Source organism: Okibacterium fritillariae, from assembly GCF_052783725.1.
Genome location: NZ_CP199917.1, coordinates 1,363,063 through 1,420,117, shown reverse-complemented (window position 1 = coordinate 1,420,117; position 57,055 = coordinate 1,363,063). Strand labels below are relative to the sequence as shown.

At 67.7% G+C, this 57,055-nt stretch carries 52 protein-coding genes and 1 riboswitch (2 of these 53 running past the window's edge); of the genes, 11 read left to right on the top strand and 41 right to left on the bottom strand.

The annotated features are described in order from the left end of the window. A riboswitch (TPP riboswitch) is annotated at positions 1–5 on the bottom strand; it reaches 105 nt to the left of the window's first position. Between the two features lie 44 nt (positions 6–49). Beyond that, positions 50–400 carry a hypothetical protein gene (locus tag ACUWEX_RS06655; RefSeq protein ID WP_077053389.1) on the bottom strand — a complete coding sequence of 117 codons (351 nt, stop codon included), beginning with the start codon at positions 398–400 and terminating at the stop codon, positions 50–52. Continuing rightward, positions 397–1,725, bottom strand: a complete 1,329-nt coding sequence (locus tag ACUWEX_RS06650; protein WP_445997498.1) for a DNA polymerase IV — start codon at positions 1,723–1,725, stop codon at positions 397–399. The genes ACUWEX_RS06655 and ACUWEX_RS06650 overlap by 4 nt, the downstream gene beginning before the upstream one ends. A 197-nt stretch (positions 1,726–1,922) precedes the next feature. Here ACUWEX_RS06650 and ACUWEX_RS06645 point away from each other — a divergent pair, with 197 nt between their 5' ends. After that, the gene (locus ACUWEX_RS06645; RefSeq protein WP_445997497.1) at positions 1,923–2,498 is read left to right on the top strand and encodes a TIGR03086 family metal-binding protein; all 576 of its coding nucleotides are present in this window, start codon (positions 1,923–1,925) and stop codon (positions 2,496–2,498) included. A gap of 8 nt (positions 2,499–2,506) precedes the next feature. On the opposite strand, the gene ACUWEX_RS06640 is transcribed toward ACUWEX_RS06645, so the two are convergent. The 4 genes from ACUWEX_RS06640 to gatC all read right to left on the bottom strand — a co-directional run bounded on the left by ACUWEX_RS06640 (position 2,507) and on the right by gatC (position 6,545). Next, positions 2,507–3,121, bottom strand: a complete 615-nt coding sequence (locus tag ACUWEX_RS06640) for a hypothetical protein (protein ID WP_445997496.1) — start codon at positions 3,119–3,121, stop codon at positions 2,507–2,509. Positions 3,122–3,229: 108 nt separating this feature from the next. Then, the gene (gene gatB / locus ACUWEX_RS06635; protein ID WP_079727381.1) at positions 3,230–4,738 is read right to left on the bottom strand and encodes an Asp-tRNA(Asn)/Glu-tRNA(Gln) amidotransferase subunit GatB; all 1,509 of its coding nucleotides are present in this window, start codon (positions 4,736–4,738) and stop codon (positions 3,230–3,232) included. Beyond that, entirely contained in the window at positions 4,738–6,249 is a 1,512-nt protein-coding gene (gene gatA, locus ACUWEX_RS06630; RefSeq protein WP_079727380.1) for an Asp-tRNA(Asn)/Glu-tRNA(Gln) amidotransferase subunit GatA, read from the bottom strand. Before gatA ends, gatB begins: the two co-directional genes overlap by 1 nt. After that, positions 6,246–6,545, bottom strand: coding sequence for an Asp-tRNA(Asn)/Glu-tRNA(Gln) amidotransferase subunit GatC (gene gatC, locus ACUWEX_RS06625; RefSeq protein WP_077053394.1), 300 nt, complete (start codon positions 6,543–6,545; stop codon positions 6,246–6,248). The genes gatA and gatC overlap by 4 nt, the downstream gene beginning before the upstream one ends. Before the next feature lie 96 nt (positions 6,546–6,641). On the opposite strand from gatC, the gene ACUWEX_RS06620 reads away from it, so the two are divergent. Continuing rightward, complete coding sequence (locus tag ACUWEX_RS06620; protein ID WP_445997495.1) at positions 6,642–8,336, top strand: long-chain-fatty-acid--CoA ligase; 1,695 nt, start codon at positions 6,642–6,644, stop codon at positions 8,334–8,336. Positions 8,337–8,439: 103 nt separating this feature from the next. On the opposite strand, the gene ligA is transcribed toward ACUWEX_RS06620, so the two are convergent. The 3 genes from ligA to ACUWEX_RS06605 form a co-directional block, all read right to left on the bottom strand. Next, positions 8,440–10,800 carry an NAD-dependent DNA ligase LigA gene (gene ligA, locus ACUWEX_RS06615; protein ID WP_445997494.1) on the bottom strand — a complete coding sequence of 787 codons (2,361 nt, stop codon included), beginning with the start codon at positions 10,798–10,800 and terminating at the stop codon, positions 8,440–8,442. 80 nt (positions 10,801–10,880) lie between these two features. Further along, positions 10,881–11,999, bottom strand: a complete 1,119-nt coding sequence (gene mnmA / locus ACUWEX_RS06610; RefSeq protein WP_445997493.1) for a tRNA 2-thiouridine(34) synthase MnmA — start codon at positions 11,997–11,999, stop codon at positions 10,881–10,883. A gap of 64 nt (positions 12,000–12,063) precedes the next feature. After that, entirely contained in the window at positions 12,064–13,281 is a 1,218-nt protein-coding gene (locus ACUWEX_RS06605; protein ID WP_445997492.1) for a cysteine desulfurase family protein, read from the bottom strand. Between the two features lie 69 nt (positions 13,282–13,350). Here ACUWEX_RS06605 and glgX point away from each other — a divergent pair, with 69 nt between their 5' ends. Further along, positions 13,351–15,405 (top strand): glycogen debranching protein GlgX, encoded by a 2,055-nt coding sequence (gene glgX, locus ACUWEX_RS06600; protein WP_445997491.1) that lies wholly within the window; start codon positions 13,351–13,353, stop codon positions 15,403–15,405. On the opposite strand, the gene ACUWEX_RS06595 is transcribed toward glgX, so the two are convergent. Genes ACUWEX_RS06595 through glgP form a run of 3 tightly spaced genes read right to left on the bottom strand, consistent with a single transcriptional unit; the run spans position 15,402 to position 19,655 of the window. Continuing rightward, the gene (locus ACUWEX_RS06595) at positions 15,402–16,313 is read right to left on the bottom strand and encodes a putative protein N(5)-glutamine methyltransferase (RefSeq protein WP_445997490.1); all 912 of its coding nucleotides are present in this window, start codon (positions 16,311–16,313) and stop codon (positions 15,402–15,404) included. The two genes, glgX and ACUWEX_RS06595, sit on opposite strands and share 4 nt — an antisense overlap. After that, entirely contained in the window at positions 16,310–16,762 is a 453-nt protein-coding gene (locus ACUWEX_RS06590; RefSeq protein WP_079727373.1) for a hypothetical protein, read from the bottom strand. Before ACUWEX_RS06590 ends, ACUWEX_RS06595 begins: the two co-directional genes overlap by 4 nt. Before the next feature lie 4 nt (positions 16,763–16,766). Next, entirely contained in the window at positions 16,767–19,655 is a 2,889-nt protein-coding gene (glgP, locus tag ACUWEX_RS06585) for an alpha-glucan family phosphorylase (RefSeq protein ID WP_445997489.1), read from the bottom strand. 649 nt (positions 19,656–20,304) lie between these two features. Between glgP and ACUWEX_RS06580 the strand changes: the two genes are divergently transcribed. Beyond that, the gene (locus ACUWEX_RS06580; protein WP_445997614.1) at positions 20,305–22,254 is read left to right on the top strand and encodes an alpha-1,4-glucan--maltose-1-phosphate maltosyltransferase; all 1,950 of its coding nucleotides are present in this window, start codon (positions 20,305–20,307) and stop codon (positions 22,252–22,254) included. Beyond that, a complete protein-coding gene (gene glgB, locus ACUWEX_RS06575; RefSeq protein WP_445997488.1) occupies positions 22,251–24,935 on the top strand; it encodes a 1,4-alpha-glucan branching protein GlgB in 2,685 nt (894 codons plus the stop codon). Before ACUWEX_RS06580 ends, glgB begins: the two co-directional genes overlap by 4 nt. A 146-nt stretch (positions 24,936–25,081) precedes the next feature. On the opposite strand, the gene ACUWEX_RS06570 is transcribed toward glgB, so the two are convergent. Both ACUWEX_RS06570 and ACUWEX_RS06565 read right to left on the bottom strand, forming a co-directional pair. Continuing rightward, a complete protein-coding gene (locus ACUWEX_RS06570; RefSeq protein WP_445997487.1) occupies positions 25,082–26,152 on the bottom strand; it encodes a tetratricopeptide repeat protein in 1,071 nt (356 codons plus the stop codon). 49 nt (positions 26,153–26,201) lie between these two features. Continuing rightward, the gene (locus ACUWEX_RS06565; protein ID WP_445997486.1) at positions 26,202–27,995 is read right to left on the bottom strand and encodes a hypothetical protein; all 1,794 of its coding nucleotides are present in this window, start codon (positions 27,993–27,995) and stop codon (positions 26,202–26,204) included. Positions 27,996–28,239: 244 nt separating this feature from the next. On the opposite strand from ACUWEX_RS06565, the gene ACUWEX_RS06560 reads away from it, so the two are divergent. Next, positions 28,240–29,292 (top strand): AI-2E family transporter, encoded by a 1,053-nt coding sequence (locus ACUWEX_RS06560; protein WP_079727368.1) that lies wholly within the window; start codon positions 28,240–28,242, stop codon positions 29,290–29,292. A 162-nt stretch (positions 29,293–29,454) separates the two neighbouring features. On the opposite strand, the gene ACUWEX_RS06555 is transcribed toward ACUWEX_RS06560, so the two are convergent. The 10 genes from ACUWEX_RS06555 to ACUWEX_RS06510 all read right to left on the bottom strand — a co-directional run bounded on the left by ACUWEX_RS06555 (position 29,455) and on the right by ACUWEX_RS06510 (position 38,005). Continuing rightward, positions 29,455–30,177, bottom strand: coding sequence for an alpha/beta hydrolase (locus ACUWEX_RS06555; RefSeq protein ID WP_200811492.1), 723 nt, complete (start codon positions 30,175–30,177; stop codon positions 29,455–29,457). 65 nt (positions 30,178–30,242) lie between these two features. Next, on the bottom strand, positions 30,243–30,533 hold the full coding sequence (locus tag ACUWEX_RS06550) for a hypothetical protein (protein WP_079727367.1): 291 nt from the start codon (positions 30,531–30,533) through the stop codon (positions 30,243–30,245). A gap of 71 nt (positions 30,534–30,604) precedes the next feature. Next, positions 30,605–31,174, bottom strand: coding sequence for an aggregation-promoting factor C-terminal-like domain-containing protein (locus tag ACUWEX_RS06545; RefSeq protein WP_445997485.1), 570 nt, complete (start codon positions 31,172–31,174; stop codon positions 30,605–30,607). A gap of 186 nt (positions 31,175–31,360) precedes the next feature. Further along, a complete protein-coding gene (locus tag ACUWEX_RS06540) occupies positions 31,361–31,906 on the bottom strand; it encodes a DivIVA domain-containing protein (protein ID WP_079727366.1) in 546 nt (181 codons plus the stop codon). A 54-nt stretch (positions 31,907–31,960) separates the two neighbouring features. Further along, positions 31,961–32,974, bottom strand: coding sequence for a phosphatidate cytidylyltransferase (locus ACUWEX_RS06535; protein WP_445997484.1), 1,014 nt, complete (start codon positions 32,972–32,974; stop codon positions 31,961–31,963). A 38-nt stretch (positions 32,975–33,012) separates the two neighbouring features. After that, positions 33,013–33,567 (bottom strand): ribosome recycling factor, encoded by a 555-nt coding sequence (gene frr, locus ACUWEX_RS06530; RefSeq protein ID WP_079727364.1) that lies wholly within the window; start codon positions 33,565–33,567, stop codon positions 33,013–33,015. 96 nt (positions 33,568–33,663) lie between these two features. Further along, the gene (gene pyrH, locus ACUWEX_RS06525; protein ID WP_077053409.1) at positions 33,664–34,380 is read right to left on the bottom strand and encodes a UMP kinase; all 717 of its coding nucleotides are present in this window, start codon (positions 34,378–34,380) and stop codon (positions 33,664–33,666) included. A 119-nt stretch (positions 34,381–34,499) separates the two neighbouring features. Continuing rightward, complete coding sequence (tsf, locus tag ACUWEX_RS06520) at positions 34,500–35,327, bottom strand: translation elongation factor Ts (protein ID WP_445997483.1); 828 nt, start codon at positions 35,325–35,327, stop codon at positions 34,500–34,502. Between the two features lie 42 nt (positions 35,328–35,369). After that, positions 35,370–36,320, bottom strand: a complete 951-nt coding sequence (rpsB, locus tag ACUWEX_RS06515; protein WP_079727362.1) for a 30S ribosomal protein S2 — start codon at positions 36,318–36,320, stop codon at positions 35,370–35,372. A 218-nt stretch (positions 36,321–36,538) separates the two neighbouring features. Next, positions 36,539–38,005, bottom strand: a complete 1,467-nt coding sequence (locus tag ACUWEX_RS06510) for a sugar porter family MFS transporter (protein ID WP_079727361.1) — start codon at positions 38,003–38,005, stop codon at positions 36,539–36,541. A 464-nt stretch (positions 38,006–38,469) separates the two neighbouring features. On the opposite strand from ACUWEX_RS06510, the gene ACUWEX_RS06505 reads away from it, so the two are divergent. Continuing rightward, positions 38,470–39,003, top strand: a complete 534-nt coding sequence (locus ACUWEX_RS06505; protein ID WP_445997482.1) for a murein hydrolase activator EnvC family protein — start codon at positions 38,470–38,472, stop codon at positions 39,001–39,003. Positions 39,004–39,022: 19 nt separating this feature from the next. On the opposite strand, the gene ACUWEX_RS06500 is transcribed toward ACUWEX_RS06505, so the two are convergent. Both ACUWEX_RS06500 and dprA read right to left on the bottom strand, forming a co-directional pair. Then, positions 39,023–39,967, bottom strand: coding sequence for a tyrosine-type recombinase/integrase (locus ACUWEX_RS06500; RefSeq protein ID WP_445997481.1), 945 nt, complete (start codon positions 39,965–39,967; stop codon positions 39,023–39,025). Positions 39,968–40,138: 171 nt separating this feature from the next. Beyond that, on the bottom strand, positions 40,139–41,119 hold the full coding sequence (gene dprA, locus ACUWEX_RS06495) for a DNA-processing protein DprA (protein WP_445997480.1): 981 nt from the start codon (positions 41,117–41,119) through the stop codon (positions 40,139–40,141). 375 nt (positions 41,120–41,494) lie between these two features. Here dprA and ACUWEX_RS06490 point away from each other — a divergent pair, with 375 nt between their 5' ends. Next, complete coding sequence (locus ACUWEX_RS06490) at positions 41,495–41,767, top strand: hypothetical protein (protein ID WP_079727357.1); 273 nt, start codon at positions 41,495–41,497, stop codon at positions 41,765–41,767. A gap of 80 nt (positions 41,768–41,847) precedes the next feature. Here ACUWEX_RS06490 and ACUWEX_RS06485 read toward each other — a convergent pair whose 3' ends face one another. From ACUWEX_RS06485 to rpsP, 11 genes are all read right to left on the bottom strand, one after another. Then, complete coding sequence (locus tag ACUWEX_RS06485; protein ID WP_445997479.1) at positions 41,848–43,380, bottom strand: YifB family Mg chelatase-like AAA ATPase; 1,533 nt, start codon at positions 43,378–43,380, stop codon at positions 41,848–41,850. 1 nt (position 43,381) lies between these two features. Further along, positions 43,382–43,735 carry a YraN family protein gene (locus ACUWEX_RS06480; RefSeq protein WP_445997478.1) on the bottom strand — a complete coding sequence of 118 codons (354 nt, stop codon included), beginning with the start codon at positions 43,733–43,735 and terminating at the stop codon, positions 43,382–43,384. 134 nt (positions 43,736–43,869) lie between these two features. Beyond that, positions 43,870–44,193, bottom strand: a complete 324-nt coding sequence (locus ACUWEX_RS06475; protein WP_077053416.1) for a DUF2469 domain-containing protein — start codon at positions 44,191–44,193, stop codon at positions 43,870–43,872. 12 nt (positions 44,194–44,205) lie between these two features. Continuing rightward, positions 44,206–44,850, bottom strand: a complete 645-nt coding sequence (locus ACUWEX_RS06470) for a ribonuclease HII (RefSeq protein ID WP_079727354.1) — start codon at positions 44,848–44,850, stop codon at positions 44,206–44,208. Next, a complete protein-coding gene (gene lepB / locus ACUWEX_RS06465; protein WP_445997477.1) occupies positions 44,850–45,626 on the bottom strand; it encodes a signal peptidase I in 777 nt (258 codons plus the stop codon). Before lepB ends, ACUWEX_RS06470 begins: the two co-directional genes overlap by 1 nt. Positions 45,627–45,691: 65 nt before the next feature. Next, on the bottom strand, positions 45,692–46,039 hold the full coding sequence (rplS, locus tag ACUWEX_RS06460) for a 50S ribosomal protein L19 (protein WP_079727352.1): 348 nt from the start codon (positions 46,037–46,039) through the stop codon (positions 45,692–45,694). Positions 46,040–46,202: 163 nt separating this feature from the next. Then, the gene (locus tag ACUWEX_RS06455; RefSeq protein ID WP_445997476.1) at positions 46,203–46,712 is read right to left on the bottom strand and encodes a hypothetical protein; all 510 of its coding nucleotides are present in this window, start codon (positions 46,710–46,712) and stop codon (positions 46,203–46,205) included. A gap of 141 nt (positions 46,713–46,853) precedes the next feature. Beyond that, positions 46,854–47,561 carry a tRNA (guanosine(37)-N1)-methyltransferase TrmD gene (gene trmD, locus ACUWEX_RS06450; RefSeq protein WP_445997475.1) on the bottom strand — a complete coding sequence of 236 codons (708 nt, stop codon included), beginning with the start codon at positions 47,559–47,561 and terminating at the stop codon, positions 46,854–46,856. A gap of 3 nt (positions 47,562–47,564) precedes the next feature. Continuing rightward, on the bottom strand, positions 47,565–48,221 hold the full coding sequence (gene rimM / locus ACUWEX_RS06445) for a ribosome maturation factor RimM (protein ID WP_445997613.1): 657 nt from the start codon (positions 48,219–48,221) through the stop codon (positions 47,565–47,567). Then, positions 48,221–48,457, bottom strand: a complete 237-nt coding sequence (locus tag ACUWEX_RS06440; protein ID WP_079727348.1) for an RNA-binding protein — start codon at positions 48,455–48,457, stop codon at positions 48,221–48,223. The genes rimM and ACUWEX_RS06440 overlap by 1 nt, the downstream gene beginning before the upstream one ends. A 2-nt stretch (positions 48,458–48,459) precedes the next feature. Continuing rightward, positions 48,460–48,879, bottom strand: coding sequence for a 30S ribosomal protein S16 (gene rpsP, locus ACUWEX_RS06435; RefSeq protein ID WP_445997474.1), 420 nt, complete (start codon positions 48,877–48,879; stop codon positions 48,460–48,462). A gap of 262 nt (positions 48,880–49,141) precedes the next feature. Between rpsP and ACUWEX_RS06430 the strand changes: the two genes are divergently transcribed. After that, positions 49,142–50,281: a glutamate--cysteine ligase gene (locus tag ACUWEX_RS06430; protein WP_445997473.1), complete on the top strand. Its 1,140-nt coding sequence runs from the start codon at positions 49,142–49,144 to the stop codon at positions 50,279–50,281. Between the two features lie 241 nt (positions 50,282–50,522). Here ACUWEX_RS06430 and ffh read toward each other — a convergent pair whose 3' ends face one another. Next, positions 50,523–52,097 carry a signal recognition particle protein gene (gene ffh / locus ACUWEX_RS06425; RefSeq protein WP_079727345.1) on the bottom strand — a complete coding sequence of 525 codons (1,575 nt, stop codon included), beginning with the start codon at positions 52,095–52,097 and terminating at the stop codon, positions 50,523–50,525. Between the two features lie 104 nt (positions 52,098–52,201). Here ffh and lipB point away from each other — a divergent pair, with 104 nt between their 5' ends. Continuing rightward, on the top strand, positions 52,202–52,870 hold the full coding sequence (gene lipB / locus ACUWEX_RS06420) for a lipoyl(octanoyl) transferase LipB (protein ID WP_445997472.1): 669 nt from the start codon (positions 52,202–52,204) through the stop codon (positions 52,868–52,870). Positions 52,871–52,953: 83 nt separating this feature from the next. Beyond that, positions 52,954–53,970: a lipoyl synthase gene (gene lipA / locus ACUWEX_RS06415; RefSeq protein ID WP_200811491.1), complete on the top strand. Its 1,017-nt coding sequence runs from the start codon at positions 52,954–52,956 to the stop codon at positions 53,968–53,970. A 10-nt stretch (positions 53,971–53,980) separates the two neighbouring features. Here lipA and ACUWEX_RS06410 read toward each other — a convergent pair whose 3' ends face one another. The 3 genes in view from ACUWEX_RS06410 to ACUWEX_RS06400 are tightly spaced (at most 9 nt apart) and all read right to left on the bottom strand, a layout consistent with a single transcriptional unit that may run on beyond the window. Next, positions 53,981–54,481, bottom strand: a complete 501-nt coding sequence (locus ACUWEX_RS06410) for a DUF2004 domain-containing protein (protein WP_079727343.1) — start codon at positions 54,479–54,481, stop codon at positions 53,981–53,983. After that, entirely contained in the window at positions 54,481–55,356 is an 876-nt protein-coding gene (ftsY, locus tag ACUWEX_RS06405; RefSeq protein ID WP_077053429.1) for a signal recognition particle-docking protein FtsY, read from the bottom strand. Before ftsY ends, ACUWEX_RS06410 begins: the two co-directional genes overlap by 1 nt. Positions 55,357–55,365: 9 nt before the next feature. Then, on the bottom strand, positions 55,366–57,055 hold the end of the coding sequence (locus tag ACUWEX_RS06400; protein WP_445997471.1) for an AAA family ATPase. The gene runs 2,171 nt beyond the window's last position; 1,690 of the gene's 3,861 nt are visible here — the last part of the coding sequence; its start codon lies off the right edge, out of view — the gene reads right to left on this strand; the stop codon is at positions 55,366–55,368.

Genomic DNA, 57,055 nt, shown 5'->3' with positions numbered 1-57,055 from the left:
CAAAATTATAGCCCCGCGGCGAGTCGCCGCGGGGCCGAGAAAGTGAGGGCTACTTCTTGAGCGCCTTGATGATGCGCGCGAGGGCCTTGCCCGTGACCCAGATGGCCGGGATGCCGACGGCGAGCAGCGAAACGACGTTGGGCTCGAAGCGGATGCCGTCGGCCGCCTTGACGTAGGCGCCGATCGGGATGGAGGCGCCACCGCCGCCACCGCCGGAACCCGAACCGGCGACGTTCTCGTCGCCGTCTTCGATGTTCTCCCCTTCGCCGGCGCCGAAGCCGTACCAGGTCAGGGCGACGGGAATGAGGGAGCCCCCCTCGAACTCGACAGGCTCACCGTAGACGGTTGAGACGCCGAGCGATTTGAAGGAGTTGGCCAGGTCGAGAGAAAGGTTGCTCATGCCCCAAAGTTACTCTGTGGGGCTTCCCCGTCCAAGGGGTTGCGGTCAGCTTCTCGACGCGCTTGGTCGGCCCGGTGGGCGGATGCCGCGGCCGCCCGATCCCGGCCCGTGCGCGTCGTGCCGCTGAGGAGCGCCGCCGAACCGATCGCGCCCGAGCCGAACTTCTTGCGCAGCGAGTCGATCATGGTCTCGGCCTCGCGCCACTCCTCGTCGGGATCCCACAGCAGGGCGCCCGGGCCGCCTTCGGTCAGCTGCTCGGCCCGCACGCCGATGAGGCGGATGGCGCGGCCATCCGTGTGCAGCGCATCGAAGAGGTCGGTGGCCTCTTCGTAGAACCGCTTCGAGACGTTGCTCGGGTCTTCGAGCGTGCGCGATCGCGTGACGGTCGTGAAATCGGAGTAACGCACCTTGATCGACACCGTGCGGCCGGAAAGACCCGCCGCGCGCAGGCGTTGCCCCACCCGATCGGACAGGCCGAGGATCTCGCGTTTGATGCGAGCCGGGTCGCGGATGTCTTCGTCGAATGTGACCTCGTGGCCGACGCTCTTCTCGGTGGACTGCGTGACGATGCGCCGGTCGTCGACGCCGCGCGCGAGCTCATGCAGCTTGCGCCCCGTGGCCGCACCCACCGCGCGCTCGAGCACCGATAGGGGTGCCGCGGCAACGTCGCCGACCGTGCGCAGCCCCATGCGCAGCAGCGATTCTTCGGTGCGCCCGCCCACGCCCCAGAGCGCTCGAATGGGCAACGGATGCAGGAACTGCAGCGTCTCGGCCGGCGGCACGACCAGCAGGCCGTCGGGTTTGGCGGCCGACGACGCGAGCTTGGCCACGAACTTCGACCCGGCCGCGCCGACCGAGCACGTGAGGCCCGTCTCTTCGTGCACGCGGCGGCGCAGCATGCGACCGATCTCGGCGGGTGTGCCGAGCAGCCGACGCGCCCCGGCCACATCGAGGAACGCCTCGTCGATCGACAGCTTCTCGACGAGCGGCGTCGCCTCTTCGAAGATGGTCATGACGCGCTTCGAGAAGTGGCTATAGCGCGCGTGATGCGGCTCGAGGATGACGGCCTGCGGGCACAGGCGGATGGCCTTCGACACGGGCATGGCGGCCGTCACGCCGTAACGCCGGGCCTCATAGGTGGCGCTCGTCACGACCGAGCGGCCCGTCGGGTTGCCGATGATCACCGGCTTGCCCCGCAGCTCCGGGTAGTCGAGCAATTCGACCGACGCGAAGAAGGCGTCCATGTCGATGTGGAGGATGTGCGCGCCCTCGCCCGAGGCGTCGTCGTCGGAGACGCGACGCGAGAGACCATCTTGGCGGGACACACCTCATTGTCTCAGGCGCCACCGACATTCGAGGCGGGGCGCGAGAGCATCCGTGCCGGCGCCGTGCGTGCGGGCACCGCTCGGAAGCGCGGCACCGAAACCCGTTCGGCCCCCGCCCGGCCGCCGCCCGGCACTCGGGAATGGCTCGCGCGCCCGGGCGTTACAGTGGTCGGGGACACACCGACCGGGAGGCACCGATGACCGACTACGACTGGCTGGAACTGCAGCGCACCGCGCACGAAGAATTCTCGCGTCGCCTCGAACAGGTCAGCGATTGGGATGCCCCGACGCCCGACACCGACTGGAACGTGCGCCAACTCGTGCAGCACGTGATCGACGAGCAGCAGTGGGTGTCCGCACTGCTCACCGGCATGACCACGCGGCAGGCGCAGGGGTTGCTCAACCCGCTGTCTGACGACCTGAAGGCCGAGTGGCGGCAGCACTCCGAGCGGGCCACGAACGCGTGGCGGGAAGCATCCCACGACGCGCCCGTGCACCTCAGCTATGACACCGTGACCGTGCGCGAATACCTGGCCGAGCAGGTGTCGGATGTCGCGGTCCACACGTGGGATCTCGCGAAGGCAGTCGGCGCCGACGAGAAGCTCGATGACAACCTGGTCGAGGCCGTGTGGAGCGTTTTCGCGCCGCAGAAGGAGACGCTCGAGGCATCCGGATTGTTCGCCTCACCCGTTGCGGTCGACGAAGATGCACCCCTGCAGTCGCGCCTGCTCGCGCTCACCGGTCGCGACGTGCGCGCGCCCTTCCCCGGTTAGACCAGCCGTCAGACGAGCGCTTCGACGATCGGTTCGAACCACGCTTGGAAGGCTTCGGGATCGTCCCGCAGCGATGAGCTCACCACGATCGTGTCGGGCGCGACGACCCAGCCGCCGTAGCGTGACAGCGGGAGAACCGTGAGGTCGACGCGGAACGAGTTGGACTGCCGGCGCAGTTGCAGCTGCCGACGCTGCACGAGCCGGTAGATCGCCGGAAGCGACGACCCGCGCTGCCGCACCGAGCGCTCGTACTCGGCGTGACGGTCGGTGCTCCAGCGCATGGCCGCGTCGTAATGCCGGTGGAGCAGCTCCTGCAGTTCGAGGGCCCGGTCGAAGACCTCGAAGTGCGGCGGGCGCACGGGCGACATGAAGGGGCGCGTCTCGCGCAGGATGATTCCGGCCCACCACCCGCGCCACTGCGCCGCCAGAGCGACCCGATCGATACCGTCGAGGTCCGCGGGCAGGCGCCGCGCGGCGATCGGCACGGGCACCGGGTGCACGGGCGGGATGGTCTCGGCGCACTCCCCCGCCAGGCCGGCCAGATCGCGCAGGGCAAGCGCGAGCAGCACGTCCCAGGGGCAGTCCTCTGTGACCTGCCAACGGATCGTACCCTCCACGAGCATGGCGTCATCGTAGACCCCGCTTCCGGCAACGCGCGAGGGGGTTGAACCGGTCTTCCCGGCTCAACCCCCTCGACGTTCCGCGGGGCTGAACGCGCCCGCGGCGGGTGACTATTCTTCGACGGCGGCAGCGCGCTCCAGCACGAGTTCGCGCACGCGAGCGGCGTCGGCCTGGCCCTTCATGGCCTTCATGACCGCACCGATGACGGCGCCGGCGGCCTGCACCTTGCCGTCCTTGATCTTGGCCAGGACGTCGGGCTGCGAGAGCAGCGCCTCGTCGATGGCCGCGATGAGTGCTCCGTCGTCGGACACGACCGCGAGGCCGCGCTTGTCGACGACCTCCTGCGGGGTGCCCTCGCCGGCGATGACACCTTCGAGCACCTGGCGGGCGAGCTTGTCGGTGAGCGTGCCGTCATCGACCAGACGCGTGAGCGCCGCGACCTGCGCGGGCTCGACGAGCGAGGATGCCTCGACACCCTGCGCGTTCGCGAGCCGCGAGATCTCGCCGGTCCACCACTTGCGGGCGGCCTGCGGGGTCGCGCCGGCCGTGACCGTCTCGGTGATCTCGGTGAGGAGACCGCCGTTGACGACATCCTGGAACTCGAGGTCGGTGAAACCCCACTCGGCCTTGAGGCGACGACGACGCGCGGCCGGGGGCTCGGGCAGGGCCGCACGCAGCTCTTCGATCAACTCGAGCGACGGCTCGACGGGCAGCAGGTCGGGCTCGGGGAAGTAGCGGTAGTCGTCGGCGTCGGACTTCGGACGACCGGCCGAGGTGGCGCCGGTGTCTTCGTGCCAGTGCCGCGTCTCCTGCGTGATGGTGCCGCCACCCTTCAGGATGGCCGCCTGCCGCTGGATCTCGTAACGCACGGCGCGCTCCACCGAACGCAGCGAGTTCACGTTCTTCGTCTCGGTGCGCGTGCCGAGCTTCTCCTGGCCGCGGGGGCGCAGCGAGACGTTGGCGTCGCAGCGCAGGTTTCCGCGTTCCATCTTGGCTTCGGAGATGCCGAGCGACACGACGATGTCGCGAATCGTGGCCACATAGGCCTTGGCGATCTCGGGCGCGCGGTGCTCGGCGCCGTAGATGGGCTTTGTGACGATCTCGACGAGGGGCACGCCCGCGCGGTTGTAGTCGACGAGCGAGTACTCGGCGCCCTGGATGCGGCCCGTCGAACCGCCCACGTGCGTGAGCTTTCCGGCGTCTTCCTCCATGTGCGCGCGCTCGATGGGGACCGTGACGATGGTGCCGTCGGACAGCTCGACGTCGACCGACCCCTCGAAGGCGATGGGCTCGTCGAACTGCGAGATCTGATAGTTCTTCGCCAGGTCGGGGTAGAAGTAGTTCTTGCGCGCGAAGCGGCTCGACGGCGCGATCTCACAGCCGAGCGCGAGGCCCAAGCTGATCGAGTAGCGCACGGCCTGGCCGTTGACGACGGGCAGCGAACCGGGCAGGCCGAGGCACACGGGCGACACGTTGGTGTTGGGCAGCGAGCCGAACTCGTTGGGCGCGTCGGAGAACATCTTGGTCTTGGTCGACAGTTCGACGTGCACCTCGAAACCGAGGACGGGTTCGAACAGTTCGAGCGCTTCGTCGAAGTCGAGCAACCGATCCTTCGCCATTATTTGCCTCCCAGGGCAGGTGCTTCAGAAATGAGGGTGTGGCCGCGGGCGTCGTCGAGCAGCGTCTCGAGCGCCGCACCGACGCGGTAGAGACGGGCGTCTTCGCGGGCCGGGGCCATGAACTGGATGCCGACGGGCAGCCCGTCCTCGGGGGCGAGACCGATGGGCACGCTGATGCCCGGAACGCCCGCGAGGTTGGCGGGGATCGTGGTCAGGTCGTTGAGGTACATGGCCAGCGGGTCGCCGAGCTTCTCGCCCAGCTTGAACGCGGTCGTGGGCGCGGACGGCGTGGCGATCACGTCGACCTGCTCGAACGCGGCGTTGAAGTCGCGCTGGATGAGCGTGCGCACCTTCTGCGCGCTGCCGTAGTAGGCGTCGTAGTAGCCGGCGCTCAGGGCATACGTGCCGAGGATGATGCGGCGCTTGACCTCGGGACCGAAACCGGCCTCGCGCGTGGCCGACATGACCTGCTCGACCGTGCCGCCACCTTCGGGCTGAACGCGCATGCCGAAACGCACCGAGTCGAACTTGGCGAGGTTGCTGGATGCCTCGGCGGGCAGGATCAGGTAATAAGCCGACACCGCGTACTCGAAGTTCGGTGCCGAGATCTCGATGACCTCGGCGCCCTGCGCCTCGAGCTGCTGGACGGCCTCGTCGAAGCGGCTCTTGACGCCGGCCTGGAAACCGTCGCCCTGGAACTCGCGCACGAGACCCACCTTGAGGCCGCGCAGCACCTGGCCGGTGGCACCCTCGCGGGCGGCGGCGGCCATAGAGGGCCACTCGTCGCGCAGGGAGGTGCTGTCGCGCGGGTCGTGGCCGCCGATGACGTCGTGCAGCAGACCGGCGTCGAGCACCGTGCGCGTGACGGGGCCGACCTGGTCGAGCGAGGAGGCCAGCGCGATCGCACCGTAACGGCTGACGCCGCCGTAGGTGGGCTTCATGCCGACGGTGCCCGTGACGTGCGCGGGCTGGCGGATGGAGCCACCCGTGTCGCTGCCGAGCGCGAGGGGCGCCTCGAAGGCCGCGACGGCCGCGGCCGAACCGCCACCGGAGCCGCCGGGGATGCGGGTGAGATCCCACGGGTTCTTGGTGGGGCCGTAGGCCGAGTGCTCGGTGGAGGAACCCATGGCGAATTCATCCATGTTGGTCTTGCCGAGGGGCACGAGGCCGGCCTCGCGCGCCCGCTTGACGACCGTGGCGTCGTAGGGCGACATGTAGCCCTCGAGGATCTTCGAACCCGAGGTGGAGGGCATATCGGTGGTGACGAGGACGTCTTTCACGGCCAGCGGCACACCGGCGAGTTCGCCGAGCTGCTCACCGGCTGCGCGGCGCTCGTCGATGCGCTCGGCCTGCTGGATGGCGTGGTCGGAGACGTGGAGGAACGCGTGCACGTCGCCGTCGACGGCTGCGATGCGGTCGAGGTGCGCACGCGTGGCCTCGACGGCGCTGATCTCGCGCGACGACAGCTTCTCGGCCAGTTCGGCCGCGGTCATGCGGATGATGTCGCTCACTGTTCCTCCCCCAGGATTGCCGAGACCTTGAAGCGGTTGTCGGCGTGTTCGGGCGCGTTCTGCAGCGCCTGCTCGATGGTCAACGTCTCGCCCACGACATCGTCGCGGAACACATTGGTGAGCGGGATCGGGTGGCTGGTGGCGGGGACGTCGTCGGTGGCGACCTCTTGCACCTTCTGGATGCTGTCGACGATCTGCCCGAGCTCTGTCGTGAGGCTCTGGATTTCGTCGTCGCCGAGGTCGATCCGGGCGAGGTTGGCGAGATGCGCCACCAGCTCCGGCGTGATTTCAGACATAACACTCCATCTGATTGGGGGTGGTGTGCCCTAATTCTATGGCCGACGCGCGTTCCGGCGGGTGCCCCGATCGCGCTCGACACCTAAAGTGGAGGCGTGAACCTCGAAGCGACCAACGACGACGCGAAACCCTGGCTCAAGAGTTATGCCGAGGGGGTGCCCACCGACATCCCGACCCAGACCGGATGCCTGGTCGATCTCGTCGACGAATCGGCGGCCCAGTACGGCCGCACCGCCGCTCTCGAGTTCTTCGGCCGCACCACGAGCTACGACGAACTCGTCGAGCAGATCGCGCGCGTGGCCGAGGCCCTGCGCCGACTCGGCGTGTCGAAGGGCGACACCGTGGCCATCGTGCTGCCGAACTGCCCGCAGCACATCGTGGCGTTCTACGCCGTGTTGCGGCTCGGGGCGATCGTGGTCGAGCACAACCCGCTCTACACGGCGCGTGAGTTGCGGCACCAGTTCGAAGACCACGGCGCCAAGACGGCCATCGTGTGGAACAAGGTCGTGCGCACGGTGCAGGAGTTCCCGTCGGATGTCGCGGTCGACACCCTGATCTCGGTCGACGTCACACGCGCCATGCCCGCTCACACGCGAGCGGCCCTCACCCTGCCCATCAAGAAGGCGCGTGAATCGCGAGCTGCTCTCACCGAGAAGGTGTCGGGGACGGTGTTGTGGGAGAAGCTGGTCGCCTCGAAGAAGCTCGATGCGAAGCATCCTCGCCCCGAGACGGGCGATCTCGCGATCATCCAGTACACATCGGGCACCACGGGCACGCCCAAGGGTGCAGCCCTGACGCACGGCAACTTGCTTGCCAACGCGGCGCAGTCCCGCGCGTGGGTGCCCACGATCGAGCGGGGCAAGTGCACGGTGTATGCCGTGCTGCCCATGTTCCATGCCTATGGACTGACGCTGTGCCTCACCTTCGCGATGAGCATGGGCGCGCGGCTCGTGCTGTTCCCGAAGTTCGATCCGGATCTCGTACTGAAGGTGGCGGCCAAGCGCCCGCCCACGTTCCTGCCGGCCGTGCCGCCCATCGCCGACCGCCTGCTGCGCGCGGCCACCGAGCAGGGCGTGTCGCTGCAGGGCATCGAGATCGCGATCTCGGGCGCCATGACGCTGCCCGAGACGCTCGTCGAGCCGTGGGAGGCCGCGACCGGCGGGTTCCTCGTCGAGGGTTACGGCCTGAGCGAGTGCTCGCCGGTGTTGATGGCAAACCCGGTGGCGAGCAACCGCAAGGCGGGCACGGTGGGGCTGCCGCTTCCCGGCACCGAGGTGCGCGTCGTCGATCAGGACGACCCTCACGAGGTGTTGCCGATCGGCTCGGTGGGCGAGTTGCTGGTGCGCGGACCCCAGGTGTTCGGCGGGTATTACCGCAAGCCCGACGAGACGGCGGCGGTTTTCGTCGATGGCTGGTTCCGCACGGGCGACATCGTGTCGCTCGACGAGGACGGGTTCGTGAGCGTCGTCGACCGCATCAAGGAGCTCATCATCACGGGCGGGTTCAATGTGGCTCCGACCGAGGTCGAGAACGCGCTGCGCATGCATCCATCGGTGGCCGACGCGGCCGTCGTGGGTGTGCCGTCGGTGCATTCGGGCGAGGATGTCGTGGCCGCTGTCGTCGCCGCGCCGGGACAGACGATCGATGCCGACGCGCTGCGTGCGTTCGCGCGCGACCAGCTGACGCCGTACAAGGTTCCGCGCCGCATCGTGGTCGTGGACGAGCTGCCCGTGTCGCTCATCGGCAAAGTTCTGCGCAAGAAGGTGCGCGAGAGCATCATCGCGGGCTAGTCGTTCGGGCCCGTCGCGCCGCCAGACCCGCAGGCGCGACGACCCGCTCATGCCTCGGGGTGGACGCTGCGTTCACCCCGAGGCCGTGCGGGAGCGTGCCGAGCTATTCAGCCGCTGGGTCCGAAGCCTCCGGCGACTCCGCCTCAGGCTCTTCGGCCAGCGCGGCCGGGCCTTCTTGCAGGAGCAGCGCGAATTGCTCGGCGTCGATGATGCGCACGCCGAGGGCCTCTGCCTTGGCGAGCTTCGACCCGGCGCCCGGGCCTGCGGCGACGAAGTCGGTCTTCTTCGAGACGCTGGATGCAGCCTTGCCGCCCGCCTGCACGATGGCTTCGAGGGCGCCCTCGCGCGTGAACCCCTCGAGCGATCCTGTGGCCACGACCGTGATGCCCGAGAGCACTCCCCCGGCCTCGGTGGCGGCCCCCGGCCCCGGGTGACCGGGCGTCGAGAACTGCACGCCGGCCGCGGCCCAGCGCTCGACGATCTCGACGTGCCAGTCGACCTCGAACCAGGCGATGAGCGCGTCGGCGATGATGCCGCCCACGCCGTCGACGGCAGCGAGTTCGTCGCGTGAGGCGGCACGGATCGCGTCGAGCGACCCGAAGTAGTTGGCCAGGGCGCGCGCGGCGACGGGGCCGACGTGCCGGATGCTGAGCCCCACCAGCATGCGCCACAGCGGCTTCGTTTTGGCCGCCTCGAGGTTGGCGAGCATCTCGTGTGCGGTCTTCGACGGAACCGAGGTCTCGTCGCCGTCGAACACGTCCGACGACGGATCGTGTGCGCCGTCTCGTTTGACGTTGCGGCGGCGACGGAACGGGGTGTCGCGTTTGGGCTCGCCCTGCTCGGTGAGCTTCGGCATGCCCGTCTCGGAGTCGCGCACGACGACCTCGATGGGGAAGATGTCGGCCATCGTCAGGTCGAAGAGCCCGGCCTCGGTGGCGAGCGGCGGCGTCTCGGGCACGGCGGGCTGCGTGAGCGCCGCGGCCGCGACTTCGCCGAGCCCCTCGATGTCGAGCGAGCCGCGGGAGGCGATGTGCTCGACGCGCCCGCGCACCTGCGCCGGGCAGCTGCGCGCGTTGGGGCAGCGCAGGTCGATGTCGCCCTCTTTCGCAGGTTTCAGAGGCGTGCCGCATTCGGGGCATTCGGTGGGCATGACGAATTCGCGCTCGGTGCCGTCGCGCAGCTCGATGACGGGCCCGAGCACCTCGGGGATGACGTCGCCGGCCTTGCGCAGCACGACCGTGTCACCGATGAGGACACCCTTGGCCTTGACGACCTGCTGGTTGTGCAGCGTGGCCTGGCGCACCTCGCTGCCGGCCACCTCGACCTTCTGCATGACGGCGAAGGGTGTGGCGCGGCCCGTGCGGCCCACGCTCACGACGATGTCGAGCAGCTTGGTGTTGACCTCTTCGGGCGGGTACTTGTAAGCGATGGCCCAACGGGGCGCGCGTGACGTGGCACCCAGTTCTTCGTGCAGCCCGAGGTCGTCGACCTTGATGACGATGCCGTCGATCTGGTGCTCGACCGAGGCGCGCTGCTCGCCGTACTTCTTGACGAACCCCGTGACCTCGTCGATGGTGTCGAAGACCCGGAAGTGCGTGGAGATGGGGAGACCCCACTTCTCGAGAAGCCCATAGACCTCTGATTGCGAGGTGACCTGCGTGTCGCGCTCGAGCTCGCGCACGGGCCAGGCGCCGATGCCGTGCACGAGCATGCGCAGGCTCTTCAGGCGATTCTGCATGAGCGCGAGCTTCTCGGCGCTCTTGCCTTCTTCTTTCTGGCGCAGCGACCCGGCGGCGGCGTTGCGCGGGTTGGCGAACACCCGCTCGCCGGCCTGGCGCTGACGCTCGTTCAGCTGGTCGAACAACTCGACGGGAAAGAAGATCTCGCCGCGCACCTCGACGAGCGGCGGATGACCTGAACCGGAGAGTCGCTCGGGGATGGTGCCCATGGTGAGCACGTTGCCCGTGACGTCTTCGCCCACGACACCGTCGCCGCGCGTGGCGGCCGTGACGAGCACGCCGTTCTCGTAGCGCAGGTTGATGGCGAGGCCGTCGATCTTCAACTCACTCAGGAAGCGCACGCGCTCGGAGCCCGCATCGCGCTCGACCTTGGCGGCCCATTCGGCGAGTTCTTCTTCGCTGAACACGTTGTCGAGGCTGAGCATGCGCTCGGCGTGCTCGACAGGCGCGAACTGCGTGGTCTCGGCACGGCCACCAACGGTCTGCGTGGGGCTGTCGACCTTCTGCAGCTCGGGATGCAGCCGCTCGAGTTCGTCGAGTCGGCGCACCAGCGCGTCGTAGTCGGCGTCGCTCAGCGTGGACGCGTTCTTCTCGTAGTACTCGTCGCGCAGTGTGAGGATGCGATCGGTCAGCTGGGCGACCTCGTCGCGCGCCCGCTCGAGCTCGGCTACCTCGTCAGGGGTGCGCTCGTCGACGGGGGCTGAAGAATCGCGGCTCGTGCTCATGGCACCAGTTTAGAGACCACCACCGACACACGAACGGGGTTGCGCCGGCGCCCGAGCCTTGCAGCCGAGAACCTTCTCGGCTAGACGCCGACGGGTACGGCGCTGACCGTGCGGTCGATCGTGAACTGGCCGAGCACGCGCGTTCCCACATAGATGACGGCGGTCTGGCCGGGGGCCACGCCGTTCAGCGGGATCTCGGGGGTGACCACGAACTCGTCGCCGTTCTCCGTCGGCTGGATGCGCGCGACAGCCGGCACGGGGTCGGCGTGCGCGCGGATCTGCACCTCGCAGTCGAACGATTCCTCGGGATGCTGCTGCGGCAGCCCTGCCCAGGTGTATCGGCTTCCGGCGATCTCGGCGATAGCCAGCGCCTCCTTGGGGCCGACGACGACCTCGTTGGTCTTCGGGCGCACCTCGAGCACGAAACGGGGGCGGCCGTCGGGCGCCGGCACGCCGAGGTTCAAGCCGCGGCGCTGGCCGACCGTGTAGGCGTGCGCACCCTCGTGGGCACCCACGGTGTTGCCCTCACGGTCGATGATGGCGCCGTCGGCGATGCCGACGCGCTCGCCCAGCCATCCCTTCGTGTCACCGTCGGGGATGAAGCAGATGTCGTGGCTGTCGGGCTTCGAGGCCACGCTGAAACCGCGTTCGGCGGCCTCGGCACGGACGAGCGCCTTCGACGGGGTCTCGCCGAGCGGGAACATCGAGTGCGCCAGCTGCTCGGCCGTCAAGACGCCCAGCACATAGGACTGGTCTTTCGCCCAGGCGCTGGCGCGGTGCAGCTCGCGGTTGCCCTGGTCGTCGGTGACGATGGTGGCGTAGTGACCCGTGCACACGGCGTCGAAGCCGAGGTCGATGGCCTTCTCGAGCAGCGCGGCGAACTTGATCTTCTCGTTGCAGCGCATGCACGGGTTGGGCGTGCGCCCAGCCGAGTATTCGGCGATGAAGTCGTCGACCACGTCGAGCTTGAAGCGCTCGGAGAAGTCCCACACGTAGTAGGGAATGCCGATGATGTTGGCCGCCCGCTGCGCGTCGGTCGAGTCTTCGATGGTGCAGCAGCCTCGGCTGCCCGTGCGCAGGGTGCCCGGCATGCGGGACAGGGCCAGGTGCACGCCGACCACCTCGTGACCGGCGTCGACCGCTCTCGCGGCAGCCACCGCAGAATCGACACCGCCAGACATCGCCGCAAGAATTTTCATCCGATAAGTCTACGCGCGGCTGAGAGCGGATGCGTCGGGGCCGCTGTGCCCCCGCCGCGAGGTGTCAGCGCGGGACGACGGCGCGGTCGGCGTGACCGGCCTTACGGGCCTGCGCGTATGCCGACGGCAGGGCGGCGAGCAGCGCGTCGACATCGGAGTCGGTGCTGCCGTGACCGAGGGTCATGCGCAGGGCGCCGCGTGAGGCATCCTCGTCGCGGCCCATGGCTCGCAACACGTGGGACGGCTCGGGGATGCCCGCCTGGCATGCGGACCCGGTCGAGACGGCGACCCCCGCCATGTCGAGGAGGAAGAGGAGCGAGTCGCCCTCGCATCCGGGGAAGGAGAAGTGAGCGTTGGTCGCCACGCGGGTCTCGCCCGTCGGGCCGTTGAGCACAGCGTCGGGGACGGCCGCGCGCACGCCGTCGACGAGCCGGTCGCGCAGGTCCGCGAGCCGCGGGCCCTCGGAGGACATGCGCTCGACCGCCGAACGCGCGGCGGCCGCGAATGCCGCAGCGGCCGCGACATCCTGTGTGCCCGAACGCACCTGTCTTTGCTGCCCGCCGCCATGGACGAGCGCCTCGATGGTGGCGCGGCGCGAGAGCACGAGCGCGCCCGCACCGACCGGCCCGCCGATCTTGTGCGCCGACACGCTGAGCGCCACGAGACCCGCGCCGCCCGTGCTCCCACTCGCGGCGCGCACGGCGGCCAGATCGATGGGCACGTGTCCGTAGGCGGCGACGGCGTCCACATGGAACGGCACGCCGAAGCGGGCGGCGAGCGCCGACATCCGCTCGATGGGTTGGATGCTGCCGACCTCGTTGTTCACCCAGATGCTCGTCAGCAGCGACACGCGGTCGCCGTTGTCGACAAGCTCGCGTTCGAGGGCGTCGAGCAGCACGAACCCGTCGTCGTCGAGGGGCAGCCAGTGCACCTCGGCCTGCTGCCGGTTGACCAGCCATTCGACGGCGTCGATGGTGGCGTGGTGTTCTCCCCCGGGCGCGAGGATGAGGGGCCGCGACTTGCCGACGTTGCGCGCCCAGTGCAGCCCCTTGATGGCCGCGTTGATGGCCTCGGTGCCGCCCGACGTGAAGACCACCTCGATGGGGTCGGCGCCCACGCTCGTGGCAACGGTCTCGCGGGATTCTTCGAGCAGACGCTTGGCCTCCTGCCCCGCCGAGTGGATCGAGGACGGGTTGCCGAACGTGCCGAGGGCGCGCGTGTAGGCGTCGATCGCCTCCGGCAGCATGGGGGTGGTTGCCGCGTGGTCGAGATAGACCGCCATATCGTGCTCCTCAAACGCATTCAGGTGCTCGTTACTTTGCCGTCGAACGCCCTTACTACTCTAGAACTCATGACTACCCCCGACCCGTTCGCGTCCCTCGGTGTGAGATTCGACGGGTCCGGCGGCCGCATCGGCGTCTGGTCGGCGAGCGCCACCCGCATCGAACTCGTCCTCTTCGACGACACCGATCCCCAGTGGGTCACCGCCCGTGTGCCCCTGACGCGCGGTGAATCGGATGTCTGGACCGCCCGCTCTCCCCTGCTCACGCCCGGCCGCCGCTACGCTCTGCGCGCCGACGGCCCAACGGGCCCGCGCCACCGCTTCGACCCCGATGCCCTCTTGCTCGACCCGTATGGCCGCGGCCTGCAGCGTGTGGCGCAGGGCGAATGGCGTTCGACGGCCGTCGACGAGACCTTCGACTGGGGCAGCGTGCAGAAACCGGCCGTGCCGCTCGATCGCACGGTGATCTACGAGGCCCATGTGAAGGGCCTGACGAAGTTCAACCCGGCGCTGCCCGAGAATCTGCGGGGCAGCTACGCGGGGCTCGCGCATCCCTCGACCATCGAGCACCTCACGAGCCTCGGGGTGACGAGCGTGCAGTTGCTGCCCGTGCACGCCTTCGTGTCGGAGCAGCGGCTGCTGAAGCAGGGCATGACCAACTATTGGGGTTACAACACGCTGTCGTTCTTCAGCCCGCACGCGCCCTATGCGTCGCGCACGGCGCAGGCGGGTGGGCCGGCGGCCGTGCTGCGCGAGTTCAAGGGCATGGTGAAGCTGCTGCACGAGGCCGGGCTCGAGGTGCTGCTCGACGTGGTCTACAACCACACGGCGGAAGAGGGGCCGGATGGTCCGCGCCTCAGCCTGCGCGGGCTCGACGACTCGAGCTACTACCGTCAGGACGATCGCGGGCGCTACATCGACGTCACGGGCTGCGGCAACACGCTCGACACGAACTCGCCGGGCGGTGAGCGGCTCGTGCTCGATTCGCTGCGCTACTGGGCGAACGAGGTGCAGATCGACGGTTTCCGGTTCGACCTGGCGGCGGCGCTCGGGCGCAACGCGGGGCATGAGTTCGACCCCGAGCATCCGCTTCTCACCGCCATCGTCGACGACCCGGCGCTCGCGGGCGTGAAGATGATCGCCGAGCCGTGGGATGTGGGCATGGGCGGCTGGCAGACGGGCAACTTCCCCGACGGCTGGCACGAGTGGAACGACCGCTACCGCGACCGCGCGCGCAACTTCTGGTTGAGCGATGTGGACTACTCGCGGCGCGCGAGTGACCCGCCCGTGGGCATCGGTGGTTTCGCCACCCGGCTCGCGGGCTCGTCGAACACGTTCGGCGCCTCGCGGGGGCCGCTCGCCTCGGTGAACTTCGTCACGGCACACGACGGTTTCACACTGGCCGACCTGGTGTCCTACGACGTGAAGCACAACGTGGGCAACGGCGAGTCGAACCGCGACGGCAGCGACAACAACCGCTCGTTCAATCACGGTGCCGAGGGCGAGACCGACGACCCCGGCATCCTGGCCACGCGCCGCAAGGCCATGCGCAACCTGCTCGGCACGCTGCTGCTGTCGGCGGGCGTGCCCATGCTCACGGCGGGCGACGAGATCGCGCGCAGCCAGCGCGGCAACAACAACGCCTACTGCCACGACAGCGAGCTCACGTGGTTGTCCTATGGGCCGACCCTCCTCGAGCAGGCGCTGCGTCGGCACGTCGAGACGCTGACGCGCGTGCGCGCCGAGAACCCCGCGTTGCGGCCCCAGCGGTTCGGCAAGAGCGGCGTTCGCGTGCCGAGCGCGAGCGAGATGGACTGGTACGACGCCTCCGGTGCGACCATGAGCGACGAGGACTGGACGTCTCCCCGCCACCGCACGCTGCAATACGTCGCGGCGTCGACGCCCGAAACCGAGGAGTTCAACCGCATCCTGCTCATCGTGCACGGCGTCGAAACCGAGGTCAGGGTGACCCTGCCGCAGCACAACGGCGTCGTGCGCTATCGATCGCTGTGGTCGAGCGCCGAAGACGACGTGACGGGCGACGATGGCGCCGTGTTCGCGCCGGGCGATGTCGTCGACGTGTGCGCGACGTCGATGTGGTTGTTCCGGGCCGAGAGCGACTAAGGGCGGCGAGCGCTCACGACCGTGGCGTCGCCGTCGGGTGAGCGGATGATCTGTGCCGCGAGACCTGCCGCCTGCATGATCTCGGCCGACTCGTGCGATTGAGCATCACTCGTCTCGACGAAGAGTGTCCCTCCGGGTGCGAGCCACGTGCGGGCGTCATCGGCGACGCGGCGCTGGATGTCGAGCCCGTCGTCGCCGCCATCGAGCGTGCCGTGCGGCTCATACAGGCGCGCCTCGGGCGGCAGCAGGGCGATGTCGGCGGTCGGCACATAGGGCGTATTGCAGACGAGCGTGCGGATGCGTCCGCGCAGGCTCTCGGGGAGCGCCGCGTAGAGGTCGCCCTCGAAGACCCGGCCGCCCGCCGGTTCGAGGTTCACGCGTGCCCAGGTGACGGCGCGGGGGTCGATGTCGGCGGCGCTCAACGCGATGCCGGGCACACGACGGGTGAGGGCCAATCCGATCGCGCCCGACCCGCAACAGAGGTCGACGGCCACGTCTCCGGGCCGGGTGACCGACGCGGCCGCGTCGACGAGCAGTTCGGTGCGATGCCGCGGCACGAACACGCCGTCCCCCACGCGCACGCGGATGCCGTCGAATAGCGCCCACCCGACGACGTACTCGAGCGGCACTCCGGAAACACGCTGCGCAACCATCCGCTCGAGGTCGACCCGGTCTAGGGCCCCACCCCGCGCCACGAGCAGGGCCTCCCCTGTGAGCGCCGCCTCCCCGACGAGCACAGCGTCCGCTGCGCGCATGGCGTCGCGTTCGGCCACGGATTCTCCAGCGAGCAGGGCCTCCCCGACGAGCAACGTGGCTTCTTCCTCGGCGAAAACGGAGCCGGCCGCACGCAGCCGGCGCGCGACATCCGCTTCGATGTCGTGCAGGTCGTGCTCACCGGTCTCGGTCACTGCCACCCGATGCGGTTGCCATACCCGTCGACGAATCGCAGCTGTGGAAACTCGTGCGACAGCCGCACGAGGAACTCCTGGCCCTCGGCGGTCGACACGGGCCAGGCCCAGTTCTGCACACCGCCCGAGCGTTTCAGCGCCTCGACGAACATGTCGCGTTCGGCCCCGGCGCCCTCGTGTCTCTTCGGCACCAGAACGCGGGTGATTCTCGCGTAGTCGTGCAGCACGATGAACTGGAAGCTCGAACCCGTCTTGTCGTCGCGCACGATGAACTCACGCGAGCCCGGGATGTCCGGCGGGATCTCGACCGTGTCGAAACGCCTATTCGCCCCGGCCGCCGTTGACCGGCGATACGTTCGCGCGAACAGGAACAGCACGACGGCGATCATCGACATGACGACCAGGCCGCCCACGATGCGGCCGCCCGGGAAGGCGTCGAGGTCGTACACCGGGTCAGCCCTCCGCGCGATCGGAGGGAGCGCCGTCGCCGTGCGAACCGTCGCCATCTGCGCCATCCACATGAGCGCCGCCCACATGAGCGCCGTCCGTGTGAGCGCCGTCACCCTGCGGGCCGGCCTCCGAACCGTCGGCCTCGTGCCCCTCGTGAGCCCGGTCGTCGAAACCGTCCGACGACGCGTCACCGAACCCCGTGTCGGAGGCCGAACCACCGTAGCCCTGGCCACCCGGCGTCGACGGCACCGACGTCTGGCCGAGCAACGACGGCACCCGACCGAGCGCCTCGGCGGCGGCGTCGCTCGGCGCGTCGTCGGCGTGCGCGATGAGCCCGAGTTCGGCGGGCGCGGCGAGCAGCGGATGCCGCGGCAGCACGCGCACGGTATAACCGAAGCCTCCCGAGTGCACGAGGCGCACCTCGCCCTCGAACACGGTCTCGCCGGATTCGCCCCCGCCGGCCGGTCGCAATTCGACGACTCGTGTGGACGTGAGTTCGCCGTCGAACGACGCGGCGCCGTAGACGACCTGCACGCTCAGCTCATCCGGAGACAGGCCTGCCGTGCGGATGCGGGCGCGCAGGCGCAGCACATCGTCCACCTGGGGAACGTGCTCGAGCCCGCCCGATTCGACGTGGGCCACCGCGACACCCGGCCAGGCACCGCGCACGCGCTGCTTCCACGCGGCCAGCTCGCGCGCGGGGCGGGCGTTCTCGGGTGCGAGGGCGGCTCGCGATCGGGCGGCCGGAACGTACAGGTTCTCGACGTACTCCCGCACCATGCGCTCGGCGCTGAGCTCGGGCGACAGGTGGGCGAGCGAATGCCGCACGCGCGACATCCAGGCGCGGGGCACGCCGTCGTCGCCGCGGTCATAGAACTCGGGCACGACGCGCGTCTCGAGCAGGTCGTAGAGGGCGTTCGCCTCGAACAGGTCGCGCTCCTCGCTGGCTCCCTCGCCTGGGGCCGTGGGGATCGCCCAGCCGTTGACGCCGTCGAAGTATTCGTTCCACCACCCGTCGAGGATGGACAGGTTGAGCGACCCGTTCATGGCCGCTTTCATACCGGAGGTGCCGCACGCCTCGAGCGGCCGCAGCGGGTTGTTCAGCCAGACATCCGTGCCCGGGTAGAGGACCTGGGCCATGCGGATGTCATAGTTCGTGAGGAACACGATGCGCCCGCGCACGGCCGGCTGCTGGGCGAATTCGACGAGCTTCTGGATGAGCCGCTTGCCGTCTTCGTCATGCGGATGCGATTTGCCGGCGACGACGATCTGCACCGGCCGATCGGGGTCGGTCAGGATGCGGGTGAGCCGCTCCTGGTCGTGCAGCATGAGCGTCAGTCGCTTATAGGTGGGCACCCGACGCGCGAAACCGATGGTCAAGACGTCGGGGTCGAGCACCTGGTCGATCCAGTCCGGCGTGATGCCGCCGCGGTTCTGCTCCAGCCAGAGGGCCCGTTCGCGCTCGCGGGCATCCGCCACGAGCGCCTGTTTCATCTCACGGCGCACGCGCCACAGGTCGTCGTCGGAGAGCGCGTCGGACTGCCAGTCGACGCTCGTCGTGTCGGTCGTGCCGAAACGCTCCTCGGCCAGGCGCACCATCCGCGAATCCGTCCACGTCGCGGCGTGCACACCATTCGTAATCGACCCGATGGGCACGTCGGCCTGCTCGAAACCGGGCCACAGCTTCTGGAACATGCCGCGTGACACGTCGCCGTGCAACTCGGACACGCCGTTCGCGCGCTGGGCCAGCCGCAACCCCATGAAAGCCATGTTGAACGCGGATGCTTCGCCTCCCGCGCCGCCGTCACCCCCGTCGCCCGGCTCGGCTCCGAGGGCAAGCGCATCACCCGGGTCGACGCCCGGAAGCAGGTCGCCGCCCTCCAGGTAGCGCGCGACGAGGCCCCGGTCGAAGCGGTCGATCCCCGCGGGAACGGGGGTGTGGGTCGTGAACACCGTGCCGGCCCGCACGACCTCGAGCGCCTCGGCGAACGACAGGCCCTGTCCGATGAGCGACGAGATGCGCTCGAGGCCGAGGAACCCCGCGTGCCCCTCGTTGGTGTGGAAGACGGTCGGGAACGTGACATCCGACAGATCGCACCAGTGTTCGACCGCTCGAACGCCGCCGATGCCGAGGAGCAGCTCTTGGCGCAGCCGGTGCTCGGTGTCGCCGCCGTAGAGACGGTCGGTGACCGCGCGGTATTCGGCCGTGTTCTCGGGGATATCGGTGTCGAGCAACAGCAGGGGCACGCGGCCCACCTCGGCCCGCCACACGCGGGCGGAGAGGGCGCCGCCGTCGGGCATCGCCAGGGTGACGACCACCGGGGTGCCGTCGGCGTTTCGCAACAATTGCACGGGCAGACCATCCGCGTCGAGAACGGGATAGCTCTCCTTCTGCCAGCCCTCGGCAGACAACGACTGCGAGAAATAGCCGGCCCGGTAGAACAGCCCGACGGCCACGAGCGGCACACCCAGGTCTGAGGCGGCCTTCAGGTGATCACCCGCAAGGATGCCGAGGCCACCCGAATACTGCGGCAACGACGCCGCAATGCCGAATTCGGGCGAAAAATATGCGATGGATGTCGGCGCGTCGTCTCCGAGCGATTGATACCAGCGCGGCTCCCGCAGGTAGACCTCGAGGTCGGAGCGCAGCCCGTTCGCCCACTCGACGAAGCCGCGATCATCCGCCAATTGACGCAATCGGTCGGTGCCGATCGCCCCCAGCAGAGCCACCGGATCGTGCCCCGTGGACTCCCACAACTCGGCGCTCATCTCGCGGAACAACCGCTTCGTCGGCTCATGCCAACTCCACCGGAGGTTCGAGGCGAGCACGCCGAGCGCGTCGAGAGCGGGAGGGAGCACGGGCCGCACGGTAAATCGTCTGATCGCCTTCACCCGCTCAGCATAAACCGGTGGTGTGAACTCGCTCTTAGATGCTGTGCCCGGACGATACAACCCCTCACAGAGGCCGCCCGACTCCGGTACGGTCGGACAAGGACCAACGGTAAGGGGAGCGGCTCTCGTGGCAGCAGAAAAAGGCAACCGACGTCGGACACCGGCGAAGACCAGCAAGAAGGCTTCGTCGCCCCAAGCGGCCGCGGCCGACGGGATCGTGACGAGCCCGGGGGCAGCAAGCCCGGGCGCGGCGGAGGCCGCAGAAACCCCGATCATCGAGGCGTCGCCTCCGACGCCGCCCGCGGCGGCCGCGTCGCACACACCCGACGCTCCGGCCGTCGATGCCGCGCCGTCTGCGGCAGAGACCGAGTCTTCGGCCGACGCTGCCGCCGCCGCTCCGACGCAGCCCGGCACCGAGCACGTTCCGACCGAAGCCTCGGGCGGCGACCTGCCGACGAGCGGTTCGACCGCCGGCGCCTCGGCAACCGCCGGCGCAGCCGCCCTCGACCTGTCGCTCTCTGCCAACCAGAAAAGCGCCGCGAACCAGGACGGCACCGGTACACCGACGGCGCCCGACGCCGCGCAGCAGGCGGCCAACGACTTCCGACCCGTCATCGGGCGTATCCCCGTGCTCGACGTCACGCCCGCGCTGCCCGACCACCTGTGGCCGGCCAAAGCCGTCGTCGGAGAGGTCGTCGAGTTCGGCGCCACCGCCTTCCGCGAGGGCCACGACCTCATCGGCACGCAGCTCCTCTTGACCGACCCGTCCGGCACCACGACGGCTCACCGTCTGTCCCCCGGCGCCCCCGGCCTCGACCGCTGGGAGGGCCTCGTCCGCGTGGATGCCGAGGGTGACTACACGTTCCGCGTGCGCGCCTTCGCCGACGACTGGGCCACCTGGCAGCACGCCGCCGAGATCAAGGTGCCCGCCGGCATCGATGTCGAGCTCATGTTCCAGATCGGTGCGGGACTCGCCTCCCTCGCGGCCGACCAGCCCGAACGCTCCGAAGACGCCCGGGCCCGCCTGTCGGCGGCCGCCCGCACGCTGCTCGACGACGAACGGTCCCTCGAGGAACGCGCCGCCGTCATCAGCGACGAGACCGTCTCGGCCCTGCTCGCCGACATCCCCCTCGCCTCGCTCGAGAGCTTCTCCGACGAGCGCACCCTGCGCGTCGAGCGTCGCCGCGCCGGCGTCGGCTCCTGGTACGAGTTCTTCCCGCGCTCCGAGGGCGCCGTCAAGAACGCCGACGGCTCCTGGCAGTCCGGCACGTTCCGCACCGCGGCCCGGCGCCTCGAGGGTGTGGCGGCCATGGGCTTCGACGTGCTCTACCTGCCGCCCATCCATCCCATCGGCCACGCGTTCCGCAAGGGCCCGAACAACACGATGAACCCCGGACCGCACGACCCCGGATCGCCGTGGGCCATCGGCTCGGCTGAGGGCGGGCACGACGCCATCCACCCCGACCTCGGCACCGTCGAGGACTTCCAGTTCTTCCTCGCCGAGGCGAAGAAGTACGGCATCGAGGTGGCCCTCGACTTCGCGCTGCAGGCCTCGCCCGACCACCCGTGGGTGACCGAGCATCCCGAATGGTTCACCACGCTGCCCGACGGGACGATCGCCTACGCCGAGAACCCGCCGAAGAAGTATCAGGACATCTACCCGATCAACTTCGACAACGACCCCGAGGGCATTCGCCAGGAGGCGCTGCGCGTGCTGCGGCACTGGATCGACCTCGGAGTGCACATCTTCCGCGTCGACAACCCGCACACCAAACCGCTCGACTTCTGGGAGTGGATCATGCACGAGGTGCGCCAGACGCACCCCGACATCGTGTTCCTCGCCGAAGCCTTCACGCGCCCGGCCATGTTGCAGGGGCTCGCCAAGGTGGGCTTCCAGCAGAGCTACAGCTACTTCACCTGGCGCAACACGAAGGAGGAGCTCGAAGAGTTCTTCCAGAGCATCTCTCACGAGACGAGCGATTTCCTGCGCCCGAATCTCTTCGTGAACACGCCCGACATCCTCACCGAGTACCTGCAGTTCGGCGGGCCGAGCGCCTACACGATCCGAGCCGCCCTCGCCGCGACGGCCGCACCCGTCTGGGGCGTCTACTCCGGTTTCGAGTTGTTCGAGAACGTGGCCCGCCCGGGCGCCGAAGAGAACATCGACAACGAGAAGTACGAGTACAAGCAGCGCGACTTCGCGGCCGCCGAACAGGCCGGTGCATCGCTCGGCCTCTACCTCGGTTTGCTCAACAAGATCCGCCGCGAGCACCCCGCCCTGCAGCAGCTGCGCAACCTCACGCTGCACGCGAGCGACGACGACAGCATCCTCGTCTACAGCAAGTTCCTCGACGGAGCGTTCACCGAGGATGGCACGACCGACCGCATCCTCGTCGTCGCCAACGTCGACCCGCACTCCGTCCGCGAGACGACGGTGCACCTCGACACGACGGCGTTCGGCATTCCGCAGGGCGCGGCCTACGAGGTCACCGATCTCGTCACCGGCGACACCTACACGTGGGGGGACCACAACTACGTGCGACTGGATGCGTTCTCGCACCCGGTGCACATCTTCGAGGCGAAGGAGATCCGCCCATGACCCCTCCCCGTTTCCCCTGGTCGAAGAAGTCGGCCGACGAGCCCGACGAGACCGCATCGACACCCGCGGCGGCATCCGCACCGGCACCCGCACCCGTGACGCGCAACGCACCCGTTGCCCCGGACGCGTCTGCACCCGCCACCGCCCCGAAGGCTGAGGAACCCGTGACCGAACAGAACGAGAAGCCCGATGCATCCACGCCCGTTTCCGAGGCACCGGGCGTCGAGCACGCACACCACGCGGAACCGTTCGGCGAGTACGCCGGCCAAGACCGCGACCCCGAGACGATCTCCCCCGAGGCCGAGGCACACGCCGACGAGGTCGACGAGGAGCTGCCCGCCCAGGTCAGCCAGTTCGACGGCGACGCGGCGGATGTCGTGATCGACGTTCCCGGCAGCGAGCCCGAAGCCGCGACCGGCGTCGACCCATCCGCCGGGGTCGGTTCGCTCGACGACGCAGCGCCTGCATCGGCGTCAGCCCCTGACTCTTCCGACGCTCAGCCCGCCGAGTCGACCCCCGCCGACCCCACGGTCGACGAGTGGATCCTCGAAGCCGTCGCCGAGGGCCGCTACTACTCCCCCCACAGCGTTCTCGGCATCCACTCGCTGGGAGACGGCCGCACGGCCATCCGCACCCGACGCCCCCTGGCCGAATCGGTCACGGCGCACCTCGAACCGGGCGGCACCGTCACGCTCGAACACGCCCACGCCGGCATCTGGCAGGGCGTCTTCGACGGCGACCCCGTCGACTACACGATCGAGGCCGCCTACGAGGATGGTCCCCCGTGGATCGCCGACGACCCCTACCGCTTCGCCCCCACCATCGGCGAACTCGACCTGCACCTCATCGGCGAAGGCCGCCACGAAGAGCTGTGGACCGCTCTCGGCGCCCACGTGCGCACGCACGGCGGCATCTCGGGCGTGAGCTTCTCGGTGTGGGCCCCCCATGCCCAGGCCGCACGCGTCGTCGGCGACTTCAACGGGTGGGACGGCACAGGCCACGCGCTGCGCAACATGGGTTCGACGGGCGTGTGGGAGATCTTCGTGCCCGGCCTCGAATCCGATGCACTCTACAAGTTCGACCTCCTGGGCCAGGACAACGTCTGGCACCGCAAGGCCGACCCCATGGCGCGTTTCGCCGAGCAGTCCCCCGGCACCGCCTCCATCGTCTCCCCGCCGTCGACGCACGAGTGGCAAGATGCCGCGTGGCTCGAGCAGCGCGCCACCACCGAGGTGCACCGCCGCCCCATGAGCGTCTACGAGATGCACGTGGGCTCGTGGCGCCCGGGTCTCGGCTACCGCGAATTGGCCGAGCCGCTCATCGACTACGTGCTCGCCCTCGGCTACACGCACGTCGAATTCATGCCGCTCGCCGAGCATCCCTTCGGCGGCTCGTGGGGCTACCAGGTGACGGGTTACTACGCCCCAACCAGCCGTTTCGGCAACGCCGACGACCTGCGCTACCTCATCGACCGCCTGCACGGCGCCGGCATCGGCGTTCTGCTCGACTGGGTTCCCGGCCACTTCCCCAAGGATGGCTGGGCGCTGGCGAACTTCGACGGTCAGCCGCTCTACGAGCACCCCGACCCGCGCCGCGGCGAGCAGAAGGACTGGGGCACGCTGGTCTTCGACTTCGGCCAGCGCCAGGTGAAGAACTTCCTCGTCGCCAACGCGCTCTACTGGCTCGAGGAGTTCCACGTCGACGGGCTGCGTGTCGACGCCGTCGCGTCCATGCTCTACCTCGACTACTCCCGCAAGGAGGGCGAGTGGTTGCCCAACGAGCACGGCGGCCGCGAAAACCTCGAGGCCATCTCGCTGCTGCAGGAGGCCAACGCCACGGCCTACAAGCGCAACCCCGGCGTCGTCGTGATCGCCGAGGAGTCGACGAGTTGGCCCGGTGTCACCAAGCCCACGAGCGAAGGCGGCCTCGGCTTCGGCTACAAGTGGAACATGGGCTGGATGCACGACTCGCTGGAGTACATCCAGGAGGACCCGCTCTACCGCTCCTACCACCACAACGAGCTCACCTTCTCGCTCGTCTACGCGTTCAGCGAGAACTTCCTCCTGCCGATCAGCCACGACGAGGTCGTGCACGGCAAGGGTTCGCTCTTCAGCAAGATGCCCGGCGACCACTGGCAGAAGCTCGCCAACATGCGTGCCTACCTGGCCTTCATGTGGGCGCACCCCGGCAAGCAGCTGCTCTTCATGGGCCAGGAGTTCGGGCAGCAGTCCGAATGGTCCGAGGGCCGCGGGCTCGACTGGTGGACCCTCGACCAGCCCAGCCACCAGGGTCTCTTCGACCTCGTGTCGCAGCTGAACAAGGCCTATGTCGCCAACCCGGCCCTCTGGGAGCTGGACGCGTCGCACCAGGGCTTCGAGTGGCTCGACGGGGGCGACGCCGAACGCTCGGTCGTCTCCTTCATCCGCTGGGCCGAGGATGGCAGCGCCATCGCCGTCTTCGTCAACTTCTCGGGTGCTCCCCACAACGACTACCGCACGGGCCTGCCCTTCGCGGGTGAGTGGGACGAGATCCTCAACACGGATGCCGCGGCGTTCGGTGGTTCCGGAGTCGGCAACATGGGCACCGTTACGGCGACGAACGACCCGTGGGCCGGCCGCAGCGCGTCGGCGTCGATGACCCTGCCGCCCCTCGGCGCGGTCTGGCTCAAGTACCGCGGATAGCGAGACCCGTCAGACACGAAAACGGCCGGGAGAGGATGTGAATCCTTCTCCCGGCCGTTTCGTGTGTCGAGCGCGCGACATAAAACGAGCGTGCCGTAGCGTGACGCGGTAGGCGGCGGCGTATCGCGAGCCGCCTCACCGAATGTCTAGAACAGCAGGTTGGTGAGGCGTCCTCGCGCAATCGCGACCCTCGGGTCGTCGAGCCCGACGACCTCGAACAACTGCAGCAAACGCGCGCGGACGGTATTCTTCCCGTCGGCATCCTGCTCGGGGAAGAGCGTGAGCAGACGGTCGAAGGCATCCTCGACATGCCCACCCGAGAGGTCGAGGTCGGCGACGTCGAGCTGGGCGCCGAGGTCGTCGGGGTTCTGCGCGGCGGCCGAGCGGATCTCGTCGAGCGTCTTGCCGTTCAAACGGTGCAGCAGGCTCACCTGGGCGAGACCGGCGTGCGCCATCTTGTCGGTGGGGTTCTGCGCGATGGCCTTCTCGTAGGCGCGGATGGCGGCCGGGTAGTCGCCCTGGTCGATCGCGTCGTAGGCCTCCTGGTGCAGCGGCGGCAGCGGCGGTTCCTCGGGGGCGGCTGCGGCATCCGCGCCACCCTCGGCGGCACCCACGACGGTGACCGAACCCGAGACACCGCTCTGCGCGGCAGCCTCGAGAACCTGCTCGAACACCTGGCGCACCTGGGGCTCGGGGATGGCGCCCTGGAACAGCTGCAGCGGGCGCCCGCCGATGACGGCGGCGACGGTCGGGATGGACTGTGCCTGGAACGCCTGCGTCAGCTGGGGGTTCTGGTCGACGTCGACCTTGACGAGCACGAACCGGCCGCCGAATTCGGCGACGAGCTTGTCGAGAATGGGTGACAGCTGCTTGCACGGCTGGCACCACTCGGCCCACAGGTCGACGATGACGGGAACCTGAGCCGACAGGTCGAGGAACTGGGTGAAGTTCTCGTCGGTTCCATCGAAGACGAGCCCGGGCAGCTCGATGACGGCACCAGCGGCGCCAGCGGCACCGGGCTGGCCCGCCACGGCAGTGCCGCCCGACGCTGCCTGCCCTGCGGCGCCCGTGGGAGCCCCCGCACCCGTCGTGGCGGCCCCGGCACCGTTCGTCGCGCCCGTGGCCTGTGCGGCCGCCTGAGCGTTCGCCCGGTTGACGAGCCCCGACAGGTCGACGGCTCCGCGCAGAGCGGCAGGGTTCACATCGAGATTGGCCATGTCTTACAGATCCTCCAGTGATGACAAACGGTGAATGACGATGCGCTGCTTACGGCAGTTCGGTGGCGCTCACGAGCCCCTGGCTGAAGCCGAGCAGGCGGATCTTCTCGGTGCTCCCGGTCGGCGGCACGTAGAACAGCAGCTGGTCGCCATAGGTGCTCGTGACACCCTTCTTCGTCTCGGTGAGACCGCTCAGGGACGCGACAGCTCCGGATGTCTTCACGCTCGCGCCCTCTTCGACCGGCTTGACGGTTTCGGAGTCGGTCACGTTGACGGCGATGATGGCGCCCGAGTCGTTCGTCGCGAGAGCCAGCGCTGGGCCGGAGCCCGCCTTCGTGGCGAACTCGATCGACGCCGTATCGGGCAGGTCGGCCTTCTTCTTCTCGCGGTCTTCCGACACCTGGGTGCGCAGCGTGTCACCCTCGGCGGCGAACTGGGCGGCGTACTGAGAGCTATCCCCGTTGGCGAGCACGTCGGCATAGGCCTCGGCGATCTTGTCGGGGGCGAGCAGCAGGAAGCTCGAGTCCGGCGGAATCTGCGAGGCGCCGATGGTGGCGGGCGCGACATCCGGAATCTGGGCCTGGGGCTCGAGCCGCACCGAGTAGTCGATGAGATAGTTGGCGCGCGGCGTCTCCTGCGTCAGCACGAGCAGCGTCGGAGCGACGCTCGTGTCGTCGGCGTCCTGGATGACGGTCATCACGGTGCGCGGCCACGTGTCGGATGCCTGGGGCAGCGTCAGCGTGATGGGCGACGCGGGGATCGCGGCCGTCGCCTGCGCATCGGCGTTCTTCGAACGGATCTGGTAGTTCGCTTTGCGCTCGTCGAGCGCGGGCCCGGTCAGGCGCGTGGCTGCGACATCGGCGCTCTTCTGCTCGTCGGCGTCGGCCACGACGGCCGAGATCTTCGAGACGATGCGCTCGATCTGCGGCACGCTGACGACGGGCGCGGGTTGGCTGTCATCCGTGGCGGCCGCATCGGTCGAGGTGCTGGTCGGGGTGGGACTCTGGGCCGGCAACTGCGGCCAGAAGCTCGGGCTGCACCCGCTGAGGGCCAGCGACGAGACGAGGGCGACCGGGACGACGGCGATCAGGGCATTGCGACGTGCGGCCTTGGGCCGCCGAGCCTTGGGAGCGCGCGGCAGCCTCTTCTGGTCGTCGAGGGGCGGCAGCGACTTGCGGCGCGGGCCCCGCGAGCGGCGCATGTGGCGCAGGCCCAGCAGGTAGAGCACGAGGCCGACGGCCAGCAGGATGATTCCGCCGACGATCAGCGGGCCGGCCCACGGTGTGGCGTTGTCGAGCGGCCAGGAGAGTTTGACGGTCGAGGGGGCGGGCGCCGAGCCATCCGAAGCAATCAGCACGCTGACGTCGTCGGGCACGCTCATGGGTGCGATCAATGCGCGGTCTTCGGTGAACTCGCCGAGCCACAGGTCGCTCCCGGCGGGGTCGGTGACATCGGACGTCGCATCGGCATCGGTGGATGCTTCATCCCCCGAGTTCGAACCGGTCGATGTCTCGGCGGGCTTCGGCGTCACGACGTCGGACACGAGCTTGTTCTCGTCGTCGAGCGTGAGCAGGTTGTACTTCGACTCCCCCAGCCAGGCCTTCACGTCGCTCGTGCGGCCGTAGGCCAGATAGGCCTTCGACGAGCCGGCCAGCGTCACCGTCTGCTGACCCGGGTTGGCGTTCAGCGTGGTGCCGTCGATGACCGTGTAGGGCAGCTCGCCCGACACCTTCACATCGACCGTCTGGGTCGGCGGACCCAGGAACACGGTGCGCTGAGCGATGCCCGTGATGATCATGGCGGCGGCCACGACGAACGCGGCTATAGCGAGTACGAATCGCACGAAATCTCCTCCTGGGTCGCCGTTGCGGGGGTTCTCGCACCCGTCGACAGGGGTTCGTGACGGGCGGACGGCGACGAACACAGACATTCCAGACTAGCGGCACAGTCTGAGAGGCGTCTAGAAAGTGAGCGGAGGCACATACGCAACGGGGTCCGTTCTGCGCATGACCTCCTCGTGCCGCGCGCTACGATGAAGCGATATTGCGGCCGGGGTCTCTTCGGCCGTTCGCGCCGAAGGGGCACCCATGAAGATTCAGAATCCGTTCCGGTTCGGCCTGGTCGCGACGCTCGGCGTCGGCCTCGGCCTGCTGATCATCACGTCGATCATCTCGCTGCAGACCATCCTGATCTATATCGGCGCGGCCCTCTTCATCGCCCTCGGCCTCGAACCCATCGTCGGATGGCTCGAGAAGAAGCACCTGCCGCGCTGGTCCGCCGTGCTCATCGTCGTCCTGGGCGTCGTCGTCCTCGTCGCCGGCCTCGTGTGGATGCTCGTGCCCATCATCGCCGAACAGATCACGAAGCTCGTCAAGCTCGTCCCCACCATCCAGCAGCAGATCGGCGACCTGAGTCTCGTCGAGTACATCAAGGCGCAGTTCCCCTGGGTGCCGGTCGACAACATCATCGGCGAGGTCGGCAAGTTCTTCAGCGACGTCAACAGCGTCGCCAACCTCACCGGCGGCCTGCTGGCGTTCGTCGTCGGTGTCGGTTCGGCACTCTTCGGCGTGCTAATCGTCCTCATCCTCACCCTGTACTTCACGGCTTCGCTGCCCTCGATGAAGCGCGGCATGTACCAGCTGGTGCCCGCGTCGAAGCGCGCCAACTTCGCCGATCTCTCCGAGCAGATCACGTCTTCGGTCGGTCGCTATGTCATCGGTCAGGCCTCGACGGCCGCCATCAACGGCGTGCTGTCGTTCATCTTCCTGTCGATCATCCAGGCGCCGTTCCCCGCCGTGCTCGCGGTCGTCGCGTTCTCGTTCTCGCTCATCCCGCTCGTCGGAACGCTCACGGGCTCCATCATCATTACGCTCACGTGCCTCATCCCAGGCCTCGGAGGCGTGTCCACGGCCATCGTCGCCGCCATCTACTACCTCGTCTACATGCAGATCGAGGCGTATGTCTTGAGCCCGCGCATCATGAGCCGTGCCGTCGCCGTGCCCGGAGCGGTCGTCGTCATCGCGGCCCTGGCCGGTGGCTCGTTGCTCGGCCTCCTCGGCGCGCTCATCGCCATCCCGACCGCCGCGTCGATCCTGCTCATCATCAAGCAGGTCCTCATCCCGCGCCAGAACGAGCTCTAGGGGCGTCACGCAGTCTGAGGCGTCAGGCGACCGTCCTCAGGCTCGGGCGTCATCCCGCCAGCCGTTCGCGGTGAGTCGTCGGACGTGAGTCGTCAGACGTGAGCCATCAGCCGTGACCCGTCAGCCATCAGCCGTGAGCCATCAGCCGTGAGCCGTCAGCCGTCAGCCGTTCCAGACGGTCGGCAGCGGCAACGCCTCGGGGTTCACGGCGCGCACGATCTCGGTCAGCACGGTGCGGGTCTGAGACTCCCCCACCCACAGGTGCTTACCGCCGGCCACGGGGATGAGCGTCATATCGGGAACGGACGCGAATCGTTCGGCCGCGGCATCCGGGCGCAGGTATTCGTCGAATTCGGGGATCAACGCGATGAGTTTGCGTGGGTCGCCCTGCCAGGCGGCAACCTCGTCGGCTGAGGCGCGATGCAGGGGCGGCGACAGCAGGATGGCTCCATCGACGTCGTGCTGGCGGCCATACTTCAGCGCCAACTCGGTGCCGAACGACCACCCCACGAGCCACGGATGCGGCAGCGAGAACTGCGTGACCAGGTCCATCGCCGCGCGCACATCCGCCTCTTCGCCGATGCCCTGCTCGAAGGCACCCTCGCTGGTCCCCCGTGGAGACGTCGTGCCCCGCGTGTTGAAACGCAGCACGGCCAGTTGCGCCAGTGCGGGCAGTCGCGCGGCGGCCTTGCGCAGAATGTGCGAGTCCATGAACCCGCCGTGGGTGGGCAGCGGATGCAGCGTCACGAGCGTCGCGACCGGATCTCCGTGTTCGGGCAGCGCGAGCTCACCGACGAGCGTGAGCCCATCGTCGGTGTGCAACTCCACGTCTTGCCGCCGTGCCGGAAGCTCGACGCTCCCCCGGATCTCGATCTCGTCGCTCATGCTCATCCTGTCGTTCATCGTGTTCCTCGTGTGTCACACCGTCGTTCTCGCCGCCGAGGGAGGGCTCAGGCGATGTTCCAGCAGTGCAGGTGCCAATGACGTCGTGCAGCCAGATCGGCCTCGTCGCCCATGACCCCGTCCGCGCGCCAGGCGACCAGGTGGGCCACACCCACATTGATGCCGAGCTGGCACCCGGGGCAGATGTAGACCTTCGCGGCCTGCGTCGCCGACACGGGCTGTACGTTCCATTCGCGACCGCGACGCGTTTCGGTGCGCCGCCAGCCCGACATCAGATATGAGAGATCTTCATCGTTGTTCGAGGGTTTGCGCCCGCGGGGCCGATTGCTTCTGGGCATGAAACCATCCTAGGGAACAACGAAGGGGCCGCATCCGAAGATGCGACCCCCGCGTGAGTGGTTCAGCGTTCTTAGTACCAGTTCATGGCCTGCGAGTGAGCCCAGGCGCCGCACGGGCTGCCGTAGCGCCCCGTGATGTAGCCGAGACCCCACGTGATCTGCGTGGCCGGGTTGGTCTGCCAGTCGGCACCCGCCGTGGCCATCTTGCTGCCGGGGAGGGCCTGCGGAATTCCGTAGGCGCCCGACGAGCCGTTGTTCGCGTTGACGCGCCAGCCGGACTCCTTGTTCCAGAGGGAGACGAGGCAGGAGTACTGGTCGTCACCCATGCCGCGCGCGGCGAGCATGTCGCGCGCGATGGCCTTGGCCGAGCCCGGGTCGGGGGCCGCGGCAACGGGAGCTACACCGGAACCCGAGGCGGCCTTCTTGGTGGCCGTTCCGGTTGCGGGCGTCTCTGCCACGGGCGTCGGAGTCGGAGTCGGCTTCGGAGCCAGGACGACCTCGTAGCCGTCGCGGTCGAAACCGGTCTCATAGCCGCCAGCGACAGCCACGGTCTGAGCGGCCTCGCCGTCGAACCGTTGCCCGGCCGGCTGGTAATACGGGGAGGCGATAGCGCCTGCCGTCGGGTCTACCACGTTGACCATGACGACCCCGGATGCCGCGGCAAATGCGAACGCGAAGAGTGCGATGCGCGACCGTGATCGAGGTCTGTGGAACGCCGCTCGAGTGCCTCGAGTCGGCTTGGATGCTGGAAGATTCACTACATGCTTACCCACGATCATCCGATTTTAGCCGAGATGTCGTGTATTAGCCACCCGAGGGGGCTCCGCTCAGCGAACCGCCAGCATCACTTCGACCACACTGTCGAGCAGAAGGTCGACCTGGGACTCGCGATATCCACCCCGTTGAGCCGAGAAAGCGACCGTGCGAACCTGCTCGATATTGACCGGTTTTCCCTCTTCGAAGTAGGCGATGAGGCGCTCGGCCAGTGCGTCGACCTCGGAGCGGCGGTAACCCTTCGAAAGGATGCTCACGCGCGAGAATCGCTCTCCGTCGGGTCGCGCGAGCCGGTTCAAAATTACCTGGGCGGTCTCACGCGCCGATGACAACCACTCACGTTTGCCGGCCTCTTCGAAGGCCCGCTCACGCTCTCGCAGGAAGAACGCGTCCTCGAGTCGCTCGAGAGCGGCGTCGACGTAGGCGGTCGAGTATCCACCCTTTTTGAGGCCGAACGACACGTGCCGGATCTCGTCTGACGTCATGCCAGCCTCGTCGTCGGCATCGTAGGCCGCGCGGGCCCGGGCGAGGAAGGCGTCGACCTCGCGCTGGTCATAGCCTGTGCTGCGACGTTTGGCCGTCGGGAATGTCGTTGTCACGCGACTATTCTGCCTTACCGGGCACGGGAGTCGGCACGAAGCCGGTGGCCCGCGTCATCCGAGTGACGTTTGCAGGTTGACGATGAGGAACACGGCCAATGCGATGGGTGCCGATGGCAGCATCGAGTCGAGGCGGTCGAGGATGCCGCCGTGCCCGGGCAGCCACGAGCTCATGTCTTTGACTCCCATGTCACGCTTGATCAGCGACTCGGTCAGGTCTCCCATAGTGGCGGTGCCGAGGATCAGCAGGCCCAGGATGATTCCGACCCACCACTCGACCTGCAGCATGAAGAGCGCGAGGAGAACACCGGCGATGACCGCCGCAATGCCGGCCCCGATGAATCCCTCCCAGGTCTTCTTCGGGCTGATGCGCGGCGCCATCGGATGTTTGCCGAAGTTCAGCCCGGCAACGTAAGCGCCGGTGTCGACCGAGACGACCAGGATGAGGAAGGCGAGCACCCACCACTGTCCGCCCTCCTGACGCACCAACACGACGGCGAAGGATGCGAGGAACGGCACGTAGATCTGCACGAACGCACCGGTCGCGAGATCGGCCACTGTGTCGATTGCGGAACGGCTCGTCTGCGAGGCCATCTGCGCGATGAGGCGCCAGACCACGACGACAGCGATCGACCCGAGCAGGGCCGACCAGCGCACCGCGCCGTCTCCGAGATAGCCGGATGCCACGATGCCCACGCCGAAGACGACCTGGGGTATTGCATCAATGCGGCGCCCCGACTTGTTGAGCGCCTGGACCAGCTCGAAGGTCGTGATCGCGACGATGAGCGCCGCGAAGATCACGAAGACCCATTTGAGGAAGATCAGGCTCGAGATCAGCAACACCCCGAGCACGAGGCCGATGCCGATGGCGAGAACCAGGTTGCGCCCGGTGCGGGCCTCGATGCGCTCGTTGGCCTGGTCGATCTGGGCGCGGGTGGCCTGCACCTGGCGCTCGATGTCGGCGCGCTTCGCCTTCAGCTGCGACTGGAGTTCGTCGCGGCTGAGGCGTTTGCGCGCCGCAACGCGCGGCACCTTCCCCGGGCGGGGTTCGTGTGGATCGGTCATCATATCGCCGCCTGGGGCGGACGCGGGTGTTCCACGAGGCGTCAGACCTCGAGGAGCTCCGCTTCCTTGCGCTTCAGCGCGTCGTCGATCTGGTCGATGTGGGTCTTGGTGAGCGCTTCGAGCTCTTTCTCCGCGCGGGCCACGTCGTCGTCGCCGACCTCGCTCTTCAACGCCTCGAGGTCGTCCTTGCCCTTACGACGGATGTTGCGCACGGCCACCTTGGCGTCTTCACCCTTGCCGCGCACGATCTTCACGTATTCGCGGCGACGCTCTTCGGTCAGCTCGGGAAGCGTGACGCGCACGATGGTGCCATCGTTCGTGGGGTTCGCTCCGAGGTTGGGGGTGTCGCGGATGGCCTGCTCGATGTCTTTGAGCGCCGACTTGTCGTAGGGGGTGACGATGAGCGTGCGCGCCTCCTGGTTTTGCAGCGATGCGAGCTGCTCGAGGGGCGTCGGCGTTCCGTAGTAGCTCACCTGGATCTTCTGGAACATCTGCGGGTTGGCACGGCCCGTGCGAACCGAGGCGAAATCGTCTTTGGCGACCTCGACGGCCTTGTTCATTCGGGCGCCGGTGTCTGACAGAACATCCGCGATCACGGGGACTCCTTCTCGTTGCGTGCAGTCGTGACCATTCTAGGGTGAACGGATGGTGACGACATACGGGTGGCGCCGGGGCGCCCGGGTGGGGTGGTGCTAGTTCTGGACCAGGGTTCCGAGGCCGGCGCCGAGGATGGCGGCGGTCACGTTGCCGGCCGGCTGCATGCCGAAGACCTGCATGGGCATATTGTTGTCCATGCACAGGCTGAAGGCGGTCGAGTCGACGACCTTGAGGCCGCGCTGCAGCGCCTCCTGGTAAGTGATGTGGTCGATCTTGTGCGCGTCGGGGTTCTGGCGCGGGTCGTCGGAGTAGACACCGTCGACACCGTTCTTGGCCACGAGCACCACGTCGGCGCCGATCTCGAGGGCGCGCTGCGCGGCGACGGTGTCGGTCGAGAAGTAGGGCAGGCCGGCTCCGGCGCCGAAGATGACGACGCGTCCCTTTTCGAGGTGGCGTTCGGCACGGCGCGGGATGTAGGGCTCGGCGACCTGTGTCATCGAGATGGCGGACTGCACACGCGTGGCGGCGCCCGCCTGCTCGAGAAAGTCCTGCAGGGCGAGGGCGTTCATGACGGTGCCCAGCATGCCCATGTAGTCGGCACGGCCGCGGTCCATGCCGCGCTGCGACAGCTCGGCACCGCGGAAGAAGTTTCCGCCGCCGACCACGATGGCCACCTCGACCTCTTGGGCCGCCTGGGCGATCTCCTGGGCGATGGATGCGACGACGTCAGGGTTTACTCCGAGTGCGCCTGCACCGAACGATTCGCCCGACAGTTTCAGCAGTACCCGGCGCTTCTTCTTCTGGTCGGACATGTGTGCACCCTTTCATCCTGATTCTCACTAAAGCTACTGTGTGCGCGGGCCGGTCTCGGCGTGTGCGCACAAAAAAGGAGCTCGGATTGCGTGAATGCAATCCGAGCTCCTTCGGGGTATTAGGCCCCGACCTTGAAACGAACGAAGCCGGTGATGGTGAGGCCTGCGTCGGCCACGACCTTCTTCACCTGGACCTTGTTGTCTTTCGCGTAGTCCTGCTCGAGCAGTGCGACCTGCTTGAAGAAGGCGCCGAGGCGGCCTTCGACGATCTTGGGCAGGGCTGCTTCGGGCTTGCCTTCGTTGCGGGAGATCTCGGTGACGATCTCGCGCTCCTTCTCGACGGCGTCGGCAGGAACGTCTTCGCGAGCCAGGTACTGCGGGTCGGCGAAGGCGATGTGCTGGGCGATGCTACGAGCGGTGTCACCGTCGGAACCGGTGTAGCCGACGACCACGCCGACCTGCGGGGGCAGGTCTTTCGAGGTCTTGTGCAGGTAGACGGCGAAGTCGTCACCCGTCACGACGGCGAGGCGGCGGAGTTCCACCTTCTCGCCGATGATGGCGGACTCTTCGTCGATGGCCTGGGCCACCGTCTTGTCACCGGTCGACGCGGCGAGAGCCTCGTCGACAGTGGTTGCACCGGCGGCAACAGCGGCGTCGATAACGACCTGCGACAGGTTGATGAACTTGTCACCCTTTGCCACGAAGTCGGTCTCACAGGCCAGCTCGATGAGCGTGGTCGTGTTGCCGTTCTGCTTGGCGGCGACGAGGCCCTCGCTCGTGGAGCGGTCGGCGCGCTTGGCGTTCGACTTGGCACCCTTGAGGCGGAGGATCTCGACAGCCTTCTCGAGGTCGCCGTCGGCTTCCACGAGTGCGTTCTTGCTGTCCATCATGCCCGCGCCGAGACGGTCGCGGAGCGCTTTCACATCAGCGGCAGTGAAGTTTGCCATTAATATCTGCTTCCTCGTTCTAGGAACTGGTAGGAGGGAAAATTACTCAGCGTCGGCGGCAGGCTGCTTCTCAGCCTCGGTCGCTTCTGCTTCGAGGCGAGCCTCGGTGTCGGCGTCGGCCTCGGGGGTCTTGGGGTCCTCGACCGGGGCGTCTTCCTTAGCCTCGTTCTTGGCCGCAACCTCGGCGTCGGCGTCGTTCTCTTCGGTGGGCAGCGGTGCGGCTTCGCTCTGGGCGAGCAGCTCCTGCTCCCACTCGGCGAGAGGCTCGGTCGGAGCGGAGGACTCGCCGGCTTCGGGCTTCTGGTGACGCTGGATGAGGCCCTCGGCCGCGGCGTCGGCGATGATGCGCGTGAGCAGGCTCACGGAGCGGATCGCGTCGTCGTTACCCGGGATCGGGTAGGTGACCTCGTCGGGGTCGCAGTTGGTGTCGAGGATGCCGATGACGGGGATGCCGAGCTTCTTGGCCTCGTCGATCGCGAGGTGCTCTTTCTTGGTGTCGACAACCCACAGCGCCGACGGCGTCTTGGTGAGGTTGCGGATTCCGCCGAGCGACTTGTGAAGCTTGTCGAGCTCGCGCTTCTTGATGAGCAGCTCTTTCTTGGTGAAGCCGGACTTCGACGAATCTTCGAAGTCGAGCTCCTCGAGCTCCTTCATGCGAGCGAGGCGCTTCGACACGGTGCTGAAGTTGGTGAGGAGGCCACCGAGCCAACGCTGGTTGACGTAGGGCTGTCCGACGCGCGTCGCCTGCTCGGCGATGCTTTCCTGAGCCTGCTTCTTGGTGCCGACGAAGAGGACGGTGCCGCCGTGGGCGACGGTCTCCTTGACGAAGTCGTAGGCCTTGTCGATGTAGCCGAGCGACTGCTGCAGGTCGATGATGTAGATGCCGGAACGCTCGGTGAAGATGAAACGCTTCATCTTCGGGTTCCAACGGCGGGTCTGGTGCCCGAAGTGCACGCCGCTGTCGAGCAGCTGGCGAATGGTTACGACGGCCATGAGCCGTTCTCCTATTCTGGCGCCCCTGAGGAACGCCACTCGGTTGTTATCCCTGGCCGGATGGCCACTGATCCTGGTGCCCGGCACAGACATCCGCATCGACCCTTGTTCACTCGAGAGAGAAGAAGGGGGTGATGACCGATGGATGGTGTGGCCGAATGGGCACGCGTAGTCACCCCGACGAGCGAGGTGCTCCGATCAGCATACCAGTCCGGGGACTAGGAAACGGCGGACTTCTTCTTGTCTTTGCGCACGAAGAGCGTTTCGGCCTGCTCGAGTTCCATACCGTTCGTTTCGGGGATCTTGAAGAAGACGAAGAAGAACGAGAGGAGGGCGAAGAGGGCGTAGATGCCATAGGTGAGGGTGAGCGAGACATCCTGGGACAGGGGCAGGAACGTGACGGTGACGAGGAAGTTGGTCAGCCACTGAGCCGCCGCCGCCACACCGAGCGCCTTGGCGCGGATGCGGGTCGGGAAGATCTCGCCGAGCAGCACCCAGACGAGCGGGCCCCAGCTCACGCCGAACGAGATCACGAAGACATTGGCGCCGATGAGGGCGATGGTGCCGAACGGGTCATCCAGCACGGGTTTTCCGTCCACGATGGATGCCTGGCTGAACGCCAGCGTCATGGCGGCGAGCGACAGCGTCATGCCCACCGAGCCGATGAGGAGCAACGGACGGCGCCCGACGCGGTCGACCAGCAGGATGGCGACGATGGTGACGGCCACGTTCGTGACACTCGTGATGACCGAGATCGTGAAGGAGTTCGACTCGTCGAAACCGACGGCCTGCCACAGGGTGGTCGAGTAGTAGAAGATCACGTTGATGCCCACGAGCTGCTGCAGCATCGACAGGATGATTCCGATCCAGACGATCGGGGCCAGTCCGAAGCGGTTGCCCTTCAGCGTTCCCGTCTTCTTGGCGATCTTGTCTTCCTCGATCGACTTCTCGGCTTCACGCATGGCGCGGTCGACCTCGTCGGACGGCCAGACGGTCGCGAAGATCTTCTTGGCTTCGGCTTCCTTGCCGCGGCTCACGAGATAGCGCGGCGACTCGGGCAGGCGCAGGGCCAGGATGCCGTAGATCACGGCAGGGATCGCGCAGGCCAGGAACATCCAGCGCCAGGCCTCGAGCCCGAACCAGAACTCCTTGGCCGCACCCCCCGCGGCGTTGGCGAAGAGCGCGTCGCTCAGCAGGGCGGCGAAGATGCCGAGGGTGATGGCGAGCTGCTGCAGGGAGGCGAGTCGGCCACGGATCTTGCGCGGCGCGATCTCGGCGATGTAAGCGGGGGCGATGACCGAGGCGATTCCGATGCCGAGGCCTCCGACGAGACGCCAGATCACGAGGTCCCAGGCGGCGAAGGCCAAACCGGCGCCGATCGACGAGACGAAGAAGAGGCCGGCACCTAACAGCATGACCTTGATGCGGCCCCAGCGGTCGGCGAGGCGTCCTGCTCCATAGGCACCGGCAGCACAGCCGAGCAGGGCGGATGCGACGGCGAAGCTGGTGACGCCCGAGCTCAGGCTGAACTGGCCCTGGATGGCGTCGACCGCTCCGTTGACCACGGACGAGTCGAAGCCGAAGAGGAAGCCTCCGACCGCGGCCGAGATCGCCAGTCCGATGACCCTGCGGGTGAGTTGGGCTTGACTGGGCGGCGCCGGATTCGACGCGGTTGAGTTGGACATTTCGTAACCTCCCCAGTCAGGGCTCGCGGCATCCGAGGGGTGCCCGGCGAACTGACCTTCATTCTGGTCTTGTCGGTGCTCGCTGACAACCGTTTCTCCCGAGGCGACACGACGGGAAGTCATCCACAGATCGCGAAGCGGGCAGCTCGTCGGTTGCTCACGCGGCCAGGCTGGTGAGCATGGCCCAGCAAGTATACGCACGCCCCCGCATCCGGTCTCGTTCGAGGTCGGTGGCCCTTGCAGCGCCCGGCCGAGAGGTATACAGGCCCGCCCGGCGCAATGCGGGCGGGCCGTTGTGGCGGCGTTCCTGCTATCGACTGGCGCGCCGAGTGGGCCCGGCGGGGCTCGGCGATCCTCGGCAATCCGCGGCGCTCGACGGCGGTGCGGCCACTCGCGTGATGGTTCGGCCGCCGCGCGAGGGTTCTTCTCCGAGAGACGTCCGGGGTGCCAAGCGGTGCGTCGCGATGATGCTCTGTGTTGTCGTCCTGCCGGGCGTGTCGGTCTTGTCGCGCGGTCTCGCGAGTGCGGGTGCGGGTGCGCACTCTGAGCGCACCGCCGCGGCAGTCCCCGTTGCCGCGCGCTGGGTGTGGCCGCTCGGGCGGGAGGAGGTGAGCCGAGCGTTCGAGCGCCCGGCCGACGAGTACTCGGCGGGCCATCGCGGCATCGACCTCCCCACGTCGGTCGGTGAAGATGTCGTGGCGCCCGCGGCTGGCGTCGTCCTGTTCGCGGGGATGGTCGTGGATCGAGGGGTTCTCTCTATCAGACATGCCGACGGCACGGTGTCGAGCTTCGAGCCCATCTCGGCCAGCGTCGCGGCGGGCGATGAGGTGAGGTCCGGCCAGGCTGTCGGTCGTGTGGCCGAGGGTGGGCACTGCGGTGCGGCATGTCTTCACGTGGGAGCGCGCGTGCGGGGCGACTATGTCGACCCCGAGCCATATTTCCTGCCGAGGCGACGTGCCGTCCTTGTGCCCCTCGGCGATTTCGCGTGGCCGGGGTGAGGGGTTGCGGATTGGGCCTTTACGCGCGCGGGTGGGCGCCGCGATAGCTGTCCTTCAGCCGCTCGAGCGAGACGTGCGTGTAGATCTGGGTGGTGCCGAGGGATGCGTGACCGAGCATCTCTTGCACGGACCGGAGGTCGGCTCCCCCGTCTAAGAGGTGGGTGGCCGCGGTGTGTCTGAGCGTGTGCGGGCCTCCGGCATCGAAGCCGGGCAGCGTTTCGAGGAGGCGGTTCACGACGGTGTAGACGGCCTTGACCCCGATGCGCGACCCGCGCGCGCCGACAAAGAGCGCGCGTTCCGCGTGGGTTGCGCCTGTCGTCGCAGGAGAACCTTGGTCCTTCGCCCGCGCGACCAGCTCGGGCCGTGCTCTTGTGAGGTAATCGACGAGGGCGTTCTGCGCGGGAACACCGAACGGCACGACACGCTGCTTCGACCCCTTGCCCGTCACCCGCGCGGTCAGTCGGTCGAGATCGACGTCATCGGCGTCCAGGCCGACGAGTTCTGAGACGCGCAGTGCCGACGCGTAGAGCAGTTCGACCATCGCGACGTCCCGAATCGCGACCGCGTCGCCGTCATCGGCACGGGCACGCAAGACGTCGACGAGGTTGGTCATCTGATCGGCTGCCACGACGTGCGGAAGGTGCCGCCCCGTCTTCGGCGAGCGCAATCGAGCGTTCGAATCCACCGCCGAGGGGATGTGCGCCGCGTTCCACTTCGACCACCCGCGGATGACGGCCGCCCGGCGCGCGAGGGTCGTGGCGCTCAACCCGCGCTGCGAACCGTGCCACAACCAGTCACGACCGAGTTCGAGAGTCACGTCGGAGGAGTCGGTCGCGTCGTGTTCGTCGCAGTATTCGCGCAACTGTTCGAGATCGGAGGCGTAGGCGCGGACCGTGGCCGGCGAGAGACGTCTCTCGTCTGCCAGGTGCGCCAGGTAGCGCTCCATCGATTCGCGGATCTGCATCTCTCTAGAATGCCGCGCCCCGACGTCGACGACGCCCGCCACACCGACCGAAGTCCGTTCGAGACGCGTTTCTCCGGCGGGGGCGGGCGACGCGGGGTGTTCTGGCGGGTCACGGGGCGGGCCTGGACGCTGGTGTTGAGGACGGTGTTCGGGCTGGCTGAGACACAGGCGTCATCGGTGCTTGCGCGGCATATGGAGCCATCCCTTCTCCGTCGACTTCGCGACTCCCCGCAGCTGAAGGGAACCGAGCTCGGCGACCACGTCGGCCAGAGGAAGCCCTGATTGCCGAGCGAGGTCGAGCGGCTGGCGCGGTGTGCGTGCACTCAGAGCGTCGATCAGCCGTCTCGCGCGCGGCCGTTCATCCTCCTGACGATCCCTCCCCGGAACCACATCGGTCTGCGGAGCGGGAGGCCCGGATGACGGAGACTGCGCCGCCTGAAGGGGCTCGATGAGTTGCATCATCTCGTCGCCGGAGGTGACACACGTCGCGTCATATTCGCGCAGGAGCCGGTGGCATCCGATCGAGTGGGCGGTGCTCACCGGGCCGGGGACGGCGCCCAGTGGTCGCCCGAGATGCGCCGCGTGCCCGGCCGTATTCAGCGATCCCGACCGCGAGCCGGCCTCGACCACGGCCGTGGCCTGACTCGCCGCGGCGATCAACCGGTTTCGCTGCAGGAACCTCCATTTCGTCGGGGTCGTGCCGCAGGGAACCTCCGACGCGAGGCAACCGTTGTCGATGATGGACTCGAGAAGGGCGTGGTGTCCGGCCGGGTACAGTCTGTCGACTCCGCCGGCGAGGAACGCCACGGTGCGCCCGTCGGCACGGATCGCAGCGCGGTGCACGGCTCCGTCGATGCCGTAGGCGCCGCCGGAGATGACGGTCACTCCTCGCCGGGCGAGATGCCACGACGCATCCGTTGCGACCTGCTGTCCGTAGGCGGAACATGCGCGTGCGCCGACCAGGGCGACGGCGGGGCGGGCGCTGTTCAGGTCCCTCGAGCTGCCACGCACCCACAACACGAAGGGTGCGTGCCGACCGAGGTCGTCGAGGCCGCTTGGCCAGTCGTCGTCCCCCGGGATCAGGAGCTCGGCACCGACCGAACGGGCGACAGCCAGGTCGAGGGACTGCTCGACGCGGTCGAGGCGAAGCATCCAGGTTTCGAGGGATGCCGAAAGCCCCTCCAGCTCGGTATCGATCTGCGACCCGCGGCAGGAGCCAGTATCGCGATTCGTGCCCCGCGACCGCGGAGATGCGACCGTGTGGCCGGTGGTTTCCGCCCACTCCCCCGAGCGAAACGGTTCGAGGACATCATGCGCCGACAGCTGTTCGAAGCCCGGACCAGACACACTCGAACCCCAGTCACGTGCACCCCCCTCGGAGGATGAGTCGCAGTGTGCGGCGTGCGGCCGACGTCCGAGTGAAACCAAGTCTGATTCGGGTATGTCGAGACCGGCCTGCCCGACCGCGGCCCCGGGTCTGTCAGCAGATCGACCATCGCGGGCGCGCGTGACGGCCTGCCGAACCTCGTGGCGCCCGAGGCCTGCGGCGCCGGATCGAGATTTCCAGAGGCGATCGAGCACTTCGATCGCGCCGTATTCGAGCACGAGACCGCCGAGCACCCCGTCACCCGGTTCAGCGAGAGCGCTGAGGATCGTGCGCGATGTGCGTTCGGCGAATCGTTCATCGCTCTCGTGCTGCGCGGACGGGGGCCGAAGCACCGCAAGCGTGTCAACGAGAGCTCCGATGAGATTTGTCTCGCCGCGGTGACGAGATCGCGCGGAACCGACGCCGTTCTGTGACGTCGCGGAAGAGCGGGACGCGAGGGGCGGTGTCGATTTTGCCGGAGGGGCAGCCGCCCGCACCCGTGGCTCGTCTGTCGTCATGCCCGCGCCCCCTGCCGCATGAACGTGGCGAGGCCCAGGTGCTCGGCCGTCGGGTGCTCGGTTCCATCGATGTCGGCGAGCGTCCACGCGATACGCAGCACGCGGTCATAGCCCCGCATGGACAGGGAGCCGCGCTCGAGTGCATCGTCGAGGTCGACGCAGAGGCGCGCGGGCAGGCGGTGTGCGGGATCGCGGAGCCAATCGCCCGGCACGCGGGCGTTGAGAGCCCAGGGGGTGCCCGCCAATCGGTCGGCGGAGCGCTGCCGGGCTGCTGCAACGACCTCTCGGGCCTGCACCGTCGAGAGGCGATCGCCCGGTGCCGCGTGAAGCTCGGACGCACCCACCCGATCGACGCGAACGCGCAGATCGACGCGGTCGAGCAAGGGCCCCGACAGCCGCCCCTGATATCGCCGCACCGACGACGGCGGGCAGGTGCATGACCCGTCGCGTGAGCCGAACTGCCCGCACGGGCACGGGTTAGCCGCGAGAACCAGTTGAAACCGCGCCAGAAATTGCGCCATGACGCCCGAGCGGTGGATCGTGAGCTGGCCCGATTCGAGGGGTTGCCGCAACGCGTCGAGGACGACGGCGGGAAACTCGAGAGCTTCATCGAGGAACAGCACTCCCCCGGTGGCCCGCGCCGCCAACCCCGGTCGGATCGTGCCGGAACCTCCACCCAGGATGGCCGCGGCGGACGCTCCATGATGAGGCGCCTCGAAGGGCGGTCGACGGAGCAGCTCGGGCCCCACCGCCTCGCCGCCGAGGGATCGTACCGACATGACGTCGAGCGCCTCGGACACAGACAGGTCGGGCAGGATGCCCGGCAGGCATTGCGCGAGCATGGTCTTGCCGGCCCCGGGCGGACCGAGGAAGTAGATGTGATGGCCGCCGGCCGCCGCCACGAGCAGCGACCGCACGGGCACATATTGGCCGGCTATTCGACTCAATTCGGGAGGGGCAACCGACGGGGCGACTCGACCCGAGAAAGGGATCGCCTCAACGTCTACCGGCGCAAGCTGGGCGCCGTGAAAAATCGCAGCATCGCGCAGGCACGTCACCCCCATCGCGTCGATACCCGGCACGAGCTGGGCTTCGGCCAGGTTTGCGGCGGGAACCATGACCCGCCGCCGCCCCGCCCGCGCCGCCGCGAGAACGGCCGGCAAGACACCGAAGATCGGTCGGAGCCTGCCGTCGAGACCCAGCTCGCCCAGATGGACGGTGTCATCGATCGACCCACGTGAGACGACACCGTCGGCGGCGAAGCAGGCGAGCGCGATGGCGAGGTCGAACGCCGAACCGTGCTTCGGCAGACTCGCGGGAGAAAGGTTGACGGTGAGGCGTTGCGAGGACAGGCTGCACCCCGAGTTGCGGGCCGCTTGACGCACCCGCCCGCCCGCCTCTCCGAGCGAGCGGTCGGCCAGGCCGATGATGATCAGAGCCGGGAGTTGCGCCGAGATGTCGGCTTCGACCTCGATGACGGTGCCCTCGGAGCCCGACAGTGCGACGGACCAGGTTCGCGCGACGGCCATGTCACACCGCCGCCAGGTGCTCGACGCGCGCGGGCCGGCCGCGCTGCAACACGATGGCTACGGCATCCACCCGCACGCGCGCCTCGGGCCTGTCGCTCGACGCGCGCCACAGCTGCGCCAGACGATACATGCGCACGCGCTTGGCGGCTGTGATGGCCTCGAACGGGTGCCCGAAGCGCTCGTTCGACCGCGTCTTGACCTCGACGGCGACGATGTGGTCGCCACGACCGACGATCAGGTCGATCTCACCGTGTCGACAGCGCCAATTGCGCGCCAACACCGAATAGCCGATCTTCTCGAAATGCTCGGCGGCGATGCTCTCGCCCAACCGCCCCAACTCTGCGTTGTGTCCCATGTGAACCTCCACAACGACTGTGGCGGCTCACGACGATCACGCGGCGGGCATCGCCCCATCTGTGGAGAGATCGGCCCGGAAGCGGGTTGTGCAGAACTTAATCGGCCGCGCAGAACGAGGTCGGCGGCGCAGGACTACTCGTCGAGCGCGAGTTCCTTCGGCAGCTCGAAGTCGCGCGTGGTCAGCTCTTCGATGTTCACGTCTTTGAACGTGAGCACGCGCACCGATTTGACGAAGCGGTCGGAGCGGTAGACATCCCACACCCAGACGTCTTTCATCGTGATCTCGAAATAGAAATCATGCTCGGTGTCACGTCGATTCAGCTCGACCTCGTTGGCGAGATAGAAACGACGCTCCGTCTCGATCACATAGGTGAACTGGGAAACAACATCACGGTACTCGCGGTACAGAGCAAGCTCGACCTCGCGGTCGTAGTCCTCGAACTCGTCTTCATCCATCGTCCGTCCATCCTACGCGTAGGAGAGCAGCCACGTGCGCCGGTGGAAGTCGCTCGGACCGAGCGCTCGAACGGCCTCCATGTGTTGCGTGCTGCCGTATCCCTTGTTGCCCGCCCAGCCGAAATCGGGCCGGGTCTCGTGCGCCGCCACCATCAGTTCGTCGCGATGCACCTTGGCGATGACGGATGCCGCCGCCACCGACACGCAGTCACGGTCGGCCTTCACGCGCGTGCGCACGTCGAGCGGGCTCGCCAGGATGGGGTTCAACCAGTCGCTGTTGCCGTCGAGCAGGATCGTGCTGGTCGCCACCGGAATGCCCGCCACATGCAAAGACCCGAGGGCCCGCTTTGCCGCCAGGCCGAGGCAGTGCACGATGCCCAACTCGTCGATCTCTTGCGGCGACGCCAGACCGACGGCCGACGCAACCGACCACTCGCGCAAGAGCGGGGCCAATTCGACCCGCTTCTTCTCGCTGAGCAACTTGGAGTCTCGAACGCCCGCGGGATGCGCCCCGCACGAGGCCGACATGACGGACATACCCACGGCCACCGGTCCGGCGATCGCGCCGCGGCCGACCTCGTCGACGCCGATGACCAGCGTCGAGCCCGCAGCGAACAGTTCGCGTTCGACCAGATCGGTCGGTTCGACCACGGGCATTACTTCGACGGGCTCTCGGGAACGCCCTGGAACGTCTCGGGGTAGTTGCCGAGCCACCCGAAACGATCGAACGGCCAGGTGATCACGAACGCGCGGCCGACGACATCGTCGATGGGCACGAAGCCCTTGCCCGGGTCATCCTGGTTGTAGCGCGAGTCGGCCGAGTCGTAGCGGTTGTCGCCCATCACCCAGAGGGAGTCTTTCGGCACGGTGACGCTGAACTTGATCTCGGAGACACTGTCTTTGCCCGGGGGCATGAGCACGTAGGGCTCGTTGAGCGGCACCCCGTTGACCGTCATCTGGCCGAGCGCGTTGCAGCACTCGACGCGGTCGCCGGGCAGGCCGATGACGCGCTTGATGAGGTGGTCGTCGCTGTCGGGCGAGGTGAGGCCCACGAGTGAGAGAACCCACTCAGCGCTGGAGGCCAGGGGGCCCGGGTCGGGCTTGGGGGCAGCGGGAGGCAGCCATCCGCCCGGGTCGCGGAACACGACGACATCGCCGCGCTCGAGGTTGATGACATTGGGCACGAGCTCGTTCACGAGGATGCGGTCATCGATCTGCAGCGTGTCCTTCATCGACCCGGAGGGAATGTAGAACGAACGCACCAGGAATGTCTTGATGAGGAACGACACCAGCAACGCCACCACGAAGATGATGAGGATGTCGCGCACGAAGATCCAGCCGCCGCGCTTCTCGGAACGGTGGGCGCCCCGACGGGTCGCCGGATGTTCGAGGGTGGCCGCAGAATCGTCTGCCGCCGAAATGTTGTCTGTCATTTAACCGCCAAAGCTCCCCACCAGTGTATCGGCGGGGAGCCTGTAAGACGGCTGGAGCAACGCGCTTAGCGGTCGCGCTTTTCCTTGATCTTGGCCTTCTTGCCGCGCAGGTCGCGCAGGTAGTACAGCTTCGCGCGACGGACGTCACCGCGGGTAACGACCTCGATGTGGTCGATCACCGGGGAGTGCACCGGGAAGGTGCGCTCGACGCCGACCTGGAAGCTCACCTTGCGGACGCAGAACGTCTCGCGGACGCCCTCGCCCTGACGGCCGATAACGACGCCCTGGAACACCTGGATACGCGAGCGGCTGCCCTCGACGATGTTGACGTGCACCTTGACGGTGTCGCCGGCGCGGAAATCGGGGATGTCGTTTCGGAGGGATGCTGCATCGACGTGGTCGAGGATGTGCATGTTGCTTCGCTCTCTGTAACCGCCACAGGTCGACTACGAAAATAGGGGTTCGAATGAGATTTATGGTATCCGACGTTGATGCTGGCTCCCCTGTGGCAGAGCAGGCCGCGGCACAATCGACCATTCTGCCACGCCGAGACCCCTCTTGGCAAAGCTCAGGGCGTCAGGATGCCTCACCCGAGCGGCGCTCTTCGTGGATGACGATGAACTCCTCGACCTGCGCCGGTTCCGACGTTCGCGGCATGCGGGGCGGAGACGCGGGCGGGCGACTCATCTGCTCGTACTCCGCCATGGCGGCACGGGCACGCTCGGCGGCGCTCCGGAGCAGTCGCCAGAGCTCGTACCAGAAGATCGCGATACCGATGATGATGCCGGCCGTGGCGAGGATCGCGCTGGCCTGTGTGAAGAAGCCGAACGCGATGATCGTCGCGTGCCAGACAGAGAGGGCCGCGACATCCGCCCACGACACCGCGCGCTGCTCGCGCACCTCGAGGCGGGCCCGGATGAGGAAGGCCACAACGACCAGGGCGATGAAGAGGATGGGCATCGCGACGACGAGCCCTAGGAAGGTCCAGCCGCTGCCACTGAAAATGCCGACGCTGATGAGCGGCCAGATGGGCAACACGGCGGGGGCTATGAACATCCAGCGGAAGAATGCGCGACGCACGAACATGGGAACAGCCTACGAGGGTGCGGCTCGGAAAGCGCCGACAGGAGTCGGATTCGGTCGCCGCGTTCGCTCAGAGCGCGCCAGAGCCTGAAAGCCGGCCCGAATCGGCGGCGATCGTCTCGAGCGCACCTCGTGCCGAGGAAACTACTCCGCGTCGGGCAACAAATCGGGGCGCACACGCCTGGTGCGCTCGACCTGCTGCTCATGCCGCCACCGGTCGATGGCTCCGTGGTTGCCGCTCAGCAGGATGTCGGGCACACGATGTCCGCGCCACTCGGCCGGCTTCGTGTAGCTCGGGTACTCGAGTAACCCGTCCTCGTGCGACTCCTCGACGAGCGACTGCGGGTTGCCGACGACGCCGGGGATGAGTCGACCGATCGCTTCGATCATCGCCATGACGGCGACTTCTCCCCCGTTGAGCACGTAGTCGCCCAGGCTGACGAGCTTGACACGCGCGCGCTGGGCGGTGTCGTCGAAGACGCGCTGGTCGATGCCCTCGTAGCGACCGCACCCGAAGACGAGCTGCGATTCGTGGCTGAGCTCACGGGCCATGGCCTGCGTGAACACCTCGCCGGCCGGGGACGGGAAGATGACGACCGGTGCGGATGCGTCATCCGCCGTGTTCTCGCCGAGGATCTGGTCGAAGGCCTCGCCCCAGGGTTCGGGCTTCATGACCATGCCCGCGCCGCCGCCGTACGGCGTGTCGTCGACGGTGCGGTGCCGGTCGTGCGCGAAATCGCGCAGGTTGTGCACCGACAGGTCGATCAACCCGTTGGTGCGCGCCTTGCCGAGGAGTGAGATGTCCAGGACATCGAAGAACTCCGGGAAGATCGTGACGATGTCGAGTCGCATCGGTCAGCCGGCGTTCGGCTCGGTTGTGTCGGCGTCAGGGCTGGAGTCCGCGTCTGCGTCAGGCTCGGCGTCGCCGTCCGACGCGATAGCGGGCTCGGCGTCGGCCGGATCTTCGGGGATCTCTTCGAAGAGTCCCGTCGGGGGCGTGACCGTGAGGGTGCCCGCCTCGATGTTCACCTCGGGCACGATGGCGCCGACGAAGGGAACCATGACGTCGCCCTTCGGCGTGTCGATGATGAGCAAGTCTTGCGCCGGGAAGTGCTCGACGCGCGACACGGTGCCGACCTCGACGCCGTCGCGCAGCACCTTCAGGCCCATGAGCTGGTGGTCGTACCAGGCATCCGGCTCGGACGATGCGTCATCGTCGTGCTCGACCCACAGGATGGCCTTGATCAGCGTCTCGGCGGCATTGCGGTCGTCGACACCGACGAAGAAGCCGACGGGGTTCTGGTTGTACCAGCGCAGCTCTTTCAGCTCGAGCGCCTTGCCGTGCCACGGAGACGATGTGGGCACCTGCAGCGAGAAGACGGCGCCGGGCACGAAGCGCGCGGCGGGGTCGTCGGTGTAGAGCTCGATCTTGAGGGCGCCCTTGAGGCCGTGCGCCTTGACGAGGCGGCCGACCCGGAGTTGGTCGGCCGGCGCCTGCGGGGGTTCCACGATCAGTTGTCGGTGTCGACGACGTCGACACGAACGCGGCGGCCATCGGCCAGCGCGGCAACGAGCGTGCGGAGTGCTTTAGCGGTGCGTCCGGAGCGACCGATCACACGACCGAGGTCCTCGGGGTTCACACGAACCTCGAGGACCTCGCCACGTGGTGACGATTTCGCAACGACGCGCACATCGTCGGGATTGTCAACAATCCCTTTGACGAGGTGTTCGAGTGCGGGAGCGAGCAAGACTAGGCCTCGGTCGACTCTTCGGCAGCAGCCTCGGGAGCGGCCTCTTCGGCCGGCTTCTCGGCAGGCTTCTCAGCCTTGGGCTTCAGAACGGGCTTCTTCTTCTCGTCGGCGACGAAAGGAACCTTGGCCTCTTTCACGCGGACGGTGGAGACGGCGTTCTTGTCACCCTTGAACTTGCCCCAGTCGCCCGTGAGCTTGAGGAGAGCGGCAACCTGCTCGGTGGGCTGTGCGCCCACGGAGAGCCAGTACTGCGCACGCTCGGAGTCGACCTCGATGACCGAGGGCTCTTCGGTGGGGTGGTAGATGCCGATTTCTTCGATGACACGGCCATCGCGCTTGGTGCGCGAGTCGGCGACAACGATGCGGTAGTAGGGCGCGCGGATCTTACCGAGACGCTTCAGACGGATCTTGACAGACACAATTCTCCTGAAATTTTTGATGACTGATTCGTGCTCGATACCGAAAGGTGGGGGCACGCTCGGTACGAAAACTGTGATGGCGTCTGTACCCGTCTGATTAGAGGGTCGGATGGGTACGGACTCGACTAACCATTCTGTCAGATGCCGGGCCGTTTGTGATAATCCGAGACACGCGGATGTTGGCGCGTCGCACCTCCGTGTGAAAATGGCGGAAGCATCCGAACGGTAATCGGCCGAATGCACGAACAGACGAGGACCCACCATGCGTATCGATTTCGCCTCCTCGGAGCGCTCCACCGTCGGCCTCGAGTGGGAGCTGGCGCTCGTCGATCGCGACACGGGCGATCTCGTTTCGGTGGCCGATCAGGTGCTCGAGCAGCTGAGCACCGATGGCGCGCCGCATCCGCACATCACGGGCGAGCTGCTGCGCAACACCGTCGAGCTCGTCTCCGGTGTGCACCACAGCGTTCCGGATGCCATCGCCGACCTCGCCGGTCAGATCGACGAGGTTCGCGCCATCACCGACCCGATGGGCATCGAGCTCGTGGGCAGCGGCTCGCATCCGTTCGGGCAGTGGTTCGACCAGGAGGTCACGGCGAAGGACCGTTACGCCAAGCTCATCGACCGCACGCAGTGGTGGGGGCGCAACATGATGATCTGGGGCGTGCATGCGCACGTGGGCGTCGAGGATGTGCGCAAGGTGCTGCCGCTCGTGAACGGCCTGCTGACCTATTCGCCGCATCTGCAGGCACTGTCGGCCTCCAGCCCGTTCTGGGGCGGCGTGGACACCGGGTACGCCTCGAACCGGGCGCTCATGTTCCAGCAGCTTCCGACCGCGGGACTCCCCTACCAGCTCGAACACTGGGGCGAATACGAGTCCTACGTCGAGGACATGATGAAGACGGGCATCATCGAGGACTACACCGAGGTGCGCTGGGACATCCGCCCGTCGCCGCACTGGGGAACGGTCGAGATGCGGTCGTGCGATGGCGCCTCGAGCATCACCGAATTCGGGGCGTTGTCGGCGCTCATCCACTGCCTGGTCGAGCATTTGTCGTCGCGGCTCGACGACGGTGAGGCGCTCACGACACTGCAGCCGTGGTTCGTGCGCGAGAACAAGTGGCGCGCCGCCCGGTATGGCATGGAGGCCGAGATCATCGTGCGCCCCGATGGGCACGAGCGCCTGGTCACCGACGAGATCGCCGAATTGGTGGATGTGCTGAACCCCATCGCCCGGCGGCTCGGATGCGAGAAGGAATTGAACGACGCCCTCGTGATTCTGCGGGTGGGGGCGAGCTATCAGCGGCAGTTGGCTGTCGCCCAGTCGAATGGCGGGAGCCTGCCCGCCGTCGTGCACATGCTGGCCAAGGAGCTGCGGCACGGGTTGCGCGTCGACGCCTGAGCGCTGCGCGAGTCGATGCGAGGCGCGGCGCGGCCCGAATCGATGCACTGCGCTGCGCGAGTCGATGCGAGGCGCGGCGCGGCGCGGCGCGGGTCATCATGAGACGCTAAACGCATCGGTGTCGGATCAACATGAGGCGCTACACGCATCGGTGTCGGTTCTGAGGCGCTCTCGTCACGGCGCGCAGAAAGCCGGGCCGGACACCTGAGTGTCTGACCCGGCTTTCGCTCTGCGTGCGACGCTAGGAGCGACCGAGGAACTTCTGCAGCGTGGCGAGCTCTTCGGCCGAGGGGCCGGCTGCGGCATCCGCACCCTTGGCGCCCTTGGCGAGACCGAAGCCCGTGCCGACGGGTGCGGCGGGCTGGGCGGGGCCGGCCGCGAGACCGGCGTTCTCGGCGGCGCGCTTGGCCGGGTTGCCCGACTTCGAGCCGCCCTTCTTCTTGGCGACGGGCTTCTTGGGCATGCGGCCGGCACCTGGGATGGGGCCCATGCCGGGCATCTGCGGCACGCCACCCTTGGCCACGGTCTTCATCATCTTGGCGGCCTGCTCGAAGCGGTTGACGAGCGCGTTCACCTCGGTGACGGTCGTGCCCGAACCGCGCGCGATACGCAGGCGACGCGAGCCGTTGAGCAGCTTGGAGTTGCGGCGCTCGGCGGGCGTCATCGACTGGATGATCGCCTCGGTGCGCACCAGCTCGCTCTCGTCGAAGTTTTCGAGCTGCTGCTTCATCTGGCCCATGCCGGGCAGCATGCCCATCATCTTCTTGATGGAGCCCATGTTCTTGAGCTGCTGCATCTGCTTGAGGAAGTCCTCGAGCGTGAACGTGTCGGTGGCAAATTTCTCTGCCATCTCGCGCGCTTCGTCTTCGTCGAACGCCTCTTGCGCCTGTTCGATCAGGGTGAGGATGTCACCGAGGTCGAGGATGCGGCTGGCCATGCGGTCGGGGTAGAACGGCTCGAAGTCGTCGAGGCTCTCACCGGTGGACGCGAAGATGATCGGGCGGCCCGTCACCGAGGCGACCGAGAGGGCCGCTCCACCGCGCGCATCGCCGTCGAGCTTCGACAGGACGACGCCCGTGAAGTCGACGCCCTCCTGGAAGGCCTTGGCGGTGGCGACGGCGTCTTGACCGATCATGGCGTCGATGACGAAGAGCACCTCGTCGGGGTCGATGGCTTTGCGGATGTCGGCGGCCTGCTTCATCATGTCGCGGTCGACGCCGAGGCGGCCGGCCGTGTCGACGATGACGACGTCGTGGAGCTTCGTCTCGGCATACTTCACGGCGTCTTTGGCGACCTTGACCGGGTTGCCGACACCGTTGCCGGGCTCGGGGGCGAAGACGGGCACGCCGGCCTGACCACCGACGACCTGCAGCTGGTTGACGGCGTTGGGGCGCTGGAGGTCGGCCGCGACGAGCACGGGCGTGTGGCCGTCTTTGACGAGCCACTTGGCGAGCTTGCCCGCGAGCGTCGTCTTACCGGCACCCTGCAGACCCGCGAGCATGATGATGGTCGGCGGGCGCTTGGCGAACTGCAGGCGGCGCTGCTCGCCACCCAGGATGTTGACGAGCTCTTCGTTGACGATCTGCACGACCTGCTGCGCCGGGTTGAGCGCGCGGTTGACGTCGTCGCCGAGGGCGCGCTCGCGCACCGTGTTGGTGAACTGCTTGACCACATCGAACGCGACGTCGGCGTCGAGCAGTGCGCGCCGGATCTCGCGGACCGTGCCGTCGACATCGGACGCCGAGAGCTTGCCCTTCGTGCGGAGGTTCTTGAGTGTGTCTGTCAGCCGTTCGGACAGTGAGCCAAATGTCGCCATGATCCGACAAGTTTAGTCGATCGGGTGCACCGAGTTGGCTGACCGTGTGATGAGGTTTATGGATCGAGTACACTAACTCGAAAAGCTTCCGAAAGGAGCCCGCCATGAGCGTCACCGCCAGCAGGACGATCGAGGCGCCGCGTCTCGTGCAACCCGGGTTCTCGCCGCATCCGGTCGGGTATGACGACGGGTTGCGTCTGCAGCTCGAGATCCACGCGGATGTCGCGGCGGGGCGTTCGCCCAACACGCTCGTGTTGCTCGAACACGAGCAGGTGTTCACGGCGGGTCGGCGCACGACCGACGACGAGCGACCGGGGGACGGCACCCCCGTGATCGATGTGGATCGCGGGGGCAAGATCACGTGGCACGGGCCGGGGCAGCTGGTGGGGTATCCGATCGTGCGGCTGCACGAGCCGATCGATGTGGTGGCCTATGTGCGGGCGCTCGAGGGGATCCTGATCGAGGTGCTGGGCGGTTTCGGCGTCACGGGTGGGCGCATCGAGGGGCGTTCGGGGGTGTGGGTCGAGCGGCCGGGCGTCGCAGCCGCCAAGATCGGGGCGATCGGCATCCGCGTGAACGATGGCGTGACACGGCACGGGTTCGCCCTCAACTGCACCAACGATCTGGCGCCGTTCGAGCAGATCGTGCCCTGCGGGATTCGGGATGCGGGGGTCACATCGATCCGCGAGGTGACCGGGCGGGATGTCGAGCCCGAGACCGTTGCGGCAGTCATTGCTCGGGCGTTCGGGGCGACGGACGAGGTGTCGGCATGAGCGCGTGCGGGACGAGCAACGGGGCGCCGCACGGGGCTGCGGCGACGGGTTGCGGAACGGCGGGCGCTGCGGAAACGAGCGGCATGGCGACTGCGGGCACGGCGAGTTCGGCGACAGGCGCGAATGGGCGCAAGCTGCTGCGGCTCGAAGTGCGCAACGCCGAGACGCCGATCGAGCGCAAGCCCGCCTGGATCAAGACGAAGGCGCGCATGGGGCCGGAGTACCAGCAGCTGCAGAGCCTCGTGAAGAGCGAGGACCTGCACACGGTGTGCCAGGAAGCCGGATGCCCGAACATCTATGAGTGTTGGGAGGACCGCGAGGCGACCTTCCTAATCGGCGGTTCGCAGTGCACGAGGCGGTGCGACTTCTGCCAGATCGATACGGGCAAGCCCGCCGACTATGACACCGACGAGCCACGTCGGGTGGCGGCATCCGTGAAAGCGATGCAATTGCGGTACGCGACCGTGACGGGGGTTGCCCGCGACGACCTGCCCGACGAGGGGGCTTGGCTGCACGCCGAAACCGTGCGTCGCATCCACGCCGAGAACCCGGGGACGGGCGTCGAGATTCTCGCCACCGACTTCTCGGGAAACCCCGACCTGCTGGGCGAGGTGTTCGAGGCGCGGCCCGAGGTGTTCGCGCACAACGTCGAGACCGTGCCGCGCATCTTCAAGCGCATCCGTCCGGCGTTCCGATACGAGCGCTCGCTCGATGTGCTCACGCAGGCGCGGTCGGCCGGGCTGATCACGAAGTCCAACCTGATCCTCGGCATGGGCGAGGAGCGGCACGAGATCTCGCAGGCGCTGCGCGATCTGCATGACGCGGGAACGGACATCATCACCATCACGCAATACCTACGGCCGACGCCGCGGCACCTGCCCGTCGCCCGCTGGCTGCCGCCCGAGGAGTTTCTCGAGATCAAGGGCGAGGCCGACGAGATCGGTTTCTCGGGCGCGCTGGCCGGGCCGCTCGTGCGGTCGAGCTATCGCGCGGGTCGGCTGTGGGCACAGTCGATGCGGGCCAAGGGACGCGTACTGCCGGACGACCTCGCACACCTCGACCGCACCGACGGCGAGCCGGTGTTCTTGCAGGGCGTGTGAACGAAGGTCGCTATTCGACGATCGTGATCGAAACAGGTGTGACCGAGCGGCTGAGCGAAACGAGGAGCGCGAGGTCGGAGCTATCCGGGTCGAGGGCGAACTCGAGGTCGACGAAGGCCTCGGTGTCGGAGGATGCCGAGGGGTGCACGGCGACGCGCGTGAGCACGAGGGAACGGATGAGGTCGACGTCGAGGTCGCCCGAGTGGTCGACGAAGAGGTCCTCGATGCCGTCGCCGTATTCTTCGACCGCCTGCACGACGAACACCGACACGTCGCTCTCGCGATCGTCGACGGCCGACAGCATATCCTCGCGGGCCCGCAGATCGAGCCCCTCGAGGGCCTGCAGCAGCGCCGCAGCGATGTCGAGATCTTCGTCGCTGACGCCCTCGCCGCGCGGAACGCTCATCGACAGGTCGACATACTGATCGCCCACCTCGACCGATTCGGACCAGTAGAGCCCACCACCCGGCTGCTCCTCGATCAAGCCGAAGTAGTCGTGCTCGAGCGCCACTAGCCGACCAGCTTCTGCGCGAAGACGTGCGGCGTGAAACCGGTGAGGTCGTTGATGCCCTCGCCCTGGCCGACGAGCTTGATGGGGATGCCCGTCTTCTCCTGCACGGCGAGCACGAAGCCTCCGCGCGCCGAGCCGTCGAGCTTCGTCAGGACGAGACCCGTCACACCGGCGTGTTCGATGAACGCCTCGGCCTGCGACAGACCGTTCTGGCCCGTGGTCGCGTCGAGCACCAGCAGCACCTCGCTGATCGGGGCCTGCTTCTCGATGACGCGGCGCACCTTGGTGAGCTCGTCCATGAGGCCGCCCTTCGTCTGCAGGCGACCGGCCGTGTCGATGACGACGATCTCGGTGCCCGTGCGCTTGGCGTATTCGATGGTCTGGAAGGCGACGGATGCGGGGTCTTGCCCCTGCTGCTGCGGGCGCACGATCGCGGCCCCCGCCCGCTCGGCCCACGTGGCGAGCTGCTCGACCGCGGCGGCGCGGAACGTGTCGGCGGCCCCCACGACGACCGTGCGTCCGTAGGTGCCGAGGAACTTGGCGAACTTGCCGATGGTGGTGGTCTTGCCGACACCGTTCACACCGACGACCAGCACGACGGCCGGGCGCTCGGTGAGCTTCAGCGTCGTGTCGTACTTCGACAGGCGCTCCTCGATCGACTCGCGCAGCATGCGCTGCAGGTCGCGCGGGTCGGTGGTGCGGTAGCGGGCGACCTTCTGCCGCAGGTCGTCGACGACGAACTCGGTGAGGTCGGGGCCGAAGTCGGCCGTGATGAGAGCGTGCTCCAGCTGATCCCAGGTGTCATCGTCGATGGTGGGTTTCTGGAACATGCCGCGCAGGGCGCCGGACAAGGACCAGGGTGTACGTTCTGCCATGCATCCAGCCTACGGCGTCGCCACGCGTTGACCGACGACCGCCGACACCCCGTCTTGACGCATCGACACGCCGTAGAGGGCATCCGCGATCTCCATGGTGCGCTTCTGGTGCGTGATGACGATGAGCTGGCTGGTGGAACGCAGGTCTTCGAAGATCTCGAGCAGGCGGCCGAGGTTGGCGTCGTCGAGGGCCGCCTCGACCTCGTCCATGATGTAGAACGGGCTCGGGCGGGCCTTGAAGATGCTGATGAGCAGGGCCACGGCGGCCAGCGAGCGTTCGCCGCCCGAGAGCAGCGACAGGCGCTCGATCTTCTTACCGGCCGGTTTGACCTGCACCTCGATGCCCGTCGTGAGCAGGTCGTCGGGGTTCGTGAGCGAGATGCTGCCCGTGCCTCCCGGGAAGAGCACCGGGAACACGTCGGTGAAGGCTCGCTGCGTGTCGTCGAAGGCGCTGCGGAAGATGGTCTGCATGCGGTCGTCGAGTTCGTCGATGATCGTGAGCAGGTCCTTGCGGGTCTTCGTGAGGTCGGCGAGTTGTTCGGTGAGGAAGGCGTGACGCTGTTCGAGCGCCGCGAACTCCTCGAGGGCCAGCGGGTTGACGCGCCCGAGTTGCGCGAGCTTGCGTTCGGCACGCTCGAAACGCTTCTTCTGCGCGGCGCGATCAAAGGGGATGCCGCGGGGCGCGGCGATCGGGGCGTCCGATGCGCCATCGTCCCCCTCACCGACGGCCATTCGGCTCGCACTCTCCGGTTCGAGGGCGGTGTCGGAGGCGCTGCTCACGACGGTGTCGGCCGATACGCGCCGTGTCGCGGGAGCTCCTCCCCCACTGCCCGACTCGATCTCGGCCTCGAGTTCGGCGATGACCGCGGCCGCGGCGGCAGCCTCCTGAGCTTCGACCTTCTCCGCGATCGTCGCGAGCAGGTCGGTGTCATCGGGGACGAGCTGGTCGGGGCCATATTCGGCGACAAGGACATCCTCGACGAGGCCGAGCTCCGAGCCGGCGCGCTCGAGCAAACCCGAGAGGTGAAGCTTCTTCTCGTAGATCTGCAGCTCGAGGCCGTGCACGTTCTCGGTGATCGCCTGCAAGCGTTCGCGCAGGCCGGCCTCTTGTCGACGCAAGGCCCCGAGTTCCTCGTTTTGGCTGCGGCGTTCCTCCTCGGCGGCGGCGAGGCGCAGAGAGCTCTCGGCCACCGAACGGTCGACGGAGGCGAGCACGGCGGGGAGGGTCTCGATGACGTGGGTGGCGGCATGCACCTGTCGGCGACGGATGACCGCGCGGCGTGCCGCCTCTTCGGCCTGACGGCGTTCCTGGTCGCGGCGGCGCACGAGCGAACCGATGCGCGCGTCACCCTGGCGCACACGCTCGCGGGCCGTCTCGAGTGAGAGACGCGCCTGTACCTCGGCTTCGCGGGCCGCGTCGAGTTCGGCCATCACGGCGTCGCGCGCGCTGACGTCGAGGATCGGCCGCGGGCGGGACGAGGCCTGCTCGAGCGCCTGCTTGGCCTGATCGAGCGCGGTCTGCGCGTCGTTCACGGTGTTCTCGGCGAGGGCGAGGGCCGATCGGATGCGCTCGCACTCCGCCGTCGACGACTCGACCTGCACGAGCGCGCGGTTGACCTTCTCGCTATGGGCCGCGAGCTCGGCGTCGTATTGGCGCAGCATCTGCAGCGCGTCGGCGGACTGCTTCTTCGCCACCTGG

Bases quoted from the DNA above. Each gene is read 5' to 3' on its own strand.
- ffh (WP_079727345.1), bottom strand. From the start codon at position 52,097: ATGGCGACATTTGGCTCACTGTCCGAACGGCTGACAGACACACTCAAG.
- gatC (WP_077053394.1), bottom strand. From the start codon at position 6,545: ATGTCTGAAATCACGCCGGAGCTGGTGGCGCATCTCGCCAACCTCGCC.
- ACUWEX_RS06640 (WP_445997496.1), bottom strand. From the start codon at position 3,121: ATGCTCGTGGAGGGTACGATCCGTTGGCAGGTCACAGAGGACTGCCCC.
- mnmA (WP_445997493.1), bottom strand. From the start codon at position 11,999: ATGAAAATTCTTGCGGCGATGTCTGGCGGTGTCGATTCTGCGGTGGCT.
- ACUWEX_RS06455 (WP_445997476.1), bottom strand. From the start codon at position 46,712: ATGTTCGTGCGTCGCGCATTCTTCCGCTGGATGTTCATAGCCCCCGCC.
- dprA (WP_445997480.1), bottom strand. From the start codon at position 41,119: ATGCTTCGCCTCGACCGCGTCGAGCAGTCCCTCGACCTGGCTGTCGCC.
- lipB (WP_445997472.1), top strand. From the start codon at position 52,202: ATGAGCGTCACCGCCAGCAGGACGATCGAGGCGCCGCGTCTCGTGCAA.
- lepB (WP_445997477.1), bottom strand. From the start codon at position 45,626: ATGACAGACAACATTTCGGCGGCAGACGATTCTGCGGCCACCCTCGAA.
- ftsY (WP_077053429.1), bottom strand. From the start codon at position 55,356: ATGGCAGAACGTACACCCTGGTCCTTGTCCGGCGCCCTGCGCGGCATG.
- ACUWEX_RS06555 (WP_200811492.1), bottom strand. From the start codon at position 30,177: ATGAGCGACGAGATCGAGATCCGGGGGAGCGTCGAGCTTCCGGCACGG.
- glgX (WP_445997491.1), top strand. From the start codon at position 13,351: ATGACTACCCCCGACCCGTTCGCGTCCCTCGGTGTGAGATTCGACGGG.
- ACUWEX_RS06470 (WP_079727354.1), bottom strand. From the start codon at position 44,850: ATGCCCGTGGTCGAACCGACCGATCTGGTCGAACGCGAACTGTTCGCT.
- pyrH (WP_077053409.1), bottom strand. From the start codon at position 34,380: ATGTCCGACCAGAAGAAGAAGCGCCGGGTACTGCTGAAACTGTCGGGC.
- ACUWEX_RS06535 (WP_445997484.1), bottom strand. From the start codon at position 32,974: ATGATGACCGATCCACACGAACCCCGCCCGGGGAAGGTGCCGCGCGTT.
- rpsB (WP_079727362.1), bottom strand. From the start codon at position 36,320: ATGGCCGTCGTAACCATTCGCCAGCTGCTCGACAGCGGCGTGCACTTC.
- ACUWEX_RS06645 (WP_445997497.1), top strand. From the start codon at position 1,923: ATGACCGACTACGACTGGCTGGAACTGCAGCGCACCGCGCACGAAGAA.
- ACUWEX_RS06500 (WP_445997481.1), bottom strand. From the start codon at position 39,967: ATGCAGATCCGCGAATCGATGGAGCGCTACCTGGCGCACCTGGCAGAC.
- ACUWEX_RS06475 (WP_077053416.1), bottom strand. From the start codon at position 44,193: ATGGATGAAGACGAGTTCGAGGACTACGACCGCGAGGTCGAGCTTGCT.
- ACUWEX_RS06505 (WP_445997482.1), top strand. From the start codon at position 38,470: ATGATGCTCTGTGTTGTCGTCCTGCCGGGCGTGTCGGTCTTGTCGCGC.
- trmD (WP_445997475.1), bottom strand. From the start codon at position 47,561: ATGCGACTCGACATCGTCACGATCTTCCCGGAGTTCTTCGATGTCCTG.
- ACUWEX_RS06430 (WP_445997473.1), top strand. From the start codon at position 49,142: ATGCGTATCGATTTCGCCTCCTCGGAGCGCTCCACCGTCGGCCTCGAG.
- ACUWEX_RS06550 (WP_079727367.1), bottom strand. From the start codon at position 30,533: ATGCCCAGAAGCAATCGGCCCCGCGGGCGCAAACCCTCGAACAACGAT.
- ACUWEX_RS06510 (WP_079727361.1), bottom strand. From the start codon at position 38,005: ATGTCCAACTCAACCGCGTCGAATCCGGCGCCGCCCAGTCAAGCCCAA.
- ligA (WP_445997494.1), bottom strand. From the start codon at position 10,800: ATGAGCACGAGCCGCGATTCTTCAGCCCCCGTCGACGAGCGCACCCCT.
- rplS (WP_079727352.1), bottom strand. From the start codon at position 46,039: ATGCACATCCTCGACCACGTCGATGCAGCATCCCTCCGAAACGACATC.
- ACUWEX_RS06560 (WP_079727368.1), top strand. From the start codon at position 28,240: ATGAAGATTCAGAATCCGTTCCGGTTCGGCCTGGTCGCGACGCTCGGC.
- ACUWEX_RS06655 (WP_077053389.1), bottom strand. From the start codon at position 400: ATGAGCAACCTTTCTCTCGACCTGGCCAACTCCTTCAAATCGCTCGGC.
- ACUWEX_RS06545 (WP_445997485.1), bottom strand. From the start codon at position 31,174: ATGGTCAACGTGGTAGACCCGACGGCAGGCGCTATCGCCTCCCCGTAT.
- glgB (WP_445997488.1), top strand. From the start codon at position 22,251: ATGACCCCTCCCCGTTTCCCCTGGTCGAAGAAGTCGGCCGACGAGCCC.
- ACUWEX_RS06480 (WP_445997478.1), bottom strand. From the start codon at position 43,735: ATGGGACACAACGCAGAGTTGGGGCGGTTGGGCGAGAGCATCGCCGCC.
- tsf (WP_445997483.1), bottom strand. From the start codon at position 35,327: ATGGCAAACTTCACTGCCGCTGATGTGAAAGCGCTCCGCGACCGTCTC.
- ACUWEX_RS06570 (WP_445997487.1), bottom strand. From the start codon at position 26,152: ATGGCCAATCTCGATGTGAACCCTGCCGCTCTGCGCGGAGCCGTCGAC.
- gatB (WP_079727381.1), bottom strand. From the start codon at position 4,738: ATGGCGAAGGATCGGTTGCTCGACTTCGACGAAGCGCTCGAACTGTTC.
- ACUWEX_RS06605 (WP_445997492.1), bottom strand. From the start codon at position 13,281: ATGGCGGTCTATCTCGACCACGCGGCAACCACCCCCATGCTGCCGGAG.
- lipA (WP_200811491.1), top strand. From the start codon at position 52,954: ATGGCGACTGCGGGCACGGCGAGTTCGGCGACAGGCGCGAATGGGCGC.
- ACUWEX_RS06485 (WP_445997479.1), bottom strand. From the start codon at position 43,380: ATGGCCGTCGCGCGAACCTGGTCCGTCGCACTGTCGGGCTCCGAGGGC.